The sequence below is a fragment of the uncultured Parabacteroides sp. genome (genome assembly GCF_902493135.1).
Classification (GTDB): Bacteria; Bacteroidota; Bacteroidia; order Bacteroidales; family Tannerellaceae; genus Parabacteroides.
Genome location: NZ_CABUOD010000008.1, coordinates 1 through 57,671, shown reverse-complemented (window position 1 = coordinate 57,671; position 57,671 = coordinate 1). Strand labels below are relative to the sequence as shown.

Annotated in this window: 36 protein-coding genes (1 of these 36 running past the window's edge); 21 read left to right on the top strand and 15 right to left on the bottom strand. The window is 49.5% G+C overall.

Annotation, left to right across the window (positions count from 1 at the left end; translation table 11 throughout):
- Together RDN79_RS05365 and RDN79_RS05360 are read right to left on the bottom strand one after the other, a co-directional pair.
- Positions 1-692 carry the 5' portion of a xylulokinase gene (locus RDN79_RS05365; protein WP_298554766.1) on the bottom strand. It extends 796 nt beyond the left edge of the window, so the window shows 692 of its 1,488 coding nt (coding positions 1-692); it begins with the start codon at positions 690-692; its stop codon lies off the left edge, out of view.
- A gap of 9 nt (positions 693-701) precedes the next feature.
- Complete coding sequence (locus tag RDN79_RS05360) at positions 702-1,442, bottom strand: NUDIX domain-containing protein (protein ID WP_298554769.1); 741 nt, start codon at positions 1,440-1,442, stop codon at positions 702-704.
- A gap of 293 nt (positions 1,443-1,735) precedes the next feature.
- Here RDN79_RS05360 and RDN79_RS05355 point away from each other — a divergent pair, with 293 nt between their 5' ends.
- Positions 1,736-3,556, top strand: coding sequence for a TrkH family potassium uptake protein (locus RDN79_RS05355; RefSeq protein WP_298554772.1), 1,821 nt, complete (start codon positions 1,736-1,738; stop codon positions 3,554-3,556).
- Positions 3,557-3,571: 15 nt separating this feature from the next.
- Positions 3,572-4,258 (top strand): TrkA family potassium uptake protein, encoded by a 687-nt coding sequence (locus RDN79_RS05350; protein WP_298554774.1) that lies wholly within the window; start codon positions 3,572-3,574, stop codon positions 4,256-4,258.
- Between the two features lie 7 nt (positions 4,259-4,265).
- Here the strand turns inward: RDN79_RS05350 and RDN79_RS05345 are convergent, their stop codons facing one another.
- Complete coding sequence (locus RDN79_RS05345; RefSeq protein ID WP_298554776.1) at positions 4,266-5,543, bottom strand: hemolysin family protein; 1,278 nt, start codon at positions 5,541-5,543, stop codon at positions 4,266-4,268.
- An 89-nt stretch (positions 5,544-5,632) separates the two neighbouring features.
- On the opposite strand from RDN79_RS05345, the gene RDN79_RS05340 reads away from it, so the two are divergent.
- Complete coding sequence (locus RDN79_RS05340; RefSeq protein WP_298554778.1) at positions 5,633-6,061, top strand: HIT family protein; 429 nt, start codon at positions 5,633-5,635, stop codon at positions 6,059-6,061.
- 72 nt (positions 6,062-6,133) lie between these two features.
- Here RDN79_RS05340 and RDN79_RS05335 read toward each other — a convergent pair whose 3' ends face one another.
- The 5 genes from RDN79_RS05335 to RDN79_RS05315 form a co-directional block, all read right to left on the bottom strand.
- Entirely contained in the window at positions 6,134-7,075 is a 942-nt protein-coding gene (locus tag RDN79_RS05335) for a sugar phosphate isomerase/epimerase (RefSeq protein WP_298554779.1), read from the bottom strand.
- Positions 7,076-7,307: 232 nt separating this feature from the next.
- Entirely contained in the window at positions 7,308-9,692 is a 2,385-nt protein-coding gene (locus RDN79_RS05330; protein ID WP_298554782.1) for an ABC transporter permease, read from the bottom strand.
- Between the two features lie 58 nt (positions 9,693-9,750).
- Positions 9,751-10,431: an ABC transporter ATP-binding protein gene (locus RDN79_RS05325; RefSeq protein ID WP_298554785.1), complete on the bottom strand. Its 681-nt coding sequence runs from the start codon at positions 10,429-10,431 to the stop codon at positions 9,751-9,753.
- Between the two features lie 53 nt (positions 10,432-10,484).
- Positions 10,485-12,860: an ABC transporter permease gene (locus RDN79_RS05320; RefSeq protein ID WP_298554788.1), complete on the bottom strand. Its 2,376-nt coding sequence runs from the start codon at positions 12,858-12,860 to the stop codon at positions 10,485-10,487.
- 14 nt (positions 12,861-12,874) lie between these two features.
- A complete protein-coding gene (locus RDN79_RS05315; RefSeq protein WP_298554791.1) occupies positions 12,875-15,244 on the bottom strand; it encodes an ABC transporter permease in 2,370 nt (789 codons plus the stop codon).
- A gap of 533 nt (positions 15,245-15,777) precedes the next feature.
- Here RDN79_RS05315 and pbpC point away from each other — a divergent pair.
- The 6 genes from pbpC (at position 15,778) to RDN79_RS05285 (ending at position 22,268) form a co-directional block, all read left to right on the top strand.
- Positions 15,778-18,117: a penicillin-binding protein 1C gene (pbpC, locus tag RDN79_RS05310; protein ID WP_298554793.1), complete on the top strand. Its 2,340-nt coding sequence runs from the start codon at positions 15,778-15,780 to the stop codon at positions 18,115-18,117.
- A 127-nt stretch (positions 18,118-18,244) separates the two neighbouring features.
- Positions 18,245-19,126, top strand: a complete 882-nt coding sequence (locus RDN79_RS05305; protein ID WP_298554796.1) for a DUF3078 domain-containing protein — start codon at positions 18,245-18,247, stop codon at positions 19,124-19,126.
- A gap of 107 nt (positions 19,127-19,233) precedes the next feature.
- Positions 19,234-20,253 carry a phenylalanine--tRNA ligase subunit alpha gene (gene pheS / locus RDN79_RS05300; protein WP_298554799.1) on the top strand — a complete coding sequence of 340 codons (1,020 nt, stop codon included), beginning with the start codon at positions 19,234-19,236 and terminating at the stop codon, positions 20,251-20,253.
- Positions 20,254-20,333: 80 nt separating this feature from the next.
- Complete coding sequence (crcB, locus tag RDN79_RS05295) at positions 20,334-20,720, top strand: fluoride efflux transporter CrcB (protein ID WP_298554802.1); 387 nt, start codon at positions 20,334-20,336, stop codon at positions 20,718-20,720.
- Between the two features lie 3 nt (positions 20,721-20,723).
- Positions 20,724-21,368: an endonuclease III gene (nth, locus tag RDN79_RS05290; protein ID WP_298554805.1), complete on the top strand. Its 645-nt coding sequence runs from the start codon at positions 20,724-20,726 to the stop codon at positions 21,366-21,368.
- Between the two features lie 6 nt (positions 21,369-21,374).
- Positions 21,375-22,268 (top strand): hypothetical protein, encoded by an 894-nt coding sequence (locus RDN79_RS05285; protein ID WP_298554808.1) that lies wholly within the window; start codon positions 21,375-21,377, stop codon positions 22,266-22,268.
- 17 nt (positions 22,269-22,285) lie between these two features.
- Here the strand turns inward: RDN79_RS05285 and RDN79_RS05280 are convergent, their stop codons facing one another.
- Both RDN79_RS05280 and tsaD read right to left on the bottom strand, forming a co-directional pair.
- A complete protein-coding gene (locus RDN79_RS05280; RefSeq protein ID WP_298554811.1) occupies positions 22,286-22,756 on the bottom strand; it encodes a CinA family protein in 471 nt (156 codons plus the stop codon).
- A gap of 154 nt (positions 22,757-22,910) precedes the next feature.
- Positions 22,911-23,939 carry a tRNA (adenosine(37)-N6)-threonylcarbamoyltransferase complex transferase subunit TsaD gene (gene tsaD, locus RDN79_RS05275; RefSeq protein WP_298554814.1) on the bottom strand — a complete coding sequence of 343 codons (1,029 nt, stop codon included), beginning with the start codon at positions 23,937-23,939 and terminating at the stop codon, positions 22,911-22,913.
- A 110-nt stretch (positions 23,940-24,049) separates the two neighbouring features.
- On the opposite strand from tsaD, the gene RDN79_RS05270 reads away from it, so the two are divergent.
- A complete protein-coding gene (locus RDN79_RS05270; RefSeq protein WP_298554860.1) occupies positions 24,050-28,555 on the top strand; it encodes a translocation/assembly module TamB domain-containing protein in 4,506 nt (1,501 codons plus the stop codon).
- Between the two features lie 185 nt (positions 28,556-28,740).
- Here RDN79_RS05270 and RDN79_RS05265 read toward each other — a convergent pair whose 3' ends face one another.
- Positions 28,741-30,417, bottom strand: a complete 1,677-nt coding sequence (locus tag RDN79_RS05265; RefSeq protein ID WP_298554817.1) for a putative transporter — start codon at positions 30,415-30,417, stop codon at positions 28,741-28,743.
- Positions 30,418-30,528: 111 nt separating this feature from the next.
- Here RDN79_RS05265 and RDN79_RS05260 point away from each other — a divergent pair, with 111 nt between their 5' ends.
- The 9 genes from RDN79_RS05260 (at position 30,529) to RDN79_RS05220 (ending at position 40,771) form a co-directional block, all read left to right on the top strand.
- Positions 30,529-31,377: a peptidylprolyl isomerase gene (locus RDN79_RS05260; protein WP_298554820.1), complete on the top strand. Its 849-nt coding sequence runs from the start codon at positions 30,529-30,531 to the stop codon at positions 31,375-31,377.
- A 49-nt stretch (positions 31,378-31,426) separates the two neighbouring features.
- On the top strand, positions 31,427-31,816 hold the full coding sequence (locus RDN79_RS05255; protein ID WP_308572963.1) for a hypothetical protein: 390 nt from the start codon (positions 31,427-31,429) through the stop codon (positions 31,814-31,816).
- A 110-nt stretch (positions 31,817-31,926) separates the two neighbouring features.
- A complete protein-coding gene (locus RDN79_RS05250; protein ID WP_298554825.1) occupies positions 31,927-34,719 on the top strand; it encodes a glycosyl hydrolase in 2,793 nt (930 codons plus the stop codon).
- A 144-nt stretch (positions 34,720-34,863) separates the two neighbouring features.
- A complete protein-coding gene (locus tag RDN79_RS05245; protein ID WP_122343683.1) occupies positions 34,864-35,091 on the top strand; it encodes a ferredoxin family protein in 228 nt (75 codons plus the stop codon).
- Between the two features lie 9 nt (positions 35,092-35,100).
- The gene (locus RDN79_RS05240; protein WP_298554830.1) at positions 35,101-36,186 is read left to right on the top strand and encodes a 3-methyl-2-oxobutanoate dehydrogenase subunit VorB; all 1,086 of its coding nucleotides are present in this window, start codon (positions 35,101-35,103) and stop codon (positions 36,184-36,186) included.
- A gap of 242 nt (positions 36,187-36,428) precedes the next feature.
- The gene (locus RDN79_RS05235; RefSeq protein WP_298554833.1) at positions 36,429-37,193 is read left to right on the top strand and encodes a thiamine pyrophosphate-dependent enzyme; all 765 of its coding nucleotides are present in this window, start codon (positions 36,429-36,431) and stop codon (positions 37,191-37,193) included.
- Positions 37,194-37,214: 21 nt separating this feature from the next.
- Positions 37,215-37,757, top strand: a complete 543-nt coding sequence (locus RDN79_RS05230; protein WP_298554835.1) for a 2-oxoacid:acceptor oxidoreductase family protein — start codon at positions 37,215-37,217, stop codon at positions 37,755-37,757.
- Between the two features lie 70 nt (positions 37,758-37,827).
- A complete protein-coding gene (locus tag RDN79_RS05225; RefSeq protein ID WP_298554837.1) occupies positions 37,828-39,939 on the top strand; it encodes a putative porin in 2,112 nt (703 codons plus the stop codon).
- Positions 39,940-39,943: 4 nt separating this feature from the next.
- Complete coding sequence (locus RDN79_RS05220; RefSeq protein ID WP_298554839.1) at positions 39,944-40,771, top strand: transporter substrate-binding domain-containing protein; 828 nt, start codon at positions 39,944-39,946, stop codon at positions 40,769-40,771.
- A 25-nt stretch (positions 40,772-40,796) separates the two neighbouring features.
- Here the strand turns inward: RDN79_RS05220 and RDN79_RS05215 are convergent, their stop codons facing one another.
- Positions 40,797-42,341, bottom strand: a complete 1,545-nt coding sequence (locus tag RDN79_RS05215; protein WP_298554842.1) for an ATP-binding protein — start codon at positions 42,339-42,341, stop codon at positions 40,797-40,799.
- 184 nt (positions 42,342-42,525) lie between these two features.
- On the opposite strand from RDN79_RS05215, the gene RDN79_RS05210 reads away from it, so the two are divergent.
- Complete coding sequence (locus RDN79_RS05210; RefSeq protein WP_298554844.1) at positions 42,526-43,815, top strand: DEAD/DEAH box helicase; 1,290 nt, start codon at positions 42,526-42,528, stop codon at positions 43,813-43,815.
- 165 nt (positions 43,816-43,980) lie between these two features.
- Here the strand turns inward: RDN79_RS05210 and RDN79_RS05205 are convergent, their stop codons facing one another.
- From RDN79_RS05205 to RDN79_RS05195, 3 genes are all read right to left on the bottom strand, one after another.
- Positions 43,981-44,787 (bottom strand): hypothetical protein, encoded by an 807-nt coding sequence (locus RDN79_RS05205; RefSeq protein ID WP_298554846.1) that lies wholly within the window; start codon positions 44,785-44,787, stop codon positions 43,981-43,983.
- 4 nt (positions 44,788-44,791) lie between these two features.
- The gene (locus RDN79_RS05200) at positions 44,792-54,421 is read right to left on the bottom strand and encodes a LamG-like jellyroll fold domain-containing protein (protein WP_298554848.1); all 9,630 of its coding nucleotides are present in this window, start codon (positions 54,419-54,421) and stop codon (positions 44,792-44,794) included.
- A 239-nt stretch (positions 54,422-54,660) separates the two neighbouring features.
- Positions 54,661-55,422 (bottom strand): DNA-binding domain-containing protein, encoded by a 762-nt coding sequence (locus RDN79_RS05195; RefSeq protein ID WP_298554850.1) that lies wholly within the window; start codon positions 55,420-55,422, stop codon positions 54,661-54,663.
- Between the two features lie 389 nt (positions 55,423-55,811).
- Here RDN79_RS05195 and RDN79_RS05190 point away from each other — a divergent pair, with 389 nt between their 5' ends.
- Entirely contained in the window at positions 55,812-57,584 is a 1,773-nt protein-coding gene (locus RDN79_RS05190; protein ID WP_298554852.1) for a helix-turn-helix transcriptional regulator, read from the top strand.
- The last annotated feature ends 87 nt before the right edge of the window (positions 57,585-57,671 follow it).

The following is a 57,671-nucleotide window of genomic DNA, read 5'->3' as shown; positions in this document are numbered from 1 at the left end:
TTCAAACCCAACTCCGAAGCGACCGATCCGAGCAATTCCCCTTGCACGCCGAAGGTCGGACGGATATCCGGAATCAGCTCCTTGCTGAACCCGAAATAGTCCATCAGGTCTTCGGAAACGCTATTATTCCGGAAATCCCAGAAGATTCCTTCCGAAAGCCCCGAAACAGTCGTGACGATATCGCCCGTCATGCGCATGGCGATAAAGTCGCCCGGCAACATGAATTTATGTACCTGCCCGAATATCTGCGGTTCGGACTCCTTCACCCATGCCAGTTTGGAAGCCGTAAAGTTTCCGGGGGAGTTCAGCAGATGCGCCAGGCATTGCCTTTCGCCGATCGCCTTGAAAGCGTATTCGCCATAGATCACCGCACGGCTGTCGCACCAGATAATGGACGGACGCAACACCTGCATCTTCTTGTCCACCAGCACAAGCCCGTGCATCTGATACGAGATGCCGATCGCCTCTATCTCCGTCCCCTTGATGCCAGCCTTCGCAATCGCGCCTTTTATCGCTTCTTTCAGATACATCCACCAGTCATCCGGATTCTGCTCTGCCCATCCGGGACGTACGGCTTTAATCGCCGCCTCTTCTTTCGGATAAAAATCGGAGGCAAGCGTCAGCCCCGTATCCTTATCGACAATCGAAGCCTTCACCGAAGAGCTTCCGATATCACAACCTAATAAACACATACTATATCTTTATATCTTATTGAACTTCGAATACAACTTGTTATACTTCACCCTGTCGAACCGGTAATAGCGGGCTGCCCGGTGGTTCACGCCCGTTTCCACTTCATCCGTCTGCACGACGTATTCCATCGCCGCCATCTTTTTATGGAAATTGCGTACATCTATCGTCTTATTATAAATGATCTCGAAGATACGGCGCAATTGAGAGGCCGTGAATTTCGACGGAAGATAATCGAAAACGATATCCGGTTCAAAATCCACCCATCTTCCTATTTCCTCCACGGCCGCTTCAACAATCTCCTTATGGTCAAAAGGAAGATGCGGCAGGTCATCGACAGGCGCCCAGATCAGGGTGTCGGACTTCTCTTCCATCGTCATCTTTCTGCCGACCTTGCACAATGCCAGGTAAGCGACCGTCACGATCCGTGTAATTTTCATCTTGGAGGCATTTTCCAGCCATTGCACATCTTCTTTATTCTTGGTCCGGGCCGGAGATCCAAAAGTGCGGAACTGTTTCAGGGCAACACGTTTCAGGCCTGTCGCTTCGTTCAAGACACGATAAGCGGCCGTATCCAGGTCCTCACTCTCATAAATCAGGCTTCCCGGCAATTTATAGTGCTTTTCGTCACTGCCGGCAATTTGCCTTTCGACGAGCAATACACATAGTTTGTCTTCATTTGTCCCAAGCAATACGCAATCGACCGAAACGTGCGGATAAAACATTTCACGCTTATTTTCCTGTGTTTCCATAATATCACAATAAAGATTCTCCGCAAATATAAGGTTAAAACGACATACGACATAATGTAATTCGAACAATATCTACTCAAGCGAACAAAAAGCCCGTTATTTAACAAACATTACCAGTCACTTAAATAGACGGCGCCGCATCCTATCCGGCAACAGAACGGATGGCGCCCGAAAAAGCTATGGGTTACGGTAGCTAAAGCATAGCTTTACGACGGCTAACACATAGCTTTACGATAAGGCTTGGATTATGTAACATTTATTTAATACATTTGTTATTAAAAAAAAGACGTATTATGGATATCAAACATCTACAGTTCTCATTCCGAATGTATTGGGCGAATATGAAGGGTTTGCTGAATATGGTGGCCGAAGGGATCATACTCGTCGCCTCGCTCGCCTCCCTATTCATCCTGGTCTATCAGTTCGGATTCAAATATTCGGCCCATGTCACCCTTATGCTGGAAGCCAGCCGGGTCTATCTCCTGCTGGCTTTCTTTACGGGGATATCGCTCCGGTATATTTTGAAATTCAAAGAGATCATACAAGAGAAGATGTTATACCTGGACATCGGCATTTATTTTTTCCTCTTTGCCGTACTATCGGGCAAAGTGTTCTTCAAAGAAGCCATCCATCAGTCGTTGCCTTACCTCGGTTTCCTTACGGAACCGCTGTTCGTCTATTTCCTCCTGCTGTTGCTGAGCGCCATCCATTTGTCTCGGCAGACATTCACGCTGTTGCAAAGCCATATCAAGCCGTCCCTCCTGTTCCTGCTGAGTTTCGTGTTTGTCATCCTTGTCGGTTCGGGACTGCTGATGTTGCCAAACGCTACGGTACACGGGATCCATTTCGTAGACGCCCTGTTCATCTCGACCACCTCTGTCTGCGTAACCGGACTGACAACGATCGATGTGGCAACGACATTCACCCATACGGGACATATCATCATTATGTTCCTTATCCAGATCGGCGGTATAGGAGTCATGACTTTCACCAGCTTTTTCGCCCTTTCTTTCATGGGACATTCGTCTTTCACCAGCAAGCTCGTATTGAAAGACATGCTGAACGAAGACCGGGTGAACGGACTGTTCCGGGTGATCCTCAACATCCTGTTCGTGACATTGTTTATCGAAGGCGTAGGGGCCTACCTGATTTACCTGGACATAAAGGGGGCTTTGCCGGGAGGCACGCGGGAAGAAGTGTTCTACGCTGTGTTTCATGCCGTTTCGGCTTTCTGTAACGCGGGGATCTCGACCCTGAGCGGCAACCTGTACGACCCGCTGGTCGCCCAAAAGTACAACCTGCATGTCTGGATCGCCCTGCTCATCGTATTCGGCGGATTAGGCTTCCCGATCGTCTTCAACTACCTGAAACTGTTACAACATTTGCTTGTCAACACGTTCAGGATCGTGATCGGGCAACAGAAGCATTACATCCATACCCCCCGAATTATCAATATCAACACGTATATCGTGATGATCAGTACGTTGGCATTGCTTGCCGGCGGCACCTTGTTCTACTATCTGCTGGAAATGGACAATACGCTTGCCGGATTGCCGTTCAGGGGACAGCTCGCCAATGCGTTCCTGGGAGCCGTCACCCCGCGTACGGCCGGGTTCTGCGTCGCGGATATGGGGACGCTGGCCACCGGGACGCTCATGCTCACACTGATCCTGATGATAATAGGCGCCGCTCCCATGTCTACCGGCGGCGGTTTGAAGGTAACGACCGTCTGTGTCGCCCTACTGACCGCGCACAATGCCGCCCGTGGAAAAGAGAATGTGGAAATCCGCAAACGTGAAATATCACCGGAAACCATACGCAGGGCTTTCGCCACAATCGTTTTCTATTTCTGCTGGCTGGGGTTGGCCGTCTGGGTACTGTCGATTACCGAAAAAGGCGTTTCGGTCTTTACCTTGACCTTCGAGGTCGTGTCGGCGCTCAGCACGGTAGGGTTAAGTTTGAATTTCAGCCCGTTGCTGAGCGTTTCGGGGAAACTGGTCATCATCTTCACCATGCTGGTCGGGCGTATCGGCATACTGACCTTCTTTATCAGTTTCTATAAGGAACATAAAAAGAAGAATTACACCTATCCACAGGAAAATATATTAATGTAACATAAAGAATACAATATGAAATATTTAGTAATCGGATTAGGAAACCTGGGACGTGCCATCGCCGAAAGCCTGACACGTATCGGAAATGAAGTGATCGGCGTAGATATCAACCCGCACAAGATCGAAGCGGTCAAACATACCATCTCCGGAGCAATCGGCCTCGACACGACGGACAAGGACGCCTTGAACACGCTGCCTCTGAACGAGATGGATGCCATCTTCGTCACCTTCGGCAAAGACTTCGGGACCTCCATACAGACTGTAGCCCTGCTAAAAAACCTGGATGTGAACAAACTGATCGTACGAGGGATCTCTCCCATCCACGAAGCGGTGATCCGCTCGATCGGTGTTGCGGAGATTATCACTCCTGAAGATGATTTTGCCGGTATGTATGCATCGCAATCCTTACTCGGAGAACTCTTCAAACAATGGTACAGGGTGACGGACACACACCATCTCTACAAGATAAAGGCGCCGGCCACCTTTGTCGGACAGACCTTACAGACCATAGACCTGGAAGAGAATTTCGGAGTACGCCTTGTCGGTATCGAACGCCCCAGGACAGAACGCAACCTGATCGGGTTGAAGCAAACCCAATACTCCGTCATCAACAAAATCACCGGAGACCTGAGAATCGAAGAGGGGGATCAGCTCATCCTCTTCGGCAAGATGGAAGTGCTGCACAAGTTAGCAGAGATCTGATGCCGGTTTATTCTTTTTGCGGTATCCTGGATACCAAAACCTTATCTATACGGGCGCCGTCCATATCGACGATCTCGAATTCGAAGTTCAGCCAGCTCAATTTCTCGCCGGTCTTCGGTACCCGTTCCAGAATCTCCAGGATCAGGCCGCTGAGCGTATTATAGTCGTGCTCGGCATACAAATCTTCCATGTCGAAATATTCAAGGAAGTCATAGAAACTGTACTGCCCGTCCACCAGCCAGGTCCCGTCGGGCCGCTCGACGATCTCGGCCTCTTCCCCTACATCGGGAACCTGCCCGATCAGGCCTTCCATGATATCTTTCAGGGTAACGATCCCCTGGATACCTCCGAACTCGTCCGTGACGATGCCATATTTCACACGTGCCTGCTTGAACTGTTCCAACGCATTATACACACTCTGGTTTTCCGGCATAAACTCCGCCGGACGTATCACCTGGGACAAAGAGAAATCCGGCTCGTCGATACGGCCGAACAGGTCTTTCAGATAAACGACGCCTTTGATATCGTCAAACTTTCCGGCGGCAACCGGATAGATATTGAAGAGATTTTCCTGTACTTTCTCGCGTATCTGCTCGATGCTGTCCGTCAGGTCCAACCATACAAGTTCGCTACGGTGTGTCATGATAGAGCCGACATTACGGTCGCCCAGATTGAACACGCGTTCCACGATGTCCTGTTCGACTTCCTGCACTTCACCGACATCAAAGCCTTCTTTGACAATCGCCTTGATTTCTTCCTCCGTCACCCGGCTTTCTTCAGTCGCATCGGTTCCGATCAGTTTGACGGTCAATGCCGTGCTCTTGGATAACAGCCATACGAAAGGCGAGGCGATCAACGAGAGGAAATTCATAGGCTTGGCAACCAGCATCGACACCCGCTCCGCATAGCCCATGCCGATACGTTTGGGGACCAACTCGCCCATAATCAGTGTCAGATAAGTGACGATCACAACAATCGTGGTTTTGGAAACACCCAATGCGTAAGGTTCCAGAAAAGGGATATGGCGCACATGTTCAGCCAAATCAGCAGCAAAAGCCTCACCTGAATATAAACCGGTCAAAATACCGATAAGCGTAATCCCGATCTGAATAGTGGAGAGAAACCGGTCCGGTTCGTTTGCCAGTTTCAAAGCTGTTTTGGCAGATTTGTTACCACGTTTTGCTTCTACTTCGAGGCGTGCCTTACGTGCCGACACCAAAGCAATTTCCGACATAGAAAGAAGGCCGTTCAATAAGATAAGACCAATAATAATGAATATTTCCATTTGCTATATACACAGCGATTGATTAGGGAGGCGAAGATATGAAAAATAATTACTAATTTAGCCACATCATTAATGAAATCTAATAAAATATGAATTTAAGTGATCCAAAAGATTGTCTGTATTGCCAGAACAATCAGACTTTGCACGATCTGATGATCGAAGTTGCCCCCCTCTCGGTGTCCAGACTGTTCCTGTTTAAAGAACAAACGTATCACGGTCGTTGCCTGGTTGCCTACAAAGACCATGTACATGACTTGAACATGCTCAGCGACGAAGAACGGAATGCATTTATGGCCGATGTCGTACGGGTGACCCGCGCGATGCAGAAAGTGTTCAATCCGCAAAAGATTAACTACGGTGCTTATTCGGATAAACTCTCGCACCTCCATTTCCACTTGGCTCCGAAATATGAAGGAGGGCCTGACTTTGGCGGAACATTTGCCATGAACCCGCAAAAAGTTTACTTGACGGATGCGGAATACCGGGATATGGTTGAGAAGATCAAAGAGGCGCTGTAAGGATTTATGGGATTTAAGATTTATGATTTATTTTATCGACACATAAATCATAAATCTTAAATCATGCCCTACTTACTTTACAAACGAAGATTTCAGCAGATAACCGGCACTTTTTTTCACGCCTTCAAACTGCTTGCCGCTACCGGTTCCTTCCATTTCAACGAAATAGTCTTTATGGCCGTTTGCATAGAAGTGCTTGAATATCTGCTCGAAGTTCATCATGCCGGAATCACCCAAGACATAACGGTCTTTGATATGAAGCACTTTGATACGGTCTGCATATTTCTGGATATACTCGACCGGATCCTGTTGGCCCATAACGGCCCAGTAAACGTCCATCTCAAAGAAAACCAATGACGGGTCGGTATTCGCCAGGAAAATGTCATAGACCTTTTCTCCCTTGTTGTTACGTCCGAACTTCATTTCCTTGCCGCCGGGAACCACCTTTGCAAATTCCATGTCGTGGTTATGGTAACCGAACGGGATACCGGCCGCTTTCACGATCTTTCCGGCTTCGTTGAAGACTTCACAGACATATTTTGTTTCTTCCACATTACGGGTAATGGGCTGACCGGGCTGAACCAGGTATTTCACCCCTATCTTGGCATGGTCGTCAGCCGTCTTTTTCCAGTATTCCTTAATTTTGTCCAGATTGTCCTTCGTATATTCGCGAACGGGGGGATTCACATGCGAACTCAGGATCTGAAGTCCGGCATCATCCGCCATCTTCTTGAACTCCATCATGTCTACATCATGAATCTTCCCATTGTTATAACCGGCAAGTTCCAACGTCTGATACCCCATCTTTTTCAGTTTCTTCATTCCTCCCGGAACATCTTTGTATAGCTCTCCGCCTAAAGAATAGATTTGCAAACCGATATTCTTAGCAGCCGTCGCTTCGAGAACGGCAGATGTTGCAGGCTGTGCTGCAACGACATTCCCTGCCTTGCCGGCCATCAGGCCACCCAACGTAAACAGGGACGCATTTTTCAAAAAGTTTCTTCTATTGATCATGGTCTATTAAATTTAGATTGCTCCAAAGGTATGATTTTATTCTGAAAGTTATTTCATTTTCACCTAAAAAACGATGGCAACCTCTCCAAAATATTCCATTGCATAAATGGTCCACTTCTTGGCAGGCTTGAACCAAATTCAGACACGGGTAGGCATCTATCCGATAACCGATGCCTACCTTTTCGGGAAGCGACAGGCATCTATAGGAACAATTTCACATACAAGGATATATTCAGTTATCGTTCTTAATGCTTTCGACCGGATTAGCTGTAGCTGCTTTCCAGCTTTGGAAAATGACGGTTGCCAGTGTTATGACCATCACGACAAACAGAGCGGCTACAAACACCCACAGATAGAGGGGCGTCTTATAGGCAAAACCTTCCAACCACTTTGTCACGCCGTACCAGGCAAGCGGAGCTGACAGAACGAAACAGATCAAGACTATGGCGACATACCGTTTGCTCAACATCTCCAATATGCCGCCGACAGTCGAACCGTGCACCTTACGGATACCGATCTCTTTCTTCCGATACTGCGACTCGAACACAACCAGGCCGAACACACCTACCAGCGAAATGATGATCGCCAGCAGGCTGAACAGGAATACCATCATGCTCAGGTTCTCTTCCTGCCGGTAAAGGCTGTCGAGTATGGTATCGTAAAACTGCACATCCACCGGATAAGCCGGATCGATCTCCGCCACCGTTTTACGGATATGGCTGACCGTTTCCGCCAGGTCGGCCCCGGCTTTGATGCGTATATAAGAGACCGGCAGCAACCCCCAATAATTGATGATCAGCACGCCGCCTTCCAGGTTACCCCGAAGCGAAGAGAAATGCGTATCCTTCACCGAACCGGCGATCTCGATGGGATAGTCCTCACCCAGCCAGGGAATGATAAAGGAATCTCCATCTTTCATATCGTACCGTTTACGCATGGAGTCGAAAACGATAAACGTCATTTTCTCCCCCTTTTCATCGCTTTCCGTCAATTGCCGTCCGCCCGTGCGTTGCATCCCCATCACATCTATAAAATTCCACGACACAGGCAGAGCGTCGAGCTGTACGCCTTGATCCTTATAGCTGCCTCCCCACGTCATATAACGATCCTGAGCACCTAACTTCTGCTGGGAAAAGGCGACGTCCTCTATCCCCGGATATTCTTTCAGCTTATTGACATACAGACCCTTGCTCTCACCCTCCATCTTCCTGTTCAACTCCACGACGGCAATACGGTCTTTGTCAAACCCAAGCGGGAAATGCTGCATATACCGGTTTTGCAGGTAGATAAAGAAAGCTCCGATAATCAAGACGATCGACACCACAAACTGGAACCCCATCAATACCGTACGCAGTTTGCGTCCGGCAGGCGACAACCCGAACGATCCTTTCAAAACCAATGCAGGCGGGAACGAAGTGATATAATATGCCGGATATAAACCTGCCATCAATCCCACTGCCAATGACAACGCGCCGACCGACACCAGCAACTCCACATTATTGGCCAACGTCAGATCCGCCTTCACAAAAGCGAGTATTTCGGGACGGTTCAGCAGATAAATCAGGAACAGGGACAACAGGAATGAAAGAAAAGCGATCCCCATCGCCTCCACCAGGAGCGACAGGCGTAAAACCGCATCCGGGCTTCCCAACACTTTCTGCGTATTGATGCTCTTGATCCGCAAAGGTGTCAACGCAGTGCTGAAATTGGTAAAATTGATAGCTGCCACGACAATGATCAGAAAGGCGATCACCACCAGCAACCGGGTTGTCTCCGGGTTGCCGCTCTTGACCAGGTTGCCATCCTGAGACTCGTTGAGGTAATAGATATCTCCGAACGGACGGAGCGATATTTGCACATCTTCGTCCCCCTCATGGCTCTTGCTGAAATCGAACGTGCGGCTGAAATTTTCGGCCACCGTCGCAGGAGAAGCGTCCGGGGCCAGCATGACATAGCAATAGTAATTCCGGCTGATCCAGCTATCCTTCGTCTTGTCATCGTTCAGAGCCGTATAAATGATGTTATTCAATTGCGTATTGCCGGGAAAATCTTTATACACGCCTCCTACGACCAGGAAACCATCAGCCTTCTTACCCCACATGCTTTCCTCCATATTCAGCCGCTTCCCGACCGCCGGATCATGGCCGAAAAACTTGCGTGCCATGCTTTCCGGGATCAGCACATTCTCGCCATCTTTGAGGCAATCGGCTCTCCCTTCCAGCATCTCGAAACGGAACATGTCCGTGATTTCAGGATAACAGGTAATGAAAGACTCTTTAAAACCCACTTTGTCCTGCCCCTGCATAATCGTAAAATAGTAGTCGCCGGTATAAGGGCAATACAAAGTCGCACGCTCGATCAGAGGCGACGAAGCGATCACCGCATCAATAAACGGGCGGCTATGGATGATCAGTCCTTTATAGTCCTTCACATCCACCTCGACGCGGTAAATACGCGAAATGTTCGGATGGCAACTGTCGAACGTACGCTCGTAGCGAACCTGCATCATGATTATGATAAAAGCCGCAAAAGAGACCGACAATCCGACTACGTTTAAGGTCGTAGCCAGCCTAAACCTTCTCAACGCGCTTAGGAAATTTCTTAGAATCGTTTTCATCTCCATTAATTTTATTAGATGGTCCTCAATGGCAACCCTATTTTACAGGAACCGCTATTCAGATAAACTCGTTCACCGACGAGACGATGCTACCATCGAACAGGTTGATGATCCGGTGGGCGAAACTGGCATCGTGCTTGGAGTGGGTCACCATGACGATCGTGGTGCCTTCCCGGTTCAGTTCGGTGAGCAGTTGCATCACTTCAGCACCGTTCTTGGAGTCCAGGTTACCGGTCGGTTCATCGGCGAGGATGATCTTCGGATTCGAAACGACGGCGCGGGCGATAGCCACACGCTGTTGCTGACCTCCGGAAAGCTGTTGCGGGAAGTGGCTGGCACGGTGGCTGATATTCATGCGTTTCAGGATATCGTTCACCATCTGCTTACGCTCGCCGGCCTTTACTTTCAGGTAGGTAAGCGGGAGTTCCACGTTCTCGAACACGTTCAGTTCGTCGATCAGGTTGAAACTCTGGAACACGAAACCGATGTTGCCTTTGCGAACCTGCGTGCGTTCTTTCTCCTTGAGATGCCCGACTTCCTTATCCGCCAGGTAATAATCGCCCGACGTCGGGTTATCCAACAACCCTAAGATATTCAGCAATGTAGACTTGCCACATCCGGAAGGCCCCATGATAGCCACAAATTCGCCATCTTTCACTTCCAGGGAAACATTATTCAATGCAATCGTCTCCACCTCTTCCGTACGGAAAAACTTACTTAAACCTTCGATCTTTATCATGACTTTTTCGATTTATGATTTTATGTTTTAATTCTTGCCTCTTAATTCTTTAATTACTCTGATTTTATGTTCTTTACCGGATTCTCGTTAGCGACATGCCAGTTCTGGTATGTCACCGTTATAGCCGTGATCACACCTACGATGAGGAAAGCCAGCGGCAACACCCACCAATACATCGGCGTACGGTAGGCGAAGTTCTCCAACCAACGGTGTACGCCGTACCAGGCGACCGGAGCGCCGAGGACAAAACATATCAGCAAAATCCAAAAATAGCTCACGTTGAACATATACAAGATCTCTCCCGTCGTCGATCCCAACACCTTGCGCACGGCGATCTCCTTCCGCTTGTATTCGCTCTCGAAGACGACAAGGCCGAACACGCCCACAATCGAGATAAAGATAGCGACAAGGCTGAACAAAGTGATCAAAGAACCGATCTTCAATTCCTTTTCATAGGTACGCTGCAAAATTTCGTCATAGAAACGGACCACAAAAGGATACTCCGAATCGAACTTTTTCAGCGACTCGCGTACATGCTCCATCCCGGCACGAAGATCACTGCCCGCCTTAAACTTCACGTATGCGGCATTATAATAGTTGCCTTCCTGCCCCCACTGGTATTTACCCCAAAGATAGAAAGCCATCGGAGCGACCTCCTGGCGGAAAGAGGCGAACTTGATATCCGGGATAAAACCGATAATTTCGGAACCGTCGATATTGTCATTCAACTTCAAGTCGTACTGAGCCTTCGCCTTTTCGTTGAATATATAGCAGCCTGTCTCCTTCTGATCGTCTTCCGGACGGAAATCACGGCCTTCCTTGACCTCTATGCCCATCACCTTCAGGAAAGAAGAAGAAACAGGAAGACACTGGAAGTTGATATTATTTCCATTATAGTCACGCCCCCATCCCATATACTGGTCCTGGCTTGAAAGCAGAAATTGGGAGTAGGTCACGTCCTCCACGCCGGAGAACGATTTCAACTGGTTCGTGAAAGCATCCCGATCCTTATTGATCTTATCGTTCAAATGCACGATAATCATCTCCTCCTTGTCGTAGCCCAACGGGGCATTTTGCATATACCGGTTTTGCAGATACATAAACAAGGAACCGATAATCAGGATAAAAGAAGCCACAAACTGGATTCCCACCAACACGCTCCTCATCCGGCGTCCGGCAAGCGAGAGGCCGAAACTCCCTTTCAACACCAAGGCCGGCGGGAAAGAGGTGACATAGAAGGAAGGATAAAGACCGGCCAGTACGCCCACGATCGCCGCGATCACCGCCGTACCGGCTATGATCATCGGCTGTGCCCCGAACGAGATATCGGCATCCACCAGCGAGGCCACCGGAGTTTTCGGTGCTATGTACAAGAAAAGAAGCGAAAGCAGATACGCAAATAGGCTGACGCCAACCGCCTCAGCCAACAAGCCTCCACGCAACGTACGCTCGGAACTGCCCAATACCTTCTGCGTATTGATACTCTTGATACGCATAGGGGTCAACGCCGTGCTGAAATTGGTAAAATTGATACCGGCGATAATAAGGATGACAAAAGCGATGGAGAAAAGCACAAGCAATGTCTGGCGGCTCGCTTTCGGCATCGAATCGAAATCCACGTTATTCAGGAAATGGACATCCGGCAAAGAGGTCAGGCGAAGGTCTAAACTCTCTTCATCTCCCCATTCGAAATCTTCGCCAAAGACTTCTTTCGCATTAAAATTATTTTTAAAATTGTCCAAGACATTCTCCTTATTGGCCGGATCGTCGAGACGGACAAAGAAAAAATAATTCCAGTTTCCCCAGTTATCATAGTTTTCCTTCGGACTCATCGATGTGTACATTACGTTCTTCAAAGCAGAATTACGGGGAAAATCCCTATATACCCCTTTTACGATTCTCGCATCTTCCATAGGATTGGTTGAGATCAACTGCTTGCCGATCGCCGATTCCTCTCCGAAAATCTTTCTCGCCATGCTTTCCGGAAGGATCACGCTGTTGGGCTCATCCAAAGACCGTTCGTTTCCTTCGAGCATATCGAAGCCGAACACTTTCAAGACTTCGGGAGTCACGTTCCACGCATCTTCCTTATAACTCGTCCGCCGTCCGCCATCCTCTATATGGAAAAAACGGCTATCGGTCCAGGAACTCAAAAGGCATCCCCCTTTTATATGGGGAGACGATTCGGTAAACGTCCGTGCGAACGGACGACAGATAATGGCTTGCGACCCTTTGCTTCCGTGCACGATATCCACCCGGAAGATAGCGTCCGCATCCCGCTGGCTGCGATCGAACGTATAATCATAGTTCACCTGCATCATAATGAGCATAAAGGCCACAAAAGCAATGCTTAACCCCAACACATTCAAAACAGAAGCCGTCTTGAACCGACGGAGCACACTAAAGAAATTTCGCAAAATCGTTTTCATACCTATTATTTATTTTATTCACTTTTAAGACTGTCGACCGGATTCGCATTCGCTACACGCCAACTCTGAACCGAAACAGTCAACAGCGTTATGGCCGTTACCGACACAAACGCCAGCAAAAAAATCCACCACGAAAGACTCACCTTATATATAAAACTTTCCTGCCAACGGACTATTGCATAATAGGCGATCGGAACAGCCACAACGAAACAAGCCGTCGTGATTTGCAAATACGCTTTATTAAAAAGACGCAACAATTCGCCGACCGTTGCACCGAAAACCTTCCGGACACCTACTTCTTTCCGTCTATATTCGCTTTCGAGCATCACGACTCCGAACACGCCGATCAAGGAGATCAAAACCGTCACCAGGCTGAAAAAGGTGATCTGCCGGCCGGCACGGAGTTCCTTTTCGTAGAGATAGTCTTGCATCTCGTCGAAAAGGCTGAGACTGGGCAGGTAATTCGGGTCTATCTCGTGAAGGGATGCTACAAGAACGGTTTTAAGGTTCGCGTAGTCGGCGCCGGCACGAGTACGGACCATCAACTGAGAAAGCGAACCGACCATTTGATTCTTGCCGACATAGAAGGCAAACGGCTCCGTGATGCTTTTGAAGGAGTTGTACTTCAAGTCCGGCATAAAACCGGCCACCTGTTCCCGTGTATGAAATTCACCCCAATCACCGGTCATGTCAAAAGACAAGACATCCCCCGGTTCCATCTCATACTGCTTACGCGCCATCTCGTTAAAAATATAAACTCCATCCCCCAACACATCTTCAGGTTGAAAATCCCGTCCGGCAGTCGGTTTGACGCCCAGCACCTCCAAGATCGAGGGATCGGCTTGAATCGTCAGATAATTAATCATTTCGCCTTTATGCGAACGTCCCAAACGGGCGTAATTATCTGTCGCCCCGATCAGGTGCGAAACCATAGAGACAGACTCGATATCCGGTATTCGTCCCAATTTTTGCCGGATCAGTTCCGGTTGTCCCTGCAATTTGTTTGTCAGGTTATCGGCCACGACCACCTGCTCCTTATCAAATCCGAGCGGCATACGAAGCATTTGCCTGTTTTGCAGGTTTACAAACAAAGCCCCGATGATCAGGATAAAGGAAACAATAAATTGCAAGCACACCAGACAATTACGCAGCATCTTCCCTTTCGGGGACAAACCGTAATTGCCTTTCAGCACCAAGGCCGGCGGAAACGAAGTGATATATCGTGCAGGCCAGTAACTCGCCCCCACCCCGATCAGGATGACAAACACCCCTGCCCCGATGACCAACGGAAGCCTGCCTTTCAAGGATAGCCCGCCGACCACAATATCTGCAAACGAAGTCAGAGAAAGATTATACACATAAAACAAAGCCAACAGATAAGCCGACAGGCAAATCCCGACAGCCTCCAAAACCAACGAGAAGCGGATCGCCCCGACAGAGCCTCCCAACACCTTCTGCGTGTTGATGCTCCTAACCCGCATCGGGACCTGCGCATTGCTGAAGTTGGCAAAATTGATAGCAGCGATCACGACGATCAACAAGGCTATGCCCGACAACAAACGCATCAACGCATAGCTGCCTTTCTGTTTCTGGGTGTCGAAGCTGCAATCCGTCTCGAAATAGACATCGGGAAGAGCGGTCAACCGCAAGTCCATCGTCTCCCAAGTCAACTGCTCATGATGGAAGTTACGCTTGAAATTGTCGATCAATCCATTGCTGGAAGCCGGATTATCCAGGCGGATATAGCATTCGAAATTATTCTGTGTCCAGCCGCCTTTGCCGTAACTGTCGGGAATTTTCCGGTAGATGGCATTCCTGACGATCGAATTATCCGGAAAATCCTTATAGACGCCGCCGACGGTGGCAGTCCAGCCTTCACCGATGATCTCCTTGCCCGATGCGGACGATGAACCGAAGAATTTCCGGGCCATGCTTTGCGGTATCAATACCTGACCTGCGATATCCAAAGCACGGCGTTCGCCTTCCATCATGGTAAACTCGAATACGTCGGCGTAATCGGCGGAAACGGGGTAAAGGTTTTCCAAGAAGGGCCTGCGCTCACCGTTATGTTCGACCGTCACATTCTCTTTATCGACAAACCCGTTCAGGAACGCCCCTTTCTCTATATGCGGCGACGAAGCGGTGAACGCCTCGATCAGCGGACGGCTCAGACAGGCTTGCGCCCCGGACTCCCCATGTGTGATCTCCAGCCTGTACAAGCGATCGGCATGTTGATGGAAACGGTCGAATCCCCATTCATACGTCACCTGCATCATCAAAATAAGAAACACGGCAAAAGCGACGGACATCCCTATCAGATTCAAGGCTGTCGGCAACCTAAAGCGCCGCAACGCACCGGCAAAGTTATGTAACAAAGTCTTCATACTATATTTTATATTTCACCTTCAAATAAAACAAAAAACGTGCCACTCCTATTAAACATCAATAAATCAACAATATAAAAACAGACAAAGCCGATAATAGTGTCAAAAAATTAGACACCGCTGTCCATTTATTGGACACTTCATGCGATTGCTATGCCGTCAATCAGGAGGTATCAAAAAGCAACATTAAAATTACAAAATAAACAATAAGTCCCCGAAAAACGCCATTCGCATCTAATCGGCAATGCAGCAACGATTTGCACAAAAAGCATGTTTCTTAAAAAATATTACCATTGCGGGAAATTCGAATTATATGGGGTAGAAAATCAAAATAGACGGGATAGTAGTTTCGATTCGGACGAATGTATATTTTTCAATCTATACAATAAGGTCCAAAAGACAAAAAGTCCCGATGAAAAGAATTCGTTCCAGACACCGGTTTCGATTTTTACCTAAAAGAACAACCCGATTCTACCGGAATCCGTTATCTTCGTACGTTCAATTCATTTTTCAACGAAATCGAGGAAAAGGCAATGTTATTTCTATTTTTCATAAAGCTGCTGACAGGAATAGTCCTGTATCTTACCGGCCCCCGGCCACTCTTTCCCGAAGCCTGTTCCACCCTGCTCTATTCTTCCGACGGGCAGTTGTTAGGAGCACGGATCGCACCGGACGGGCAATGGCGTTTCCCTCCGGCGGACACCCTTCCCGACAAGTTCGTGACTTGCCTGCTGACCTACGAAGACAAACGCTTCTACCGCCATCCCGGAGTAGACCCGGCCGCCATCGTCCGGGCCATGCGGATCAACCTCAGCCGGGGCAAAGTCGTCAGCGGGGGAAGCACGATCACCATGCAACTGGCACGCATCGCACGGGGGAATCGCAACCGTACCCTGTATGAAAAAATAGTCGAAACCGGCTATGCCCTCTTCTTGGAAACAACCTTCGACAAGGATGAAATCCTGAAACTCTATGCCTCGCACGCCCCGTTCGGAGGAAATGTCATAGGCATCGAAACGGCAGCCTGGCGCTATTTCGGGCGAAACGCCGCCGACCTCTCGTGGGCCGAGAGCGCCACTCTTGCCGTCCTGCCCAACTCGCCCGCGCTGATCCATCCCGGACGTAACCGGGCACGGCTGAAAGCTAAACGCGACAAACTCCTGGCTGTATTAAAGGAAAAAGGGATACTGGATGAAACCGAATACGGACTGTCGCTCCTCGAACCGCTTCCCGAAGCACCCGTGCCCCTGCCCGACGAAGCCCCCCACCTGCTCGAACGGTTGGCAGCCGACACTCCGGGAACGCGTATCACGACCTCCGTCAGCCGGATGTTACAACGGCAGACCCAAGAGATCGTGAACCGCTACGCCCGTGACTACGCCTCCAACCACATCCACAACCTGGCCGCCCTTATCGCCGATGCCGAAACGGGCGAAGTGCTTGCTTATGCGGGAAACGTCACTTTCGGGGGCGATGCCCGCACGGGGAACCAGGTCGACATCATCACTTCGCCACGCAGCACGGGCAGTATCCTGAAGCCCTTTCTTTATGCCGCCATGCTGCACGACGGGCAGTTGCTCCCCGGCACGCTCGTCCCGGACGTTCCCCTGAACCTGAACGGCTTCTCGCCGCAAAACTACAACAAGACGTTCTACGGGGCGGTCCCGGCACACCGGGCGATCGAACGTTCGCTCAACGTCCCGCTGGTACGGATGCTTTCGGCCTACAACACGGGGCGGTTCATGTCGTTGCTGAAAAAGGCGGGAATGACCACGCTCCGTTTTTCCGAAGAACATTACGGGGCTTCGCTGATCTTGGGAGGCGCGGAAGGGACGTTATGGGACCTCACCGGCATGTATGCTTCCCTGGCGCGTACGCTCGCACATTACCGGATTTACAACGGACGATATGACCCGGCGGATATTCATCCGCTCACCCCTTTCCCGGCCCCTCCGGCCGATCCGGTCCGCTCTGTCGCCGACAAAAGGCTTACGGACAAGCCGCTCCTCTCCGCCGCCTCCATCTGGTTCGCCTTCGAAGCGATGTCGGCACTGAACCGCCCCGAAGAGGAGGCGGACTGGCAACAGTTCGGCTCCATGAAGCAGGTGGCCTGGAAAACGGGAACGAGCTATGGCGGGCGGGATGCCTGGGCGATCGGGACAACCCCGCGCTATACGGTCGGCGTATGGGTGGGCAACGCTTCGGGAGAAGGCCGGCCGGGACTGACAGGCGTGGGCAATGCCGCTCCCGTCCTGTTCGACCTGTTCTCGCTTCTCCCGGGAAGCGGCTGGTTCGACATGCCTTACGACGAACTCCTCCCGATGGCGGTCTGCCGTCTCAGCGGGCACAAGGCTTCTGCGATCTGCGACCGGGTGGACACGCTCTATATGCCTCGCTCGGCCGACAAAACGGAGGTCTGCCCCTACCATCGTCTTGTCCATCTTTCGGCGGACGGCCGTTTCCGGGTGAACAGTTCATGCGAGCCGGTCAGCCGGATGATCGCGCGTCCGTGGTTCGTACTGCCTCCTTCCGAAGAATATTACTATCGGAACTATCATATCGACTACGTGCCTCTGCCTTCTGTGAAACCGGGATGCGGCGAGGACCGGAACCGGCAGATCGAACTGATCTATCCGGAACCGGGCGCCATCCTTTATCTTCCGAAAGGCTTCTCCGGCAAACGGGAGCAATTCGTGTTCAAAGCCGCTCACGCCCGTCCGGATGCCATCCTCTACTGGCATCTCGACGAAACCTATATCGGCGAAACGACAGACCACCACCAGATCAGCAGCTCCGCCTCTCCCGGCAAGCACCGCCTGACGCTGATCGACAACCAAGGGAATCGAAAAACAATATGGTTCGAAGTTAAATAAACCTTCGTTTGCCCAACCAGCCGTAACTTTGATTCTGTGAGTTCCGGGTAAACAAATGCGGGCGCTACCTGTTTTTTTATAAAAGACGTCTTTCATTAATTACAACTTAAAAAAACACAGAATTGATATGAAACGTATATTTTTAACGGTAGCACTCGCAATGGGAAGCATTGCCGGCTATAGCCAGACAGATGATAAAGGTTATGAAGAGGGGAAATGGGTATTGAAAGGTATCACAGGTATAAATATGTCACAGACAGCCGTCAGCAACTGGTCCGCCGGTGGCGAAAACTCCTTTGCCGGGAATGCCTATCTGAACGGTTCGCTTACGCATAAAAGCGGGAACTGGCTATGGATCAGCAATCTCGGACTGGACTACGGATTGACGAAGACCAAATCACAGGGCGTACAGAAAACATCCGACAAGATCGCCTTCTCCACCCAGTTAGGCTACCAGGCAAGCGAGAAATGGTATTACACGGCGATGGCCGATCTCAACACCCAGTTCTATAAAGGGTATAACTATCCGGACAAATCGCATTATATCTCCAAATTCTTCGCACCCGCCTATTCCAATATCTCTTTAGGCATGGATTTCCGCCCGAAAAGCAACTATTCCCTCTACCTCTCCCCTATTGCAGGAAAACTGACATTCGTGGAAGACGACTATCTGTCCGATGAAGGTGCGTTCGGTGTCGATCCCGGCGACCGTTTCCGGGCGGAGATAGGAGCTTATATCAAGGCAAAAGCAGAGCAAAAGATCATGGAGAACGTGAATCTGATCACAAGCGTGGACTTTTTCACCCCTTACGACAAGCAGTTCGGTAATGTGGACGTGAACTGGGATGTCCTGATCAACATGAAGATTAACAAATACCTCAGCGCTACGCTCAACACCACGCTCAAATACGACAACGACGTGAAAACCTTTACCGATGAAGGTGAAAAACACGGCGCCAAAGTGCAGTTCAAAGAAGTCTTAGGTATCGGCATAGCTTACAATTTCTGATAAAAAGCGGATAGTTGCCTCTCTTTTTTCAAAAAAACCCGCCGTAATCGGTTGCAGTATTCAAAGAAAGGAGTAAATTTGCACGTTGAAAATAAAAATGATTAGAAATGATCAATAAGATTAACGCTCTGCTTAAGGAAGTAGAGAACCTGAAAGCGGCAAACGCTGAAGAACTGGAAGCATTACGCATAAAATACCTCAGCAAAAAAGGTGAAATATCTTTGCTGATGAACGATTTCCGCAACGTGGCGGCAGATCAGAAGCGTGAAGTCGGCCAGCACCTCAACAAACTGAAAGAGGCAACCCAAAATAGAATAAACGAGCTGAAAGCCAGCTTTGAGAATGTACAGACGACGAACGATGACATCGACCTCACCCGTACAGCCTATCCTATCGAATTAGGTACCCGCCATCCGCTTTCACTCGTAAAGAAAGAAATCTGCGACATCTTCGGACGTTTGGGATTCAGCATTGCTGAAGGACCGGAAATCGAAGACGACTGGCATGTGTTCTCTTCTCTGAACTTTGCAGAAGACCACCCTGCCCGTGACATGCAGGATACTTTCTTTATCCAACACAATCCGGACGTATTGCTTCGTACACACACTTCTTCCGTACAGACACGTGTCATGGAGAGCCAGGAGCCTCCTATCCGTATCATCTGCCCGGGACGTGTATATCGTAACGAAGCGATCTCCTATCGCGCACACTGTTTCTTCCATCAGGTAGAAGCTTTGTATGTGGACAAAAACGTTTCTTTCGCCGACCTGAAACAGGCTTTGCTGTTCTTCGCCAAAGAGATGTTCAGCGCAGATACGAAAATCCGCTTGCGCCCATCTTATTTCCCGTTCACCGAACCTTCCGCCGAAATGGATATTTCTTGTAATATCTGTGGAGGAAAAGGCTGCCCGTTCTGTAAAGGAACCGGGTGGGTGGAAATCCTCGGTTGCGGTATGGTAGATCCGAATGTACTTGAAAACTGCGGTATCGACAGCAAGGTATATTCCGGTTATGCTTTAGGAATGGGTATCGAGCGTATAACAAACCTGAAATACCAAGTAAAAGACTTACGCATGTTCTCCGAAAACGATGTTCGTTTCCTGAGACAGTTTGAGTCAGCCAATTAAGTTGAGAACCTAAATCATTTACCATCTTCCCCGGGTCCTTAACCAGCCCGGGGAAAAACACACTAAAAACGTAAAATGGTATGATAAAGGTTTTACTGCTTATAACAGGAGGGGCAATCGGCACCGTATTCCGCTACGGAGTTTCCACGTGGGTACAGCGTTCGATGCTACACTCCTTCCCTTTCGGGATACTTTCGGTCAATGTGATCGGCTCTTTTCTGATCGGCTTCTGCTGGAGCATAGCTGAAACCTGTAATCTATCTGCGGGCGCAAGAGTATTCCTCTTCACCGGACTGTTCGGCGGATTTACCACATTCTCTTCGTTTGCATTGGATACGATGTCGCTGATGAAAACAGGCGAATATAAACTGGCATTTCTGAATCTTCTCGCCAGTAACGTGTTAGGATTGTCAGCCGTGTTCTTAGGACTGCTTCTTGGTAAAAATGTTATGTCATTAACGAAATAAGATATGCGTAAAGAGGAACGATATAAGGGAGTCTTGAACTGGTTCAACGAGCATGTGCCGGTTGCCGAGACAGAGTTGCATTACGACAATCCGTATCAGTTGCTTATCGCCGTGATCCTGTCCGCCCAATGCACGGACAAGCGGGTAAATATGATCACTCCCGCCCTCTTCCGGGACTTCCCGACTCCCGAAGTCATGGCCGCTTCCACCCCGGAAGTGATCTTCGAATATATCCGGAGCGTCTCTTATCCCAACAACAAATCGAAACATTTAGTCGGCATGGCGAAGATGCTGATGTCCGATTTCGGCGGTGTCGTACCATCCGATATCGACGAGTTGCAAAAGTTGCCCGGCGTAGGCCGCAAGACGGCAAACGTCATCGCCTCGGTGGTCTACAACAAGCCGGCAATGGCTGTCGACACACATGTGTTCCGCGTAGCCAACCGCATCGGCCTGACGAACAACAGCAAAACCCCGTTGGAAACGGAAAAGGAGCTGGTGAAGCACATCCCGGAAGAACAAATCCCGATCGCCCATCACTGGCTGATCCTGCACGGGCGTTACACCTGCATCGCCCGCAAGCCCAAATGTGAAGGATGCGGCCTCAAACCCTGGTGCAAATATTTCCTGAGCCCCGAGAAAACATAACGTACAATGAAAGCTGACAAGCGGGAAATAGTGACATTCGTTATAGCTGCTCTCGCTACGCTGGTGGCAGTCTGGTTCTTTTTAGGCAAAATGCAAAAAGAGAAAGAGACGGTGCGGACCGATCTATATACCTTGGTCGCTCCGGCATCGGATGCCGTGCTACGCGTAAACCGCCCTTCCGCCTTTGCCAAATACATTTTATCCCGCGAGCGTGAACATGCAGCTTTCGCCTCCAAAATTCCGGAGATCTACCTTTCCGTTATCCGGAACAATCCGGATCTTCCTCCGATGCTTTTCTCCTTCCATCCGCAAGGTGTCGTATTGTATATGCAGGCAGACGGGCAAACGGTCGGACGGATCGAAAAGAACACGTTACAAAAGGCTTTCGGTGCATTTGCCCCACAGAAGCAAGTTAAAGAAGACATTACTTTCACCTATTATCCGGAGGCAGGCAACCACTTCTTCGGTTATTACCGATATCAGGGAATCTGGGTTGCCAGCTACAGTAAAAAGCTATTGGAAGAAGTCGCCCGGATACAGCGGAACAGACAAAACTACCTGCTCCCCGACCAGGATCGCCTGCGCAAAACATTCGACCCGAACGCCCCGCTGAACCTGATGATACAGGCAGACAGCCTCAACCTCTACGTCGCCCTGCCTGATTCCAGCGAATGGCGCATCCGCAACTGCTGGCTGGGCGCCGACCTGTTCAGTAACGAAAACCACCTCTGCTACTTCGGCAGCCTCCCTCATAATGCAACTGCCGACAGTTTATATGCTCCGCTGGGAGACACGCTGGCAAAGCGGATGGAACAGGCATTTCCGCAATTCAGCGTCACCAATCAAACGAACAAGGAGAATGGCCGGGTCTTTTATACCGGATGTTTCAATCCCGAATGATAAACAGGCACTATAGATCATCCCTGTAGCAATTTCTTCAACATCTCCAACGCCGTCCCCGCCGCCAACCGGATATTCTCTTCGCGTTCCGTACCGAAATGGCAACATTCGGACAGGACCTTGTCTTTCAGGGTGGCGGCAATCCAGACGGTCCCGACCGGCTTTTCCGGCGTACCGCCACCGGGACCGGCAATGCCGGAAGTGGCAACCGCACAGTCGCAACCTAACACACGGATCGCTCCTAACGCCATCTGCTCGACGACCGGACGACTGACTGCCCCGTACTGCGCCAAGCTCTCTTCCGAAACGCCTAAAACATGATGTTTCACTTCATTGCTGTAGGAAACGACTCCCCCGCAAAAGTAATCGGAGCTGCCGGCCACACGTGTAATCAGATGTGCAATATATCCGCCGGTACAACTTTCAGCCGTTCCCATCGTCAGATGGCGGGAACGAAGCAACCCGCCTATTTCTTTTTCTATAACCATTCTTATCTTCTTTACCTTTTCCCTATATCTTATGAAAGGTTTCCTATAGGGGAAAATTTTGTTTCATGCTGAGGAAACTTTTGTTTCATGCTGAGGAAACTTTTGTTTCATGCTGAGGAAACTTTTGTTTCATGCCCATGAAACTACAGACACGTTACCTCAGCTTCGCCTCTACCCTAGCAAAGGGAGCGGCATCCATCGGGCAGAACTGCTTGTCGAGATACTTGTAATACCCCGTTATGGCAACCATCGCCGCATTGTCCGTCGTGAAAGAGAATTTCGGGATATGCACCTTCCAGCCAAAACGCTTCGCATGGTCGAGGAAAGCGTCCCGCAAGCCGGAATTGGCCGACACGCCACCGGCAACGGCCACCTCCTTGATGTCCAGGTCTTTCGCAGCCCGGCGCAATTTATTCATCAGGATATCGATCACCGTCGCTTGCAAAGAGGCACAAAGGTCCTGCTTGTTCTTTTCGATAAAATCGGGATCATCCTGTAGTTTGTCACGCAAGGTATAAAGGAAAGAGGTCTTCAATCCGCTGAAACTATAGTCGTAACCGGGGATATGCGGCTTGCTGAATGTAAATGCCTTCGGGTTCCCTTCGTTGGCAAGTCGGTTCACGACAGGGCCGCCGGGATACCCCAGTCCCATCACCTTCGCACATTTGTCGAACGCTTCACCGGCGGCATCGTCGATCGTCTGCCCGATCACTTCCATGTCGTTGTAAGCATTCACCTTGATAATCTGCGAGTTTCCACCCGAGACCAACAGGCAAAGGAACGGAAACGAAGGAGCATGATCGTCTTCCGGCGTCTCCTTGATGAAATGAGCCAGCACGTGCGCCTGCAAATGGTTGATCTCGATCATCGGGATATCCAACGAAGCCGCCAGGCCTTTGGCAAAGGAAGTTCCGACCAGCAACGACCCCATCAAGCCCGGCCCACGTGTGAAAGCAACGGCACTCAGTTCGGATTTATCGATGCCGGCACGCTTGATCGCTTCGGCAACCACCGGGATAATGTTCTGTTGATGTGCGCGGGAAGCCAGTTCGGGAACAACACCGCCATAAGCTTCGTGAACAGCCTGACTGGCAATTACATTCGACAGCATCACGCCGTCGCGAATTACAGAGGAGGAAGTATCATCGCACGATGATTCGATTCCTAATATTGTCACACTCATATCTTCGTTTTAATTTTTGTGCAAATTAACGAAATCTATCGGGATATTGTTGTAGTTTTGTGCTTAAATATAGTAAAGATATCAAAGGACTTAAATACATAATCATCACCCTGCTCACCCTGTTCTGGATATTCTACGCGACTCCGGCTATCTTGCTGCGCATTCCCTACGTGCAGCAAAAAGTGGCAAACACGGCAACGAAAGAATTATCCGGACGCTTAGGTGTGCCCGTACGGATCGGGAATGTAGACATCGAGTGGTTCAACCGCCTGGTGCTGGAAGACCTGTATCTCGAAGATGAAAACGGAGCCGTGCTGTTCGATGCCAACCATGTGTCGGCCGGTTTCGAAATCCTGCCTTTGCTGAACGGCAAGATCGTGTTCTCGACAGTCCGCCTGTTCGGTTTCTCCGTCAGCTTGAGCAAGGAGACGCCGGCAGACAAGCTGAACCTGCAATTCGTCATCGACGCTTTCGCCAGCAAGGACACGGTGAAAAAGCAATCCAATATCGACCTGCGTTTCAACTCGATCCTGATACGCCGCGGCAATTTCCGTTACGATGTGAAGAATGCAGCCGCCACCCCCGGAAAGTTCAATGCCAAGCATATCGACATCCGGAACATAAGTGCCAAGATATCGATGAAGGCATTCAACAAGGACAGCCTCAATGCCAACATCAAGAAGATGAGTTTCGACGAAGCCTCGGGCTTTTCGCTGAACAAACTGTCGCTCAACATCGTAGCCAACAAAGACAGTGCGATCATCAATAACTTTGAAATCAAGTTGCCTGAAACAGACCTGAAAATAGACCGCGCCCATCTCCATACGCAAGAAGCAGCCAGTGCGTCCGATTGGCTGGATCATTCGCCCGTCGAACTGAACATCGCACCTTCGCAGATTTGCCTGAAAGACCTCTCCGCTTTCGTCCCGGCATTCCGCAACTTCTCAGAGGCCATCGAACTTTCGGCCGAGGCATCGGGCTACATAAACAATATCGACCTGAAGCGGCTGACACTGAAATACAGCGACAAGATGCTTTTCATCGGCAAGATGGAGATGAAAGGCATCACGCATCCGGAAGACGCCTATATCTTCGGGCAGGTCAACAAACTGTACATCACGACCGAAGGGATTTCGGGCCTGGCTAACAACTTCAACGAGCGTCCGGTCAAACTGCCCGATGCGATCGTCAAGTTAGGCACGATCAACTTTACCGGCGAGATATCCGGTTTCTTCGACAACCTGGTCGCTTTCGGCAAACTCTCGTCGGCGATCGGTTCCGTCCAGACCGACCTGATATTCGGGAAGGACAAGGAGAAGAACATCGCCGCCTACCTGAAAGGCCACCTCTCGACTTCCACCCTGCACCTGAACGAGCTTTTCCCTGACGGCAACCCGTATGGGACAGCCAAGTTAGCCGTTACGCTGGACACGCGCCGCCCTGCCAACGGGTCGTTTTCGGGTAATATCAAAGCGAATATAGACGAGTTCGAATACAAAGGCTACAAATACGAAAACATACTCCTCTCAGGCAACTTCAAGAAAAACGGGTTCAACGGCGTGCTGGACATCGACGATCCGAACGGCAAACTATATGCCGAAGGGTTGTTCCTGCATCAAGGTAAAAACTCCATGTTCAACTTCACATCGCGTCTGGAACATTTCCGGCCGGACAGTCTCCACCTGACGAATAAATACGAGGCTCCGGACATCTCCTGCTCGCTGAACGCCGACTTCACGGGAAACAATATCGACAATCTGGAAGGGAGCATTACGCTCGACAGTCTCTCCTTCATAACCAAGCCGGACAGCTTTTTCCTGAAACAGTTCAAGGTGGAAGCTACAGGCCATTCGCTGGACCGCCACCTGACCATCACCTCCGACGTCCTGAACGGCGAAGTGACGGGCGCTTACTCTTTCACGACAATCGTCCCCAGCCTTATGAAGACTCTGAAAGGATATGTCCCGGCTCTGGTCAACGTCACGCAGAAGAAGCAGAAGGTGATGGAAAACAACTTCTCCCTCTTGTTGACCGTCGAAAATACGGAAGCCATGTCCAACACCCTGAAACTGCCTTTTACGATGCTGAACCAGGGACGCATCACGGGACATTACAACAACCAGTACAACCGCTTCCGCTTTGAGGCCTACCTGCCTAAATTCAACATCGGCAAGTCCATGTTCGAATCCGGTTACCTGGCCTGTGACAACCCTGAAGACAGGATAAACTTGAAACTCAAGGCTATCAATTATAATGCCAAAGGCTTGCGCAACTACATGGACCTGAAAGTAGATGCAAAAGACAACCGGATACAGACGCGGATCGGTTGGGCGAACAACAAAGAACGATTGTTTAAAGCAGACCTCTCCGCCTCCACACTCTTTATCGAGGAAGAGCAGGAAAAAGGGCCGGCCAAACTACGTACGGAAATCTCGCTGAACGAGAGCCCGCTGATCCTGAACGATTCCATCTGGCACATCGCCCCGTCCACCGTCACCATTGCAGACGGCAAGATCGGGATACAAGACTTTTCCGTCTCCAACGGCACCGAATATCTCCACATGGAAGGAACGGTTTCGAAAGATCCGGCCGACACACTGTTGCTGGACCTGAAACAAGTCGAGCTGAGCTACATCTTCGACATCCTGAACATCCCGGTACTCCAATTTGCCGGAAAGGCTACCGGGACCTTCAACATCACCGACCTTTACGGCAGCCGGATGCTGAACACCGACCTCGAAGTACAAAACTTCTCGTTCAACCAAGTACAATTAGGACGCCTCAACCTTTTCAGCGAATGGGACGACCAGCAAAAAGGCATTCTGATGTTAGGCAGCATCTACAAGAACGATACGACCTGGACCGATGTGAGCGGTTATGTCTATCCGGTCGGCAAAAACGCAGGCCTTTCCCTCTTCTTCGGGGCAAACGACCTGAACCTGGCATTCCTGCATCCCTTCGTCGAGAATATCGCCAAGAACATGCAGGGACGGGGCTTTGGGAATATCCATCTGCACGGACCGTTCAAAGCGTTGAATGTGGAGGGAGACGCCTTCGTGCTCGACGGTGGCCTGGGTATCGAATATCTGAACACCTACTACACTTTTTCCGACTCCATCCACCTGACGCCGGGAGCGATCATCGGGCGCAACGTGACGGTACATGACAAGTTCGGCAATTCGGCAAAAGTAAACCTGACCGTCAATCATAAACATTTCAAGGATGTCAGTTTCGATGTAGGAGTCCAGACAAACAACATGTTGGTGTTCGACGCACCCCAAAAGCAGAACCCGTTGATATTCGGAACCGTTTTCGGAACCGGGACAGCCTCCATAAAAGGGAACGGGCAATTGATCAACTTCGACATCAATATGAGAAGCGATCCCAAGACATCCGTCAAACTCGACTTCATGAACAACTCTTCCGCGGCAGAATATGATTTCATTACGTTCGTGAATAAAAAGGAATTGCGGGAAATGGCACTTACCCGGCCGGTCGATTCCATAAAACCTCTTATCTTCAAAAACGAAGACGAAGGGGCGGAGTTGCGCATGAACTTCCTTCTCGACATCACACCGGATGCCGACATCGAGTTGATCATGGACCCGGTCGCAGGCGATAAAATAGCAGGAAACTGCAACGGAAGCCTCCAGATACAGTACGGTACGAAAACCGACTTACGCATGTATGGAAACATCGGGATCGTACAAGGGAACTATAATTTCAGCCTGCAACAACTCATCCACAAAAACTTCAAGATACGGGATGGCAGCATCATCAACTTCCGGGGAGATCCCTTCGAGGCAACGATGAATGTAAACGCCATCTATAACGTAACAGCCAACATACAGGACCTGGATCCCAGCCTGACATACGAAAGTTCCCGGCGCAATACGCCGGTCAATTGCGTATTGAAATTGGACGGTGTGCTGCGGAATCCGACTATCTCGTTCGACCTCGAACTGCCGAGTTCCAACGAAGAACTCCAACGACAGGTCAAAAGTTTGGTCGATACGGAAGACATGATGACCCGGCAAATCATCTATCTGCTGGTTTTGAACAAATTCTATACGCCGGAATACAATGCGCAATATAAATCGAACGATTTCAGCGCAGTGGCCTCATCCGCCCTGTCCTCCCAGATATCCAGCATCATGAACAGTTTCACCGACAAAGTGCAACTCGGCACAAATATCCGGACCAGCCAGGACGGCATCGAAGATACGGAAGTAGAAATGCTGCTGTCCAGCCAATTGCTGAACAACCGCCTCATATTCAACGGGAACTTCGGGTATAAGAACAGCTCGATAAACAACCAGAAGAATGCCTTCATCGGCGAGTTCGATCTCGAATACCTGCTGACGCCAAGCGGCGATATTCGCCTGAAGGCCTACAACCATGCCAACGATATGTATGTGATTCTAAAGCAAGCCCTGACAACACAAGGAGTAGGTATCATGTACAAGAAAGACTTTACCCGCTTCTCCGACATTTTCCGGCGGCGAAAGAAATATCCTTTAATCCCCCTACGCCCGACCCTACCGGACAGCACGCAACAAACACCGGCCGCAACAGAGCAAGTTCTTCCGACAGCAACAGAACAAACAAAAAAGTAATCCGGATTTCGCATGTATGAAAGAAGAAGTCACTTTCTATAGAAGAATACTTACATATATAATTTAGGCACGGATTTCACGGAAAACACGGAAAGAAAATATATTTATCCGTGTAAATCCGTGAAATCCGTGCCTGAAAGATCGTGATAAAGGAGTTTTGAACCTCCTTCAATGATGATATACGGTTATGCGAAGAACAGAATCAACAGCTGCGCCGTCAATACCCGGAGGAACATTGTCAACGGATAGACAGTTGCATACCCTACCGATGGAGCATCGTTGCCGGCTGTCGCATTCGAATAAGCCAATGCAGGCGGGTCGGTCGTGCTGCCGGCAATAAGCCCCATAAGCGTAAAGTAGTTGACCTTGCAGAAATAGCGGCCGATACAACCGATGATCATCAACGGCACAAACGTAATGATGAAACCGTAGCCGATCCAAGCAAAACCGCCATTATTCACAATCGTATCGACAAAACCGTCGCCGGCACTGATTCCCACGCAAGCAAGGAAAAGCGTAATACCGATCTCGCGCAACATCAAATTCGCACTCTGCGTCGTGTAAGTAATCAATTTATAATGGTAGCCGAAGCGGCTGATCAGAATAGCCACAACCAGCGGACCGCCCGCCAGGCCCAACTTGACCGGCTGCGGAATGCCTGGGAAGGTAATTGGGATACTGCCCAGCACGATACCCAACGCAATGCCGACGAAGATCGTGATCAGGTTCGGTTCGTTCAGGCGCTTCATCGAATTGCCCAAAACCTTTTCCACGTTGGAAACCGCTGTTTCGGTACCGACTACGTTCACCCGGTCGCCGACCTGCAAAGTCAGCCCCGGTTTGGCAACCAGATCGACACCGGCACGATTGATACGGGTGATATTGATACCATATAATTTACGCAGTTTCAATTGTCCCAGACGCTTACCGTTCAGTTCCGGTTTTGTGATCAGGATACGGCGGTTGACAAACTGACTCTCCATGCGGATCCACTGTTTACGTTCCATATCGATCTCTTCCCCGATAAAAGTCTTGATCGTCTCCGCATCCGTCTCGGTCGTGATAACAAAGACCTTGTCGTTTTCCTGCAATACCGTATTGGCCGAAGCTATTTCGATCTGCTTGTTGCTGTCACGCCAGACACGGGAAATAACAAAATCACGATGTTCCAGCAGGTTCGACAATTCGGCAACCGTCTTTCCGAAGATAGCCGGATTCTTCACGACCAGCGAGATCGGCTTAGCCTCATTGGTATGCGAAGAATCTTCGCTGTTCAACTGCTCGTTCTCCTTATCGAAACTTACACGGAAAATATACTTAATCAAGATAATGGACAGGATAATACCGATCACACCCAACGGATAAGCGACAGCATATCCCAGAGCAATCGTATTGTCTGACACTCCGTGCATATCGGAAAAAGCCTGCTGGGCAGCACCCAATCCCGGTGTATTCGTTACCGCCCCCGACAAAATGCCGACCATCGTAGGCATCGGGATACCGGTTGCATAATGCAGAATGACAGCTGTCACGACTCCCAGGAACACAATGCCGCACGCCAGCATATTCAGCGTAATCCCACCCTGTTTGAAAGAAGAGAAGAAACCCGGTCCGACCTGCATCCCTACGGAGTAGACAAAAAGTATCAATCCGAACTCTTTAAAAAAGTGAATCACGTTGTGGTTGATCGTAAAACCGAAATGACCTAAAATGATCCCCACAAACAACACAAGAGTAATTCCCAAAGACACGCCGAAGATCTTGACCTTACCTAATTGAATACCCGCGGCGATCACAAAGGAAAGCAGAAGTATGGAGTGGCCGATGCCCTCGCCCCATAACAAATCATTAATCCAATTCATAATAATACGTGTAGTTATAATCTTAAATTTGCCTTAAAGGTTGCAAAGGTAGCCATTTACTTTGTGTTTAACAACATATATACTATCTTTACCCACCAAATATTTTAAAAGATGAAAAAGAGCTACTATATCTTATTAGGTTTACTGGCCTGCCTCTCGCCTGTCTTCGGACAGGGCGACGCGGACTCCGTAACATCTGCATCGGAACAGGTTCCTGCGAAAATAGTCACCATCAACACGAGCGCCGGAACCCTGAAAGCGAAACTGTATGACGATGTCCCCAACCATGTCCGCACCTTTATCGAACGTGCCAAACGGGGCGAATACGACGGGACGCTGTTCACCCGTGTACTCCCTGAATTTATGATACAAGGCGGCGCTCCCGATTCGCGCAATGCCCCCGCCGGCGCCCGTTGCGGTTTCGGGGACCGGAATTCGGAGATCATGCCGGAGATGCGGCCTCACCGCTTCAATAAGCGGGGTGCGTTGGCTGCTCCCCGCCAGAACGACGACATCAACCCGCAAAAGAAATCGGATATGTCGCAATTCTATATCGTACAAGGAAAAGTCTACACCAACGGTGAACTGGACACGCTGGAAATGATCGCCAACCAGGATATCAAGGAGAAGGCCATGCAGAAGTTCTTCTATCCCGTCCGTGCCGAACTGCGCATGCAGAAAGCCAGCAACAAACGCGAATACCAGAAACGCCTGCGCAAGATCAACGCCCAAGTAGACTCGGTGGTACGCGCCACACCCGGACACCTGCTGTTCACCAAAGAACAACGGAAAGCCTACACCACTGAAGGCGGTTGCCACCACCTGGACGGCAACTATACCGTCTATGGCGAACTCATTGAAGGATTCGACGTCCTCGATGCCATCGCCGGACAAGCCCGCGACGAATACGACCGCCCTAAAAAGGACATCCGTATTATCAAGGTGACAGTAGACAATTGAAAGTGCAAAGTGAACTCTTATTTCTTAATTATTAATTAATAATATCCCCGTGCTCAAACGAGACTTCATCATGGTACAGATCGAAGAACTTGCCAAAGTAGTCCTTCAGATCATTATGAACCGCAACACAAATGCGGCCCGCCATACTCCGGAATTAATCCAAACCGTGTACAGTTCCCTCAAACTGGACCGTCCTACCCTTATGACAGCCCCGCCCGAAGAACTCATCCGCCGCCTTGACAGTGACGACAACGGCGGGATCCTCCGTCTTGAGATAGCCGTCAAGACCCTGATCGAAGAAAGCTACCTCTACCCAGACGAGGAACAGACGATGTTGCAAAAGGCCAAGACGCTCTTAGAATATATCCAAACGCACGACAAGACGTTCTCTTTGGAACGCGTGAATATGCTGGACGAATTGGAACGGCGCATTCTTTGACCGGCAGTCAAGCAGTTAACCGGTATCTCAAGGATATTCTTTATTTTTGTTCCGTACAAACATATAGAATATCAATCGTATCTTTAACCCTGAAAAAATCAACATTCATTATGGACATCACACCCCGTTTCAAACATATCCTGTCGGTTGCCGTCATCTGCCTGACGACAGTAGTACCGACTTTTTCGCAATCGTGGCCGGAGATCACGGCCAAATCGCGTCCTGCAACCCGCTGGTGGTGGCTGGGGAGCGCAGTAGATACGGCAAACCTGACTTATAACCTGGAAACCTATGCCCAAGCAGGGTTAGGAGGTGTCGAGATCACCCCGATCTATGGCGTGCAGGGAAACGATGCACACGAAATCCCGTTCCTCTCTCCCGCCTGGATGCGGATTTTGCAGCATACCCGGTCCGAATGCAAACGCCTCGGGATGGAAACGGACATGAACGCCGGAACCGGCTGGCCTTTCGGTGGCCCGATGATCTCCTTAGACAATGCAGCGACCAAAGCGATCTTCCAAGAATACGCAGCCAAAGGCGGGGATAGGCTTCGGATCACAATTGATGTGGAAGACCGGAAACAACGGGGAGTCGCCAACCTGAGCCGCCTGATGGCCTTTTCCGACAAGGGGGAACGGGTCGACATCACATCAAAAGTGAAAAACAACCGGCTCGACTGGACGGTTCCTGCGGGAAACTGGCGCCTGATAGCTTTATTCTGCGGGAAAACATTCCAACAAGTGAAACGGGCGGCTCCCGGTGGGGAAGGTTATGTAATGGACCATTTTTCAGGAAAAGCCGTCAAGCAGTATTTCGCAACCTTCGAACGGGCTTTCCGGGAAAACAAGGTTCCTTATCCGCATACCTTTTTCAACGACTCGTATGAAGTGTACGGAGCCGACTGGACCCCCAGCCTGCTTGCCGAATTCGTCCGCAGGCGCGGATACCGGCTGGAAAATTACCTGCCGGAATTCCTCAATCCCGCACGGACGGATACGACCGCCCGCATCCTCTCGGACTATCGGGAGACACTGGCGGAACTTTTACTGGAGAACTTTACCCGCCAATGGACAGAATGGGCGCACCGGGGCGGAAGCCTCACCCGTAACCAAGCGCATGGTTCGCCGGGCAACCTGATCGACCTGTACGCTACAGTCGATATTCCCGAATGCGAGGGATTCGGCCTCTCCCGGTTCCATATCAAAGGATTACGTCAGGATTCGCTGACACGCAAAAACGACTCGGATCTGTCGATGCTCAAGTACGCCTCCTCGGCTGCCCATATAGCCGGTAAAAAACATACCTCCTCGGAGACCTTCACCTGGTTGACCGAGCACTTCCGTACGTCTCTATCACAATGCAAACCGGATATGGATCTGATGTTCGTATCGGGTGTCAATCACATGTTTTTTCACGGCACTCCCTATTCGCCCCGTGAGGCGAAATGGCCCGGCTGGCTGTTCTACGCGTCCGTTAACATGTCGCCGACAAACAGCATATGGAAAGATGCCCCCGCTTTTTTCGATTATATCGCCCGTTGCCAGTCGTTTTTACAGATGGGGAAACCGGACAATGACTTTCTGGTCTATCTGCCGATATACGACATGTGGCAAGAAGCAGGCGAACGTTTCTTAGCTTTCGATATCCATAAAATGCAACAACGGGCTCCCCAGTTTATCCGCGCGATACACACCATTTACGAAAGCGGATATGATGTCGATTATATCTCCGACAACTTTATCCGGAGTACCGGCATCAAAAACGGGAAGCTGGTGACTTCGGGCGGTTCCTCATACAAGGCGCTGGTCGTTCCCGCCGTCCGTTATATGCCGTCCGATATTCTAAGTCATTTGGTACAATTGGCAAAAGAGGGAGCCACGATCGTCTTTATCGGGAATTATCCGGAAGATGTACCCGGCTTCGGAGATCTGGATAAAAGAAGAAAACGCTTTCGCCAGGCATGTGAGAAACTACCGGCAATCGCCTCTTTCGACGAAACCGCGACGAATAACCTACAAAAGGGACGGATCATCACCGGCTCCGACTATTCCCTTGCCTTGCAAGCTTGCGGTGTCGCACGGGAAGAGATGAAAACCCGATTCGGCCTGCAATGCATCCGCCGCTCGAATGCAACCGGATACCATTACTTTATCACCTCTTTGCAGGAGAAAAATGTCGACGGCTGGGTTCCGCTGGGTGTTCAGGCCAATGCCGCCATCCTTTTCGACCCGATGACGAAGGAGCGAGGTGCCGCATGCCTCCGCCAGCAGGAAGGGAAAACGGAGGTTTACCTGCAAATACCTTCCGGGGGATCACTCATATTGCAGACTTTCACCGGAGAGGCTCCCGATTGCCCGGCCTGGAATTATATACAAGAACAGTCTCTCAGCATCGGGCTGGACCATGGCTGGACTCTGAGCTTTCCCGAAAGCGAACCGGCCATTCCGGAGACATTCGTGATAGACAGTCCTGCCTCCTGGACCACGCTCGATCATCCGGACGCACGACGGAACATGGCGACCGGCCGGTACAGCCTGACATTCAGACTACCCGAAATAGCAGTCGACGACTGGATACTGGATCTGGGGGATGTACGGGAAAGTGCACGTGTCTACATTAACCGACAACCGGCCGGAACGGTGTGGGCTGTCCCTTTCCGCCTGAAAGTCGGAAATTATCTGGAGCCGGGAGTCAACCGGATCGATGTGGAGGTGACCAATCTCCCCGCAAACAGAATTGCCGATTACGACCGGAAAAAAACAACATGGCGGATTTTCAAGGAGATCAACATGGTCGACCTGAATTACCGGCAAAGACAATACGACAAATGGGAGTCGATGCCATCAGGACTTAACAGTCCCGTCCGCCTGATTCCCGTCGTCACAAAGCAGGTGTTGCCTTGACTCGTGGCGATTCTAACAGACTCCAAAGAGTAACAATTCCATACTAATTAAAGTAAAAAAGATTCTTTCTGTAAAGTTTTTACTACCTTTGGCAGTCGCAAATGAGATAGTTAGTGTTACATTAGTTTTTAAATATAATAAATTATGGCGAAGATAAAAGGAGCTGTTGTTGTAAACACAGAGCGATGCAAAGGATGTAACCTCTGCGTAGTAGCCTGCCCGTCGGATGTACTCGAGTTGCACCCGCGTGAAGTAAACAACAAGGGATACCACTATGTGTACATGAAAAACCCCGATAACTGTATCGGTTGTGCAAGTTGCGGGTTAGTTTGTCCGGACGGTTGTTTAACCATCTATAAAGTAAAAATATAATAGACAGATATGGCAGAAGAAGTAAAATTAATGAAGGGTAACGAAGCCATCGCCCATGCGGCCATCCGCTACGGCGTAGACGGTTACTTCGGCTACCCGATCACTCCGCAGTCGGAGATACTCGAAACCCTGATGGCCGAAATGCCGTGGGAAACAACCGGAATGGTCGTGCTACAGGCTGAAAGTGAAGTGGCCGCCATCAATATGGTATATGGAGGTGCTGGTACAGGTAAACGTGTGATGACCTCCTCGTCCAGTCCCGGTGTCAGTCTGAAACAAGAAGGTATATCTTATATCGCAGGAGCCGAACTGCCCTGTCTGATCGTGAACGTGATGCGTGGCGGTCCCGGTCTGGGAACGATCCAACCCAGCCAGGCCGACTATTTCCAGACAGTCAAAGGTGGAGGACATGGCGACTACCGCCTGATCACGCTCGCCCCCTCTTCCGTTCAGGAAATGGCGGACTTCGTCGGACTGGGTTTCGAGCTCGCTTTCAAGTATAGTAACCCTGCCATTATCCTGGCAGACGGCATCATCGGCCAGATGATGGAAAAAGTGGTATTGCCGCCTTTCCATACACGCCGTACAGAGGAAGAAATCATAACCGAATGTCCGTGGGCCACACAGGGAAAGACTGCCGGCCGTAAACCGAATGTCATTACATCACTGGAGCTGGATCCGGCAAAGATGGAAGAAAACAACATCCGCTTCCAGGCTAAATATCGGAAGATCGAAGAAAATGAAGTCCGCTACGAAGAGTTCCAGTGCGAAGATGCCGAATATCTGCTGATCGCTTTCGGTTCTTCCGCCCGTATCTGCCAGAAAGTGGTGGAAATCGCACGTGCGGAAGGCATCAAGCTCGGCTTGCTCCGTCCTATCACATTATGGCCGTTCCCGAAAAAAGAGATTGCCGCCTATGCAGATAAAGTAAAAGGCATGCTTTCCGTCGAACTGAACGCCGGACAGATGGTCGAAGACGTACGTCTGGCTGTAAACGGCAAGATAAAGGTGGAACATTTCGGCCGCCTCGGTGGTATTGTGTTCACACCCGATGAAGTACTGAATGCACTTAAGGAATTAATAATTGAGAATTAATAATTAAGAAATCATTTAGTCAAGCAGTCTTATTTTTTAATTCTTAATTTTCAATCATGACACGCGGAAGTAAAATTGATACGATATTGACCTGGCTATTCATGGTTTTAGCAGTAGCAGCTGTAATCTGCTACTTTGCTTTCCCTGAAAACCGCCAGCCATTTCTGTATTGTGGTGGCGCGGCGATCTGTTTCCGCTTGGTTCAATATCTGATGAGATTTATTAGCTAAATAATTACGAACATGGAAGTTAACGAAATAATTAAACCGGAGAACCTGGTATATGGAAAACCCAGGTTGATGAATGAAAATCCCATGCACTACTGTCCCGGTTGCAGTCACGGCGTGATACACAAGCTGATTGCCGAAGTGATCGCCGAAATGGGTATGGAAGATAAAACAATCGGTGTCTCTCCCGTCGGATGTGCCGTATTTGCCTATAATTATCTGGATATCGACTGGATCGAAGCGGCTCACGGACGTGCACCAGCTATCGCGACAGCCGTTAAACGACTGAATCCTGACAAGATGGTATTCACTTACCAGGGCGACGGCGACTTGGCCGCCATCGGTACCGCCGAAACAATCCATGCTGCCAACCGTGGAGAAAATATTGTGATCGTATTTGTCAACAATGCCATCTATGGTATGACAGGCGGTCAGATGGCCCCTACCACACTGGAAGGGATGCCGACGGCAACCTGCCCTTACGGCCGTAACATCGCCCTCAACGGTTATCCGTTGAAAATCGGCGACCTGCTTGCACAGTTGGAAGGGACCTGCTTGGTCACCCGCCAGAGCGTACAGACTGCCGCAGCCGTCCGTAAAGCTAAAAAGATGCTTCGCAAGGCATTCGAAAACTCAATGGCCGGCAAGGGCACTTCAATTGTCGAATTCGTTTCCACCTGTTCATCCGGTTGGAAAATGACACCAGAAAAGGCAAATAAATGGATGGAAGAGAATATGTTCCCGTTCTATCCGTTAGGAGATCTCAAGAACAAAGAATAATTAATCAGCAAATTATTGACAATGAAACAAGAGATAATAATAGCAGGTTTCGGTGGACAAGGGGTTTTGTCAATGGGTAAGATCCTGGCTTATTCCGGCCTGATGGAGGGGAAGGAAGTCAGTTGGATGCCTTCTTACGGCCCGGAACAACGGGGGGGTACAGCCAACGTAACCGTTATCCTGAGTGACGACCGCATCAGTTCTCCCGTACTGAACGAATATGATATTGCCATCATCCTGAACCAACCATCGATGGACAAGTTCGAAAACAAGGTGAAAAAAGGAGGTATCATTATTTATGACGGATATGGAATCCATACACCGGTGAAACGGACCGATGTCATTGTATATCGCGTGGATGCCATGGACGCGGCTACGGAAATGAAAAACGAGAAAGCATTCAATATGCTGATCCTCGGCGGACTGCTGAAAATCGTCCCGATGGTGAAACTGGAAAACGTATTGTTAGGCTTGAAGAAATCTCTGCCCGAACGCCACCATAAACTCATCCCGATGAACGAAGCGGCTATCAAGAAAGGTATGGAGATTATACAGAAAGTGTAATCTTGCAAAAAGAATATAAAGAGGGCGTTTCTATTTCGTAGGACGCCCTTTTGTTATATCTTTGCCCCTCATGAAGCATAGCTTATACATATTATTACTCTTGATAATATCCGCTTCGGCTCTGTATGCGCAACGCCGGCCAGGTGGAGACCGGAAAGGATTCTCACTCGGAAATCTTTCCAAATCCAATCAGGAAGTCCCTGACAGCCTGCTGATTCCCGATAGTGCATCGACAGCCAACAGACGTATCACGGCCTACCGGCTTACTCCTCTGTTGGGCGATCCTTATATTGCTCCATTGGATACGTATAAACTGAATTTCGCCAACAGCACGCTGGTGGAATCCGAATCATTGGCTGTCGGCTATCTGGCCAATACGGGATCGCCGGCACAAACCCGTATCTTTTCCGAACGCAAGGAACCGCGGGATTTCCTGTTTGCCGATGCTTACGATTATTATATTACGGACCCTCGGAACGCGCAGTATTACAATACGAAAATCCCTTACACAAACGTGATGTACACGACCATGGGGGGAAGTGAAAGCAAAAACGAACGATTGAAAGGTACGCTGACCATGAACTTCGGCCCGAAGATCAACGTAGGCGGCGATCTGGACTATATCTACAGTCGCGGATATTACAAGAATAACGGCAATAAGCTGTTGAGCTATCGCCTTTTCGGGAGTTACAAGTCGGATCGCTACGAAGCGCATGCCTACCTGAGCAACTTCAACTTCATCAATTACGAAAACGGAGGATTGGCAAACGACTCGGTAATCACCAACCCGGACCAATATTTTGCCGGCGAGAGAAACCAGGACGACCCCAAGGCATTCAATACGCGCTATCCGGTCAAAGCCTGGAACCGTGTACGCGGCAAACAGTATTTCCTCAGCCACCATTACAATCTCGGATTCGAGCGCGAGTTGGAAGGGGAAGTGGACACACTGGGAAATCCCATGAAAGTATTCATTCCCGTATCCAGTATCATTCATACGCTGGAATATCAGGACAACCGCCGCCGTTTCCGCTCGGAAGCGGATCAGAACCTGAACGAATGCTATCTGACTCCGGATGGAGACCCACGTGTGTTCGGTTTGGAAAACGGTACGGGTGTCGACGACCGTACTTCCTATTGGAACCTGCGCAATACTTTCGGACTCTCCCTCCGCGAAGGTTTTCAAGACTGGGCCAAGTTCGGCATCACCGCCTTTGCGACTTTCGACAAGCGCAAATTCCAGTTGCCGGCCCAGATACCGGGACTGTCTTACGATCCCGAATATGGAAGCGGATTAGACGCTTCTCCTTCCACCATCGATTTTCCGGTTACACAGGTGTATGACGAATTTTCAACATATATCGGAGCTGAAATCTCCAAACGCAAAGGAAACATACTGACTTACAATGCCCGTGGAGAACTTTGCGTCGTGGGTGACGATATCGGGGAATTCCGGGCAACGGGAACCCTGCAAACCAAATTCAAGTTATTTAAAAAAGACGCAACAATCAGCGCGGAAGGATACATTAAGAATGTCACTCCTTCATTTTATATGCGCCATTTCCATTCCCGCTATTTCTGGTGGGACAACCGGGATATGAACATGATCCAGCAAATCCATGCCGGAGCCAAGATCGACTTGGAGTCCACACGGACCCAACTGTCTGCCGGGATCGAAAGCATACAGAACTACGTATTCTTCAACAAACAAGGAATGCCGGAACAGAAAAGCGGAAATCTGCAGGTGATAAACGCCCGCATCAAACAGGACATCATGTACCGCGCTTTCGGATGGGAAAACGAGGTAGCCTATCAGCTGAGTAGCGACAAGAGCGTACTGCCTTTGCCTCAAATCAGCCTCTACACCAATATGTATCTGAAATTTAAGGTGGCAAAGGTATTGATGGTGCAACTGGGTGCCAATATGTATTATAATACATCCTACTACGCCCCGTATTACGAACCGGCAACACAGCAGTTCCAGGTACAGGATGAAGTGAAAGTCGGTAATTACCCGCTTGTCAATGCCTATGTCAATTTCCACCTGAAACAGGCTCGTTTCTTTGTGATGGGCTATAACCTGAGTTCCAAGTTCGTCAATCCGAACTATTTCTCGCTGGCGCATTATCCGCTGGATCCGTTCGTCCTGAAAATGGGCGTGGCTGTCACATTCAACAACTGATCATATGAAATCGAAGAAACTGATAGGAGTCTATACCGGGCTGCTGATAATCGCCGTTGCAACCATGATCATGTTATGGCGTCTGAAAACCATGTCGAAGGCAGAAGTTCTTCCACGCGATTATCCGGAGATCAAAAAAGAAGGAGTCCTGCGGCTGGTGACCGAATACAATCAATCGGGTTATTATGTGACAGGCGACACGATAGAAGGTTTTCAATACGAACTGAGCCAAGCTATCGCCCGATTATCAGGTCTGGAAGTACAGACGCTTTTGGAGATGAGTCTCGCCGAGAGTTTCGATATGCTTGAAGAAAACAAATGCGATGTCGTCGCCCGCAATATCCCGATCACCAGCGAGATCAAAGAGAAATATCTGTTCACCGAACCGATCGTCCTCAACAAACAAGTCCTGATCCAACGAACGGAAGATGCCAATAACGGACTCAAGCCTATCCGCAACCAGCTCGATCTGGCCGGCAAGACTCTATATATCCCGAAAGATTCTCCCGCCCAACTCAGGCTACAGAACTTAGGACATGAGATCGGCGATACGATTTACGTGATAGAAGATGAATTATACTCCGGGGAACAGCTTGCCATCATGGTAGCCAAAGGAGACATCGATTATGCCGTCTGCGACCAGCAGATAGCCGCCCTTTCCCAAAAACAACTCCCGGAAATAGATATCAAAACAGACATAAGTTTCACGCAACTCCAATCCTGGGCAGTCCGCAAAGACTCCCCTATCCTGCTCGACAGCCTGAACAGCTGGCTGGACCAGATACGCAAGAACGGTACATTCGACAAAATATACAAGAAATATTATAAATAATGTGCCAAACATTATCATTGGCACATTATTCATCATGCGACGGCAACACGAATGAGAAAGTCGAGCCGACCCCTAATTCTGATTCCACATGCATGGAACCGCCCATCTTAGTGACAAGTCCCTGACAGATGGCAAGCCCCAAACCGATACCTTCCACATAATCGTTCACTTTGACAAAGCGGGTAAAAAGGCTTTCCAATTTGTCCTTTTCTATACCAATCCCGGTATCTCTTACATAAAACTTCAAACATTTATCCGGCAGGCAGGTATATCCTAAAGTGATACTTCCCTCTTTAGTATTCTTAATGGCATTATTCGCAAGATTATTGATCAATTGCAGCAAACGGATGCTGTCTGTCCCAAAATGACATGCAGAACTGCCTTTTTCCATAAGCAATTGCACCCCCTCAGGCATACGGAGTTTGATAGAGGCGAATGTCGTATCCATCAACTCGTTTATATCGACCTGTTCATAACTGATCTTGATGGCATCGGCTTCAATCTTGGACAGATCGAGAATATCGTTTATCAATTGCATCAACAACTGATTATTGGTCTTGATGATCTCATAATATCCCAGACGTTCCTCGTCCGAATCGGCAAAAGCCATCAATTCGGAGAAACCGGTGATCGCATTCAGCGGAGTACGGATCTCATGGCTCATATCCGCCAGATACTTTGACTTCATCTTATCGGCAAGTTCCGCCTTATGCCTGGCTTCTTCCAGGTTCAGTTCCTGCCCTTTGCGCTCCTGTATGTTGATCGTACATCCCAAGATCACAAGCGCCCTTCCCTGTTCATCCCGTTCGTAAACGGTTGCCGACGATTCGCGCCAATGATAATTATCCATCCCCGGATACTTCACACGCAACTCGATTTTCACTTCCGACATCTCTCCCGAACACAACTTCCGGAAAGCCTCATCATGCATCTCCCTGTCGTCAGGATGAACCCGCGCGGCAAAGCGAAGCCATGAAATATCGATCAGTTCGTCTTCTCTGCCCGGTTGCCAATTATTCACCTGAACAACCGCATCATTATAATTTCGTTTGCTATTAGGATTCACGAATATGGAACAGAGGCGTATATCATTGGAATTCAAAGCCATTTTAGTAAGCACCTGCGAACGTTTCAAAGTGTTCTCCATCTTGTTGCGAGCCGTGACATCCCGCCACAAAGCCAACAAAAGAGGTTTGCCATTACTCAAGGCGATCGGGAATTTCGTGACCTCAATATCCTTCCGGATACCATACGCATCCGAAATCTTACCGCTAAATTCGATGGTCCTATCCGTTTCCATGACATCACGATCCAACTCCAAACGCTCTTCTGCGGACATGATCGCATCAAAACGCAATTCGAAATCATTATGCCCCTCCACCTTTTCCGTATCGATTCCGGTTATTTCTTCCATAAAGCGATTCCAATACAGATATCTGAAATCATCTTCTGCATCTTTTACGAAAACGCCTAACGGTAGCTTATCCAAAATCGTATTAATCAATTCATGTAATGAATCTTGCTTTTGTGAGATCGGCTGGATATCCTTCCAGCCATAAGTACTGCCCATAACAAAATGCTTTTAAACGCTAATTTGGGTATAAAGGTATTTATTTTTATCACAATAGTCCCGTAAAACACCACTAAATTCAATATCTTCTTGAAAAAACAACTCTTTTCAGCGAAGAGCGGCGTTCTGTGTAACAAATATTGCCAAATATTATCTACCTTTACCGGGAATTTAATGATGAAAGATGAGATTTGACGAATTGGATTTAGAAGAGGCCGTATTGGATGGCCTTGACGCAATGAATTTTCTGGAGACAACTCCAGTACAGGAACTAACGATTCCGGTTATTTTGGAAGGGAAAGACATTATTGCCTGTGCGCAGACTGGAACAGGAAAAACAGCGGCTTATGTGTTGCCGGTGATCAATGAACTCAGCAAAGGATTACATCCGGCCAATGCTATCAATGCCATTATCATGGCTCCCACACGCGAACTGGCCCAGCAGATCGACCAGCAAATCGAAGGTTTCACCTATTTTGTCCCTGTTTCCGCCGTTGCCGTTTACGGAGGTACGGACGGTATTGCCTGGGAACAGCAAAAACGCGGGATGGAAATGGGTGCCGATATCGTGATCGCTACCCCCGGACGTTTGTTGTCGCATATCAAACTGGGGACTGTCGACCTGTCGCAGGTTTCCTTCTTCATCCTGGATGAAGCGGACCGGATGCTCGACATGGGATTTTATGAAGATATCATGCAGGTCTACAAACTACTGCCGGAAACCTGCCAGACCATCATGTTCTCCGCCACGATGCCACCTAAGATCCGGACACTGGCTCAAACGATCCTGAAAAATCCGGAAGAAGTCAAGATAGCCATCTCCCGACCCCCTGAAACAATCATGCAAACGGCCTATGTCTGCTATGACATGCAGAAATTGCGCATATTGGAAGACCTGTTCTCACAGAGCCGTCCGCAGCGTGTCATCATATTTTCATCTTCAAAAATGAAGGTAAAGGAACTGGCATCCACCCTCAAACGGATGAAGTTCAACGTGGCCGCCATGCACTCGGACCTTGAGCAGTCACAACGTGAAGAGGTGATGAAAGAGTTCAAGAACGGACGGATCGACATCCTCGTTGCCACCGACGTCGTCTCGCGCGGTATCGATATCAACGACATCAAGCTGGTAGTCAATTTCGACATTCCCCACGACCCGGAAGACTACGTGCACCGCATCGGCCGTACTGCTCGCGGAACGAATGGCGAGGGATTGGCCATCACGTTCATTTCAATCGAAGAACAATTCCAATTCAAACGTATCGAAGAATTCCTGGATAAGGAAGTCTACAAAATACCGATCGACCCCAAATTCGGCGAAACACCTTTATACGAGCCCGAAAAATACTCCAACATGCGCCGTGGCAGAGGACGCCCCCGCAAAGACGGCGGAAAAGGGAAAAGCAGCAACAGCCGCCCCGCAGGCGGTAACAACAACCAACGCCGCAGAGGCAGACCGAGAAAGGAAGCATAGGCGACGTTTATAAATATGGAGGTGTGTCAAAAATCCTGCTTACCAACAACCATAATTCAGGCACGGATGAGACGAAAAACACGGAAAGAAAATTAATTTACCCGTGTAAATTCGTGTCATCCGTGCCTGAAAGATCGTGATAAAAGTGTTTGGACACACCTCCGATTATTCGGCAACCGGTTGCAACGTGACCGGGAACGGGGCATCCAACGTTCCCTGTACTCCTCCATCCTCAAACGAGAACGATTCCGCGGCTTTATAAATTCCGCTGGCCTGCATACTGTAATACATGAAATAGACGGAAGCCGTTTCATTTTTCCTACCCCGGATCTCAAACCGATAGACCACCTTTCCTGCAATATCGGCCTGTTCCCCTACGCCACGGCATTCATCGCCGACAAAGGCAGCCAGTATATCCTTGTCACGCCGTTCAAAAGGCAACGTTTCGGGCAAAAATACCACAGCGGACATCGTTTCCGGATACTTGCCGGACTCTTCAAAAGGAGGAACCGCCGGATCGGAAACCTTCCCATACGTCCCATTCTGTTCGAACACCAAGAAATCCCGGCACGTATAGGTCGTCTTGTTTTTGGCACTGTAGTATTTCAACGTCACCTTTTGCGCTTCTCCCTGATTTCCGCGGATATAAAGGAAAAAGAGCTTCTTTCCATTCTCCTGGACGGTAGCGATTCCGCGGCATTCATCACCAACGAAAGCCGATACTTCGTCATTCGGATCTGCATACTTTTCCAGAAACCCGGACAAGCGGATAACAGCCGTCATACTGAACTGGTAAATTCCGCTCTCCGGAACTTTCCATGCAGGAGCCGGTTCATCCTGCACCAGATCAAGTTCCCACTCAGGTTCCGGGACCACCTTTGGTCCCGGCTCATCCGAGCAGCCCCACAAAAGCGTGGAGGCTGCCAAAATGATCATATAATAAATTACATTTCTCACTTCTATCCGATTCATATTATTACTTTCTTTTTATTTTATACACGTGTTTCTTTCCGTTCACGACCACGACTGCCATATAGACCGTACGTGCCAAATCTTCGTAGCACTCCCAACGATAGTGCAAATAACCTCCGTTGACACTGGTTTCGGCATGGCGATGTATCATCTGTCCTGCCATCGTGTAAAGGTAAATCTCGATCTTACTGCCAGGCTCGGTGTCCATCACAAAGTTCAGCTCACGCTCGAACGGATTCGGATAAACCGAAATCTGCAAATCGTTAACGAAATCGATGATGACAGGCTGCTCGATGCTACCCTGCACATTGTTTGTACGATAGTCGAACATCGGAGATGTCTCGGCAATGACTTCCCCACCCCGTTCAAGAGCGAAAGAAACAGCTTCATTCCGGTCTCCACCAATCGAAACAAAGTACAACGGCCTGCCGTCATACGGGTCTTCCGTCAATAAAGCTTCACCACGCAACTCACCGCCGACATAGGCCTGCAATTTGTCTCCTGCATAAACCGGCAAACTCTCTGCAACCGTCGCTACAACAGACATATTAGCATCAAAGCGAGTATCCGTACAGGTCGTTCCGGATGTCATAGCACCACCCGAACGAGTCGGGAGATCACCGCTTCTCAAATCGTTTCCGCCCATCATGTCCGGATAGACCAGAGACGTACCCTCACCATTGTTCAACAGCATATAACCCTTGCCCGGTTCCATATAGGTCATGTTTCCTAACCAACCGGTCTTCACGCCGTACATCGAGAACGCATTCTGCGATTTGATGATGTCACCTTCCTTGGCGCTGTAGCCAGACAAAGCCTCAGCGATCGGCAAATTGGTCATCGGCAGATAACTGATATAGTTCCATTTAGCGGCAACCGGTATCGTCAGGTCTTCCTTTTCCTTGATCGCAATACCTGAGACAGAGAGTTTCTGCGCGACAGAAGATTGGATCAGATACATATGTTTGTTGTCGAATACGATATCACTGCCCAACCACGTTCCGGACTCTTTGTCGTAAGCCGCAAATGCACCTTTCGCTTCGTCTTTCACCTGTTCGTCTCCGAGTAACATCGAATTCTTCATGATTGTCACCAAGTCAGGCGCATCGCTCTTGACATTGAAAGAGACCCAATTCCAACCTTCCGTCAAGTCGATATTCTGAACCACCCGTTCTTCGGCGTCAAAAACAACCGGCTCCGAAGCCGTCCCCACAACCGAGTTGCTGCCAAACGTAACCAGTGTATCGCAATAGGCATCGTAAACAGTACCGGTACTGGCATCCCATACACGGAAGTTCAACGGCTCGCCACCCTTGATTTCGTTTCCGTAAACAGTCAGGAATACATACCACATATCATTCTTATCCACATACCGGTTGTTGGCGACACCGACACAACGGCCGCCATCGAACACGGCAATCATATCTTCGGCATCCGTCGAGAACAGTTTGTTCACACGCAGTTTACCATAAATATTCATGTTGTATTTGAAATCAGCCGGATCGACTGTCCAGTCCGGTTGCTGGTCGAACACCTTCAAGGTCACCGGCAATGCTTCCGAAACATTGTTATCCCCCTTCACATAGACCACCTCGTCATAGCGTCCGACATTCGTACCTTCGTCTACCGTAAACAGGATCGGCTGGCGTCCCAACGGGTCGATCGTGCCGTAAGCCGGATCGGCTTTCAGCCAGGCAGGAAGTCCTTCGATCGTAAAGTTCTTTTCCGTACCGCCCTGGTTTTCCACATCGACCATAAAGGTCATCGGAGCGTAGAGCTTCTTCTCCTTTGTCACTGAGGACTGGCTCCACTTCAACTGATTGCGGTTGATGTATGCGCTCCAAGTCACCGGACTCTGCATCAGGTTGCCATTGAGGTCGCTCACATCCTTAACCGTAAAGTTGACCACTGCCTTTTCCAACGCTTCGGGCGTATCCATCAGGTTGATCACCAACGCATCCTTATTGACCACAAAGGTGAACGGGATGGAGACTTCGGGACCCTTCGCCCGTACAGGCGCTTTCTCCTCAGAGGCCAACCGGCTGCCGCCGATGACCAAAGTCGAATCCGTCACCAAATCTTCGCCACTGAAAACCATCTCCCGGACGTTCGCGCTATTGGTGATATATTTATGGAAAGGCATATAAAGCATCAGTCCCATTTCCGAACCCTTCGGGCAAACGTTGTAGTTCTTATTGATGATCGTCGAAGGCAACGCCATGTTCCAAAGGCGGAGTTCGTCGACCTGCCCTTTCAGGTACATATCCGTGTGGTCGACCATCTGCGTGGCTTCCGTCCAACGGCGAGCACCGAGATACAGGTTCGTTCCGGAGAAACCGCCCAGCTTGCCTGCATCGAAATAAGTATTCAGCGCCCCGTCGAGGAAAATCTGCGCATTTCCGGCATTCCGGTTCACGGCGATGGCGAAATGATGCCAACTGTCATCGTCCCATTTTCCCGAAAGAACCTCTTCATGGCCGTTGTTACGGAACACCAACTTGTTATCGGCGAACCCGACAAACACCTTGTTACGATTCGTGTTGTTCTCGTCACCGACCCCTTTTCCATTCGATACCAAAGCGGCCTCTTTCTGTCCGGGAGCCGCCTTGAACCAGAACTCAAGCGTATAGTCCTGCGCATCGGTCAACGCGACCTTCGAGGTGTTGACAGCCATGAGCGTATCTCCCTTAAATGCTACCGACAGCCCGGCAAGCGTGCTCCAATCGGCGCCATAGATCCATGCCGTAGCCCCTTGTGCCTTGTCGGTCACACGGTCGCCCTTGCCGTCGTTCATCGGATAATAAGCCAACATGCCCGCTTCCTGTCCGGTATAGATGGTCAGCTTGTTCGCCATGATTTCGTTCGAGGCTACCACCTTGTTCCAGACACGCGCTTCGTGCATCTTACCGGCAAAATAGTTATCGCCGCTCACGCCGCGCCCGAACTGCATCGGCCCGATCGAAGTGTTCGGCTCGGAGGTCTGTACCCCGGTGATCACTTCCGTTCCGCCGAAATAAGCAGAGAGCTGGCGGTTGGATGCCTTATAGGTCATGGCGACGTGCGCCCAATCGGTCGTTTTGAAACTCTGCGGCTTGGAGGCATACACCTTTCCGCCGATGCTTACCTGGATCGAATTGTCCGCTCCGATGGAGAGTTCCAGCGCATTGGTTGTCGTCCCGTGGCTGAACAGCGTCATTTTCTGTCCGAGAGTAGACGGCAATACCCACATTTCGACCGATACGTCTTTATCCGCCAGGTTGCGTTCCGCCTGTGTCGCCAGATAAGAAGAGGTCCCGTCGAAAGTCAGCGATGTACTGTGGTCGCCATTCGAACCGTTGCGAACGGCTGTCACCTGGAAGTTCTTCACGTCGGTCATATAGCCTTCGGCAATCTCTTCGTTGAAGTTCAGGCGGATTTCGTCTTCGATGCCCAACACGCCGTCGGCAGGTTGGATATTGCCGAACACGACAGGCCGTTTCGTGTCCTTCACACCGGAAATGACCGGGGATGATTTCGTCACGAACTCGTTGCCGACCTTGCTGAACGTCACCGCGCGGATATCGTACTTCTGGTCTTCTGCCCCATAGAAGCGGGTCGAGATAGTCGCCCCCTCGATCATCGCTTTCTCGCCGGAAGCGGCTTTATAGGGAACGGAATCGTTGAAAAAGCTGCAAATGTTCGTCCAGTCCTTATCCGAACCGGAAGAGGGTTTGTACTGCACTTCGATATGGTCGAAGCCTGTAAAGTTCACATCAAACCCGTCGATCGTCAACGGCATGTAATACTTGCCGGAAGTCGAATCGAGCGAAGACTGCGTGTTCAGCGTCCATTTATCCGTCGGGTTCTTGATGTTGATATCGCTGGACGACGGGATAAAGTGTGCGGAGATGTAGACGGTATCGGCGATGTCAGCCTGATTATCGGTCGGATCGGACTGGCACTGCGATTTCAACACGAGAGCCAAGTCTTCATAATCGTATTCCGTACCACGGCGTACTTCCAGCACCTTATTCAGCACTTCGCCGTAAGGGACTTCGATCCCGCGCCCTTCTCCCAACGGCACGCCGTCGATGGAGAACTTCGCCCCCTTCTGGTTGGCAGCATCCACGATGGCGATCGTAAAGATGGCCGTTGCCCCGGACACTTTCGAATCGTTCATCAGCTTCAGGTTATAGACCGCCGCTTTATCGGACGGCACGTTCGTCACCACAGGCTTTTCGACTTCCAAGCTCGGACGTTCGATCTGCATGGTGGCTTCATTCAATAATTTTTGGTCGCCATCCTGGTATTGCGTGTATTCGGCAGGTTCGTACGGGCAAGCGGTAGCACCGCCACGGGTCTTGAATATAAAGTTACCATACTGTACGCACTTTTTCAATTTTCCGGGATCGACATCCCCTTGATCATTGAAGTCTCCCAGTTCATTATACATATTATTCCATTTACTCTTGAAAGTCGTATCGACAGGAGCAGCCCGAAGCACATCCACGCTGATATAATCGAAATCGCCTTCATCAGCCAAGACAAACCCGCTTGAAGCCGTCTCGCCTTCCGTAAAATTCTGTTCATCAGAGCCTACGCCACCGAACTGCTGGTCGATCGCTGTCACCACACCGGCGCCCCCAATCGAAAATCCGAACTCGGCTGCGACCCCGGCTGTGGCGGTAAACTCGAACGAATAGCCATCTTCTTTAGCCATCTCGTACGATTCGGTATATTCTACCGGGGAAGAGGCATGGAACGAACGGTTCCGTTCGACAAAGTCACCTTTCTTGATCGCAGCCAGCTTTTCATCTTCATTCTGCTTCAAGACACGTACCCATTCCTTGATCGCATTGTTGTACATGGAGATCGAGTCAGGCGTCCCCCCCTTAACCTTTTTCTTTTTCCCTAAAAACTTTGTCAGGAATTCATCTTCCTGTTCTTCTTCCGGGACTCCCGTGTTCGGAATAAAGATCTTATAGCTACCCGTAGATCCGAAAGTATCATCGTCTTTCGAGACATTCGAACGATAGATCATACGGTTTTGTGCAGTCGCCATCGCCTGTGCTTCCGTTTCCGTAATGGCATCCGGCGTATACAGCATATTGTTGCGCAATGTCTCCAGATTCGGGATCACGATATTCTCGATATGCATTTTCGGATAAGAGAAAAGAGTCGATCCGGAAACAGACACATTCAGGTTCGAGCCTTTACATATATAATAGGTCTTGCCATCCTTTGTAGTCGTAGCATAAACATCCTTTTCACCGCCTTTACCATCATAGGTTTCCTTGTCCAGCAATTCGATTTCATTCACCGCCCCGTAATAGAGGTTATTGGAAAAGCCGATAAAGACATCCGCAGCCGAGCCGACATTAAGCGGATCGTCGCTGGTCTGATAACGGGAATTAGTCGTCACCGTCATCGTACGTGCATCCGGATGATTGGTCGTCTCTTCGTGGTTGATGCTTGCCTGGATATTGTTCTCCATCTCCGTTTCGGTCAGGACCATTGCCCCGATGCCGATACCGGTTGCCGTTTTCACACCCAACTTTGTCGTAACTCCCTCCGTCCCGACGTTGGTGAACCCTTTCGTACTCATTGTATTATAAGAATAGTTCTGTCCGCTTTCCCACCAAGTATAGCTGGCGCTTCCGGGAGGGTCGCGCAGGATGTTCAAAAGCGTGATAGGACCGGCCGTCACAAAGTCCAGACCATCCGTATTCGGATCCGCCCCCAGAAGGAAGCCTTTCAATCCGGGCGCTTCATACTTTTTATCACCAATCGTCACGGCTATGCTCAAGCTCCCGTAATCATTATTGGCAAAACGAGGCTTATTCATCACAAGATCGACATAGAGTCTGCCCTGATCATTCAATGTCGCTTTCTGAGGAGCTGCATTCTGATTGAAAGTATTCGTAATACTTACCTCTCCGCTTTGCGTCGGGACACGGTCCACCTTAGCTCCTTCGCCTTCCGTCACGCCATTATAGGCATAATCTTCCGTTGCTTCGATATGGAAGCCCCAGGTTCCGGTCGAGAATACCGGCAAGCCTTTCCCTTCGCCGTCCTTGAAAAGATATTCCTTACTTTTTTTATCATAGAGGACAAGCGTATCCGGCTCTTCCAATCCCTTCAGATCCGGAATGGTCGTGTACTGTAAACCGAAATAATCCGTCTTGGCGCCACTTGCATTCCCCTGCTTGTAGCTGATGGTCGGACTGACACGATGGATCAGTGAATATTCCTCATTATAAGCAAGGCGATAGGTCTCCCCCTTCTTTTCATCGGTATATTCCGACGTCTGTTCGGTAAAGGCATTTTCCAGATTGACGACAGGTGCTGCATCCGGCAGCAGCCCGTCCCAACCTTGTTGGACAGTCGCCTGCGTCACCTTATATTTGACGGGATAGAGCCAGGCTTCGTATTCACCGGTCTCTGCATCAGGGGTGATCACGATCTTTTGTTGCTGGTAGCTGACCCCGTTGTCGTATTTGCTGTTCCAGTGGATCATTGTGCTGTCCATCTGGTCCGGAGCATTCTGGTCGATCACGCCGTCCTTGAAAACACCGTCTTTGTCATAGATTTCAGAAGTGACATCTCCTTCCAATTGCAAGACAAGTGTCGGGTTGTCGCCGAGGTTGTTCTTCGAGAGCGAGAAACCAAGCGGCTTATTCCCTTCCACCGTACCGCCGGCCACACGGCCGATCAGCTTTACTTTCGTCTGGTCCCAGAAGCGGACGTCGGCCATATTCGCCTGATAATTCAGGTTTATCCCCTTCGAGTCAAGCAAAAGGCCGTTTTGCTTAAACGTATGGTTCGCTTTCACCACCCGTACGGTCTGCTCGCCTACCGGTACGCTAAAGGCGAATTGTCCTTTATCACCGCTTTTGACGAACTCGCCGTTACTGACTACCGCCTGGCCGTTCACTTCGAACGTAGCTCCGACAACCGGTATGCTGCTGTTTTCATAAAAGACATATCCTTCGACCTTGACAGCCGTCTTGTTCTGGAAATTGATATTCGACATTGTCACCGCATCCGGCCCGATCGTAACGGTCTGCTCCGACGGGTCGAAATTGAAAATCGGATGGGTAGGTGTCAGCGTATAGGCTGTTCCATTCCCGGCATAGGGAATGCCGCTTACGGAATAATTGCCCGAAGCGTCCGTCAGTCCGCGCAGCGCTAATTGCTGCTGGGTCGGAAAGGCTTCGGTTCCGGTGCTTAACGTTGCGTTATGGATTTTGCCGTGATGCGCATTGTAATCGGCTTTGGAATAGGAAATGTCGTAGAACTCGTCCGTCACCGGATCGTTCAGCCGCCAATAGGCTATCAAACCTTCTTCATTACCAGTCAAAAGACGGTTGTATGTTTGCTTCACTTCCACATCGGTCAGGCCTTTGCTCCAAAGGCGCACTTCGTCGACATAGCCTGTATAACTTTTACCGATAGAGACTTTGGCCGTACTGATATCCCCGACTTGCCCGGAGGCGGAATAAGACCTTTTCAGTTCGCCACCCACATAGATATTGAAGCTGCTGCCGTCATACATGGCTGTCAGCTGTGTGAAACTCATCGTTAAAAGCGTAGTGTCGGCGACTGTCCATCCGGCATCTGCTTTGGCTTTGAACGCCGGTTTGCCGTTTTCCAGGCCGAGGCTGTAGCGTCCGAAACTGACAATCGTCGCGGTCTGATTGGTCGTTGTAGGCTTAACAAAAGCCTGGACGGCAAAGTTGGCAGGCGTCTCGATCGCTTCATCTGTTTCGATGTAGCTATTTTCGTTACCTGTAAACAGCAAGCTCTGTCCGGCCAGCAAATCTTTACTGGAAAGCATGACATCCACACCGGGGACGGCATCGCCGTAGCTGTAGGTGATGCGCCCGCTGATGATGCCGGTGGGGCTGCGGAAACCGCGAGTGATGGCGGAAGGGTTAGAGACTTTCTTGTCTACACAGGTTGTGACGGCAGCCACCCGATACTCGTAAATCATGCCCGGCACCCCCAACTGGTCATTATAGATAAATGTAGTTTGCTGCGACCCTTCTCTTGTTTCAATTGTTTTCCAACCGGTATCTTCACCCTGATCCACTATGTATTCACGGCGAAGGATCTCAAACTGGTCGATCGGGTTCCCGTCCGTTTCCCATTCGATGGTCGTATGATTCGGATAATAGCCCTTGGAGACCTCAATCGAGGTTACCATCCCCAAAAGGGTTGGCAAGATCGGAGTATCCGGATCAATATACACCGGTATCGGATTCAATGCCGGATAGTTATTATTGCCCGGTTTGACATAAACCGAATAGGTATAATTTACACATGTCATATTCAACTCATCGATCAGATAACCGTTTTTCATATCCGCTTCGGTGGCGACAACCTCATCGGTCGATTGTCTGCCGCCACCATAGTCCTTGGTTCTTTTCACGATGACCCTTGCGCCATCCGACCATATAATGTTATCGGTTTTTTCTTCCAACGTCCAAGAGATTTTGGCTTGCGGTTGTGTGCTCCAATTCAGACGTTCGACTTTGGCAGAAGCCACATTCTGGTGTGTCATCACCTTCTGGATGGACGAAGACACAACATACTTCCACTCCCACAGAGCCGCATCCGCACGACGGAGGCGGTAATAAACCGTACCGATTAAGTTGTCATTGCCGGTAGGATCGGTTATCGAGTACTCGCTCTTTCCACTTTTCAATTCCACTATACCTACCGACTTTACACCTTGCGAAAAACCGACGTCCGTGGCACGTTGCACTTCAAACTTGCCTGTTTTGCTAAAATCCTCCAATCCGCTATTATTAATAGTCCAACTGATGGTTGTAGCGCCATTCGGGGCATCTGCCAATTTGAGTTCATCCGGATAATGGAATGACTTTAACGAGATAGTAGCCGCCCGATTCGTGTGTGCATAACCATGCATCTTATACGCATACGTAAAAGTCACATCCTGAGCCTGATTGCTGATCTTATAGTCGGTCGAGCCGGTAGATGCAGTGCTTGTTATCCACCCACCACCGGACCAATTGTATTGGGAGCCATCTTTAGGGCTTGATATGCCGGTATAGGTCACGTTATAACATCCCGGTGTCGTCGACAACTGATAAGATAATTGAGGAGTCGGGAAAGTACCTCCAGTAGCTTTTCCTAAACCTTTATTTACCTTTTGTAGCCCCTTGCTGTCACCATTATAATCAATATTCAATGTGATAGCAAAATCCAAATCAGATCCTCCCCATTCTGACGGGACATACCATCTGAATCTGGCATATGCTACATCATATGTGTTGTCCTCTACGCCTTTAGTGACAGCCAAAGTATATTCGTTATAGTCTTTCTTCAAGCTTATAAATGATTTACCATCTTGACTTTCGATTTCTCCATATCCATACGGAGCCTTTGCTTTAATCCACTTGGTATCTCCATCGGATTGCCAGGTGTCTTCTTTTTCCATTGTATAAAATCGCAGGATTTCTTTACCGTCCGCTGTTAGCGAACCATAATCCAGCCCTTCATCGTTATCTTTACTTTCATATACTGGCAATCTCAGCTCTATATATCCATCTTTTAAATGCTCCGTAAACTCTACTTTATCTAAAGTTACAATGTAAGCCCCTGCTTCCTGCCATCCAACCAGTAGCAACATCCAAACTTGGAATAGAAGCAGATATCGAAAAATCTTCCGGTATCGACCCCTACAAGACCCAAGTGGGACTCTTTCTTTCGTTTGTAAAAATTGTTCCATACACATTTCGTTTTTGTTCTTATTTCTGTTATACAATCTTATTGCGCTTATTCTTGTTCGCGTTCGCGAACATCGGGTGTTCGTTATAACGAACAAGGCATGTTCGCAGACGCGAACATGCCTTGTTCTAAATTCATTCATTACAACTCTCCCGGGCGCTCTTCTTCGCCCCCTCCGCTGGGTTTTCCACCGATATAGACAGTCGTGCTTACGCTACGCGGTTCTTTCAGCAATGAGTTTCCGCCATGGCAGTACTGCGTCGTCACCGTCAACGTATAAGTCCCCGCCGTCAGGTCCGCCGGGATCAGCAGCGTCAGTTCGGACGGCTTGTTGATGGCGATTTCGTCGTCTTCGAGCTTTTTCACCACCCCTTTTTCGTCGGTCAGCGTCACGCCTACCGAGGGGTCGTCGCCCATCACTTTCAGCATCGCGCCACGGACGAAGAAGTTGCGGCCTGCCGTCGCGCTGCCGTCTTTGAGTTTCGACTTCTTGTCTTCCGTTTCGAGAATGTACATCACGTCGGCTTTCATGCCGAGGATGTTGACCGTCGTCTTGGCAATCTCTTCACGGATCATCTTGTCCTGGATGAAGGAGACGTAGACGGAGTTTTTCTCCGGATCCCATTTGCCGCCTTCGATCACGCCGGTAAACTGGGCGACGGCGCGGAATAGGCTCGTGTTGACACTATAGCCGTTCAGGATAAACCGCGCGACAATGCGCAGGAACAAGGTTACCACATGCACGATTGTCTCCGTCCGGAGGCCCGTGTCTTCATTCTTCATTTCCTCACAGATTTTGTCGAGGTTAACACTCCCTGCCGATTCGAGCAGCAGGATTTTGTCGTCTTTGTTGTCGGTGGTGACGGTATTGTCTGCCAACCAACCTTTCAGGGTATTCTGCATGTTTGATATATTTATGGAAGGGAACTTCCCCTATCCCGTTTTTTTGACATTCGATCTGCTTTTCACTTCTTATTATAGATGAGAGATGGCCGGCGTTCTGCAGGAAAATACAAACGCCGGCCATCTCTCCATTATGGAGAGCCAGACCGAACGTTTGTACACCATTCTATTTATTATAATAATGTGCCGGATTACTCCGACGGGTTAGTGGATGCAAAGGAAGAAAAGAGGAATCGGGAATGCGTGCCAATTAATCCTACGGTATGCTAAATTGTCATCCGACTCAGGTGAAACCGGCCTATTCCTATCATTTTTGGAAGGTAAAACTATCAGAGCTTGTAAACTGGTTATTTTTTTATACTTTTACAGCCCGTAACATAATTCATGGAATGAAAACATTTTACACGACCTTGCTCTTAGCCGCCTGTATCTTCTTAGGAAGCCAATGTCACCCGGAATCCGGAGAAAAGACACCGTCTTCCTCCGCCGACAGTCTCTATACACTTACGTATATCCAGTCCATCAGGATCTCGGAGCCGGAACGCGCCTTGCTCCTCTTAGACACGGCGATCATGAAAAACCGTATTTCCGAATTCAAAGCCGATTACATGCGGTACTGTATCTACGACCAACAGGGGATGTTCCATATCGCAGAAAACTATCTGCAAAAAGTGATGAATAGCGACTCCATGAAAACCGCTTCGCCCCAAACAGAGATACAGATAAAAAATGCATTCGTAGACCTCAACACACGCTTTTCCAACTATCCGCAGGCCATGCAGGTCGCAACAGAATTGTGCGAAAAAGCCCGACTGGCAGGCAACAAAAGGCTGGAAAGCGAAATGTTGCATCTGATCGGAAAGATTTACCGGAATCAAGGGGTGGACGAAGAAGCCGACCAGTACACCATGCAGGCAATCGCACTGCTTGAAAACAGTTCGGATATACGCGAGCTTGCTTACCTCTCTTTTATTTACGGCCAGCAAATGACTGACTGTCTCAACAAAAATGAACTGGAGAAAGCCATCGAAACCGGAGAGAAGAGGAAAAAGCTGATCGACAGGATGAGCGGAATGCCCGGACCGCCGGAAGGTTATTGCGATGAGCAATACGGATATTTATACAGTAAACTGGCGGCTATTTATGAGGAGAACAAACAGCCGGAAAAGGCAGCAGCCGCCTTCGATAAATTCCGTTCCACCCGGTTTTCGAAGACAGAGGTCGGACACAGGGATGCAATCCCTTACCTGATCTGCTCGAAACAGTTCAAAGAGGCGGCCGAGACGATCCCCGACGAGCAGATCTTCGGGAACGACACCATCAACGGCGATTTCATCAACAATCTGGATTATCGCTCGGAAATCGCGGCCGGAAACGGCAACTACCGCGCCGCCCTGGAGTACCGGAAACGCCGGGATGCGATCAAAGACAGCATCAACGCACGCAATAAGCAGAACGCCGCGTTAGAGTTGGCGACCATCTATGCCACGAATAGAAAAGACCTGCTGATCAAGGAACAGGACGCCCAAATAGACCGGCAACGAATCATACTGATCGCCACGTTAGGGGCATTGTTGTTCGCCGGGCTTACGATTTACCTGATCGGCCGGCACCTGCGCATCACCCGGCAGAAAAACCGCGTACTGGCCAAACAGATAGATGAAGGAGTTGTGTACCGGGAGAAACTGCATAAGGCAAACGATGAAATCGAAGAACTGAAACAGCTTTATGCCGCCACCCTGCAAACCGGTACATCCGAACAGGAGCAGGAGGCGGAACAAAAGGCGGGAAATGCCTCCGATTCGAGAACGGCTCTTCTGAATCAAAAGTTATTCAACGAGCTGGAAAGGGTGATGGAAGAAAAGAAGTTGTATCTGGATCCGGAGATTTCGCGGGATGCTTTGCTGAGACAGGTTCATATTTCCAAAAACGTGTTCGCACAGTTGATACAGACTTTCGCCGGTACGAATTTCAACGGGTATATCAACAACAAACGGCTGGATCACTCCATCAGCTTGCTAAAAGACTACAATTCTTACACGATCGAAGCGGTGGCTGCCGATTCGGGTTTCAATAATGTGCGGAGTTTTTATCGTACATTCAAAAATAAATACGGAATGACACCGTCGGAATACAGAGATACATTCACATTGGATCAATAAAAGAGGGACGGCTCCGTGTTTACGGATGTACCTCTTCCATTCTTTCCAACTCGCATCCCCTGAACTGCATCACGATGAGGTGGAGCC

Coding starts and splice junctions, on each gene's coding strand:
- RDN79_RS05215 (WP_298554842.1), bottom strand. CDS start 42,341: ATGGGCAGTACTTATGGCTGGAAGGATATCCAGCCGATCTCACAAAAG.
- RDN79_RS05325 (WP_298554785.1), bottom strand. CDS start 10,431: ATGATAAAGATCGAAGGTTTAAGTAAGTTTTTCCGTACGGAAGAGGTG.
- RDN79_RS05195 (WP_298554850.1), bottom strand. CDS start 55,422: ATGCAGAATACCCTGAAAGGTTGGTTGGCAGACAATACCGTCACCACC.
- RDN79_RS05315 (WP_298554791.1), bottom strand. CDS start 15,244: ATGAAGACTTTGTTACATAACTTTGCCGGTGCGTTGCGGCGCTTTAGG.
- pheS (WP_298554799.1), top strand. CDS start 19,234: ATGATCAATAAGATTAACGCTCTGCTTAAGGAAGTAGAGAACCTGAAA.
- RDN79_RS05245 (WP_122343683.1), top strand. CDS start 34,864: ATGGCGAAGATAAAAGGAGCTGTTGTTGTAAACACAGAGCGATGCAAA.
- RDN79_RS05250 (WP_298554825.1), top strand. CDS start 31,927: ATGGACATCACACCCCGTTTCAAACATATCCTGTCGGTTGCCGTCATC.
- RDN79_RS05285 (WP_298554808.1), top strand. CDS start 21,375: ATGAAAGCTGACAAGCGGGAAATAGTGACATTCGTTATAGCTGCTCTC.
- RDN79_RS05340 (WP_298554778.1), top strand. CDS start 5,633: ATGAATTTAAGTGATCCAAAAGATTGTCTGTATTGCCAGAACAATCAG.
- RDN79_RS05190 (WP_298554852.1), top strand. CDS start 55,812: ATGAAAACATTTTACACGACCTTGCTCTTAGCCGCCTGTATCTTCTTA.
- RDN79_RS05345 (WP_298554776.1), bottom strand. CDS start 5,543: ATGGAAATATTCATTATTATTGGTCTTATCTTATTGAACGGCCTTCTT.
- RDN79_RS05235 (WP_298554833.1), top strand. CDS start 36,429: ATGGAAGTTAACGAAATAATTAAACCGGAGAACCTGGTATATGGAAAA.
- RDN79_RS05225 (WP_298554837.1), top strand. CDS start 37,828: ATGAAGCATAGCTTATACATATTATTACTCTTGATAATATCCGCTTCG.
- RDN79_RS05210 (WP_298554844.1), top strand. CDS start 42,526: ATGAGATTTGACGAATTGGATTTAGAAGAGGCCGTATTGGATGGCCTT.
- RDN79_RS05320 (WP_298554788.1), bottom strand. CDS start 12,860: ATGAAAACGATTTTGCGAAATTTCTTTAGTGTGCTCCGTCGGTTCAAG.
- RDN79_RS05335 (WP_298554779.1), bottom strand. CDS start 7,075: ATGATCAATAGAAGAAACTTTTTGAAAAATGCGTCCCTGTTTACGTTG.
- RDN79_RS05305 (WP_298554796.1), top strand. CDS start 18,245: ATGAAACGTATATTTTTAACGGTAGCACTCGCAATGGGAAGCATTGCC.
- RDN79_RS05200 (WP_298554848.1), bottom strand. CDS start 54,421: ATGTTGCTACTGGTTGGATGGCAGGAAGCAGGGGCTTACATTGTAACT.
- RDN79_RS05350 (WP_298554774.1), top strand. CDS start 3,572: ATGAAATATTTAGTAATCGGATTAGGAAACCTGGGACGTGCCATCGCC.
- RDN79_RS05205 (WP_298554846.1), bottom strand. CDS start 44,787: ATGAATCGGATAGAAGTGAGAAATGTAATTTATTATATGATCATTTTG.
- pbpC (WP_298554793.1), top strand. CDS start 15,778: ATGTTATTTCTATTTTTCATAAAGCTGCTGACAGGAATAGTCCTGTAT.
- RDN79_RS05240 (WP_298554830.1), top strand. CDS start 35,101: ATGGCAGAAGAAGTAAAATTAATGAAGGGTAACGAAGCCATCGCCCAT.
- crcB (WP_298554802.1), top strand. CDS start 20,334: ATGATAAAGGTTTTACTGCTTATAACAGGAGGGGCAATCGGCACCGTA.
- RDN79_RS05330 (WP_298554782.1), bottom strand. CDS start 9,692: ATGAAAACGATTCTAAGAAATTTCCTAAGCGCGTTGAGAAGGTTTAGG.
- RDN79_RS05230 (WP_298554835.1), top strand. CDS start 37,215: ATGAAACAAGAGATAATAATAGCAGGTTTCGGTGGACAAGGGGTTTTG.
- RDN79_RS05360 (WP_298554769.1), bottom strand. CDS start 1,442: ATGGAAACACAGGAAAATAAGCGTGAAATGTTTTATCCGCACGTTTCG.
- nth (WP_298554805.1), top strand. CDS start 20,724: ATGCGTAAAGAGGAACGATATAAGGGAGTCTTGAACTGGTTCAACGAG.
- RDN79_RS05265 (WP_298554817.1), bottom strand. CDS start 30,417: ATGAATTGGATTAATGATTTGTTATGGGGCGAGGGCATCGGCCACTCC.
- RDN79_RS05355 (WP_298554772.1), top strand. CDS start 1,736: ATGGATATCAAACATCTACAGTTCTCATTCCGAATGTATTGGGCGAAT.
- RDN79_RS05280 (WP_298554811.1), bottom strand. CDS start 22,756: ATGGTTATAGAAAAAGAAATAGGCGGGTTGCTTCGTTCCCGCCATCTG.
- tsaD (WP_298554814.1), bottom strand. CDS start 23,939: ATGAGTGTGACAATATTAGGAATCGAATCATCGTGCGATGATACTTCC.
- RDN79_RS05220 (WP_298554839.1), top strand. CDS start 39,944: ATGAAATCGAAGAAACTGATAGGAGTCTATACCGGGCTGCTGATAATC.
- RDN79_RS05260 (WP_298554820.1), top strand. CDS start 30,529: ATGAAAAAGAGCTACTATATCTTATTAGGTTTACTGGCCTGCCTCTCG.